The following is a 56,655-nucleotide window of genomic DNA, read 5'->3' on the forward strand; positions in this document are numbered from 1 at the left end:
ATGCACTATGATCTGGGATATATTGACCTGGAGCAGAGGACCTTGCAAACCATCGACAACCCGTTCGGCACGAGGTTGTCACCCATGTGTTAGGTACGCTCTGTTACCTATGTCTCCGGTATGGACAGTCGTCGTCTGGTGCAGTTGAAAGGATACGAACCATCGACCCCTCACGTCGCGCGCAAGGCACTCAAAATTCGAGGCCTCAGGCGTAAGCGTATTTATGGAACTTCCATGTATGTCGCCAGCACGCTTCGCAACGCGCCCCCGTCTCAACGTAATAGAATGGAATTCGGCGGCCAGGACGCCGTCTTCATAGCGGTGGCAGATCTATCTCCTTCGGGGGATCGCTGCCACCTTTCGCTGGCCTCGCAACGTCATTGCCGTTCGTTTTGAATTCAGGCGAGGCGAACAATGCTTAAATACTTTTTAAGGCACTCGTAATAAAAGCAAAGTGAAAAGCTCGGCAGGAGTTTCGTAGATATTGTCGCCTTCTCGCTTGATTGCAGATTCTTCGAGGAAATCTCCAACAACGTTGGGGAAATGGCTGCTCTCCGTCCGTCGCACTATCCACCGTGCACAGGCCCAAGAACTTCACCGTGTTGCCCGTAACGTTGCGGCAACAACCGCAAACAATTGGGAAGAGTTTTGATATCCATCGCCGGATGATGATCAATCCGGTCGGCTAATCCATGAGGGACCTGACACACTGCTCGGCCGAGCAGCCAACGCGACATAGGCCCATGCCACTCGACGAAATCTGCAGAATTCAGGCGCTTCACGAAGCGAGGATTCTGGACACGCCACCATCCTCAGAGTTCGATTCCATAGTAGAATTAGCGCGCTGCATGTCCGATTGTCCGATCGCACTCATTTCCCTCGTTGATACGGACCGCCAATGGTTCAAGGCCAAGGTGGGCGTCGCGTTCGGACAGGCGCCCCGCGAACATTCGTTCTGCGGCCCGGTCGTGGAAACGGCCTCGGCGTTGATCGTTGAAGACGCAGCACGCGATGCGAGATTTGCCTCAAATATCTTTGTAGCAGGCCCCTCGAAGGTAACGTTTTATGCCGGCGTGCCCCTGATGGAGGGGGAAGTGTGTTTCGGCAGTCTGTGTGTGATGGACACAAAATCGCGCGCGTTCGGCGAGCCGGATCAAACGAAACTGGAGCGGCTTGCAACTGTTGCGGTCGGATTGATCCGCGAGCAGAGGCAGACGTTGCTGTTGAGTGAGCAGCGCCGCGAGCTGGAACTCAAGCAGGCCCGTTTCGAACAGACGGAACGTTCCGCCAAGGTTGGCGGATTCGAAATGGATCTGCAGACTGGCGCCCTCGTCTGGTCCGATCAAATCTATCGCACCGTCGGCCTGCCGGTCGGTCTGCCGTTGACACCCGATATCGTGATTGGATGCTATGCTCCGGAAGAGCGCGAAGGCGTAAGGACAAGGATCAAAAATGCGCTTACTGGCGCCGGCACCGGTGTGGACAAAGAATACAGGATCATCACGCCGGAAGGCGAAGACAGATGGGTGCACATCGTCAGCGACATAGAAATGATCGACGGTCAACCTCGGCGGCTCTTTGGCATTCTTCAGGATGTCTCCGAGAGAGTGCGGTATGAACGTCGGCTTCTCAAGACTGCGAACACCGATAGCCTGACAGGGCTTGGAAACCGTACTGCTTTTGTCGCTCAACTCAATGCGGCCACCGAAAAGCACGCTTCTTCAATGGGATTGTTGCTTATCGATGTCGACCACCTCAAACAAATCAACGACACGCTCGGTCACGCTCTAGGCGATATCGTCCTCAAGGAAGTTGCAGCGCGGCTTTCAGAGAAGATCGTCCGCCGCGGCCAGGCCTTTCGTCTGGGGGGCGATGAATTTGCGGTGTTGATCGAAGACAATATGAGTGCACGGAGGATGGCGGGGCTGGCGCGCAGCATCATTGAACATGTCGCGCGACCACTTCACGTCGATGGCTCCACGATCATTCCCAAAGTCACCGTAGGGGGAGCCATATTCGAGGCGGGTATGGATGGGGCGTCGCTTTCGCAGAACGCCGACTTCGCCCTCTATCACGCCAAAGAAACGAGGCGGGGCAGCTATGTCCAATTCGAACCCTGTCTGCGCACTCGGATTTCCTCTCGGATCGAAAAGACCAGGGAGGTCGAGCACGCATTGGTGGAAGGCCGGTTGTTGCCCTATTACCAGCCTATCATCCTGAGCGCCAATGGCGACGTGATCGGTTTCGAAGCATTGGTGCGAATGAAGCGAGATGATGGCTCCATCGTATCTGCGGGCGACTTCCATGAAGCGTTGGACGACCCACATCTCAGCCACCGCGTGACCTCGACCATGGTGGCCCAAATCGCCGCGGACTTGCAAAGATGGTCAGATCAGGGGCTATCGATCGCGCGCATTGGTCTCAATGTCAGCGCAGCGGACTTCAGCCGTGGCGATTTAGAAACCCGCATCAGTGCCGCCTTTGGCCCTCGAGGCATTCCGTTCGACAGGCTTACGATCGAGGTGACGGAAAGCGTGTTCATGCAAGGTGTCGAAGAGACAGTTGCCGGCACTCTACAGCGATTGCGCAAACGAGGAGTTCTGGTGGCGTTGGATGATTTCGGCACTGGATTCGCTTCGCTGACCCACCTTCGGAGCTTACCAGTCGATATCATCAAGATTGACAAAAGTTTCATCGATATGATGGCTCATGACGCATCGAGCCTCGCTATTGTCGAGTTGGTCCTCGACCTCGCTCGAAAGCTTAAGCTGAAGGTAACCGCCGAAGGGGTGGAGCAGTTTGGCCAAGCTCATAGTTTGCTCGAACTCGGCTGTACCTCTTTACAGGGCTATCTCTTCGGAAAGCCGATGCCCCAGGACAAAGTTAAAGATTTCCTTGAAGAGCGTGCACTGACGCTACATGCAGTCAGTGAAAACCCGGTGGCTGCATAGGCAAATAACACTGCCAGACGGCTCACCATTATCCCTGGAGCCGGGCTCATCGTCGCGACAGTAGCCTGCTTTAATATAATGAAACGATATATTAAATTTGAGAAAAATCATCAAATCGAGTGTCCGCCGCTGCTAGCTTCCCTGTAATCGGGAGGAGAAGAATGGCGACATTGCAAGAGATGTTCGACGTTCGTGGCAAGTCAGTCATCGTCACCGGCGGCGCGAGCGGTATCGGTCGCGCTTATGCCGAGGTCATGGCGGACAACGGCGCGCGGGTCTGCATTTTCGATCTCAATCCAACGCTGCTCGACAGCGTCGTGGCAGAACTCAGGACCAATGGCGGCGATGTGTGGGGACAGGTGGTCGACGTGGCCGACCGTCCGCGCATGAAGGAGGCATTCGATGCCGTGGCTGAGCGGCATGGCCGGATCGACGTGGTCTTTGCCAACGCCGGTATCGACGCCGGGCCGGGTTTCCTGTCGACGACCGGCGGTCGCATCCCGGAGGGGGCGATCGACGTGCTCGACGATCACCACTGGGACCGGGTCATCGAGGTCAACCTTTCGTCCGTCTACACGACCGTAAAGCATTCCGCGCGTCACATGAAGGAGACCGGCGGCGGCAGGATCATCGTCACCTCGTCCATTGCTGCCCAGATCAACGAGGCGATCGTCGGCACGCCCTATATGCCGGCCAAGGCGGGCGTCGATCATTTCGTCCGGCAGATGGCGATGGAACTGGGGATGTTCGGCATCCTCGTCAACTGCATCTCGCCCGGTCCGTTCATGACCAATATTGCCGGCGGCCGGCTGAAGATCCCCGCCGACCGGAAGGCCTTCGAGGAGCAGTCGCTGATCGGCAGGATCGGCGACACGGAGGATATCAAGGGCCTGGCGCTTTATCTGGCCTCACCCTGCTCGTCCTACGTCACCGGCAGCCAGATCGTGATCGACGGAGGTTCGATGAACCGCATCAAGTGAGGCGATCGCCGCGTCTGGGAGGACCGGCCATCGACGAATGTGCGTGCATACGACAAGAACACCAGAGGGAGGAGACCAAGGTGGACCTGAAGACAAAATTTGCGCGGCCATCCCGCCGGACCGTGCTCAAGAGCATGGGTGCCGGCCTTGCCACCGCGGCGCTCGGCGCGCCGATGATTGCCAGGGCGCAATCGGCCGGGACGATCAAGCTCGGCTTCGTGACGCCGACGACCGGCCCGCTCGCCTTGTTCGGCGAGACCGATGGTTGGGCGGCGGAAAAGATCAAGGCCACGCTGAAGGACGGCCTTCAGACAGCGGCCGGCAAGTTCGATGTCGAAATTTTGATCCGCGACAGCCAGTCCGACCCGAACCGTGCCGCCGAGGTCGCCGGTGACCTGATCCTGAACGATGGCGTGCATCTGCTGCTGCCGGCCTCGACGACCGACACCGTCAGTCCTTCGGCCGACCAGGCGGAGCTCAACGAATGCCCGTGCCTGTCGACCGGCGCACCCTGGCAGGCGGTGATCTTTCCGCGCGGCGGCAAGGACAAGCCGTTCAACTGGACGTACCATTTCTTCTGGGGCCTCGACGAGGCCCTCAACACCTTTGTCGGCCTGTGGAACACGCTCGACACAAATCGCAAGGTGGGCATGCTGTTCCCGCAGAACGCCGATGGCGAGACCTGGGGCAACAACGACTACGGCCTGCCCGCGCCGACACAGAAGGCCGGCTTTGAAATCACTGTTCCCGGCTTCTTCCAGCCGCGCACCAATGATTATTCGGCGCAGATCGCCGCGTTCAAGAATTCCGGCTGCGAAATTGTCGGCGGCATCACCTATCCCGACGATCTCAAGACCTTCATCAATCAGTGCGCTCAGCAGGGCTATAAACCGAAGGCCGTCACCGTCGCCGCAGCGCTGCTCTTCCCCGGTGGCGTGCAGGCGCTCGGACCGCTCGGCGACGGCATGTCGTCCGAGGTCTGGTGGACGCCCGCCTTCCCGTTCAAGTCGACACTGTCGGGCCAGGTGAGCCGGGAGATCGCAGACCAGTGGGAGAAGGAGACCAAGAAGCAGTGGACGCAGCCGCTCGGCTACAGCCACGCGATCTGGGAAGTGGCCCTCGACATCCTCAAGCGCGCCTCCAACCCGCTCGACCGCACCTCGATCCGCGACGCCATGGTCAAGACCAAGATCGATACCCTGATCGGCAAGGTCGATTTCTCCAGTGGTCCGCACAAGAATGTCTCGACGACGCCGATTTTCGGCGGCCAGTGGGTCAAGGGCGGGACGTGGCCCTACGACCTGAAGATCGTCGACAATACCGTCAACAAGCTGTTCGAACCCGAGCAGAAGATGAAGGTGATCCACTGGGCAGGTTGAGCCCGGGCGCCTTGGGCGTTGCGGCCGGGCGCAAGCCCGCCCGCAACCCGCAGACCTATCCCGAATGCCTGAAAACCCGGCGGGCGGCGCGTGAACGCGCCTGCCGCCGCCCGGAGCGGAGGATCGATTGAACGGCGTATTGCTAAAAGCGAGGGGATTGAGCAAATCCTTTGGCGCGCTCCGCGTCCTGCATGACATCAGCTTCGATGTCCAGCGCGGCGAGGTGCTGGGAATCCTTGGTCCGAACGGGGCGGGCAAGACCACACTGTTCAACCTGATCAGTGGCGACTTGCGAAACGATGCCGGCGAACTCGTGTTTGCCGGCGAGCGACTTGTCGGTCAGCCGCCCTATTCGCGCTGCAAGATCGGTATCGGCCGCACCTACCAGATCCCCCGGCCGTATGTCGGCATGTCGACCTTCGAAAACCTGCTCGTGGCCGCCACCTTCGGCGGCGGGCGCACGGAGGCCCGGAGCTATGCGCTCTGCGCGCAGATTCTGCGCGATTGCGAACTGACCGACAAGGCCAACCGCTCGGCCGGATCGCTGACGCTGCTCGACCGCAAGCGGCTGGAACTGGCCCGCGCCATGGCCTCGAGCCCGAGCCTGTTGCTGCTCGACGAAATTGCCGGCGGATTGACCGACGAAGAAGGCAAGGCGCTCGTGCAACTGATCCACCGCATCCGCGAGCGCGGCGTCACCATCGTCTGGATCGAGCATGTCCTGCATGCCCTGCTGGCCGTGGCCGACCGGATCATGGTGCTGAACTTCGGCGAAAAGATCGCCGAGGGGCTGCCTGATGACGTCATCAAGAACCCGGAAGTCCGGCGCGTCTATATGGGGGTCGAGGCATGACGGGAAAGACGCTTCTCTCCACCCACGATCTCAAGGCCCGCTATGGCGACTTTCAGGCGCTTTACGGCGTCGATCTCGAAATCGCAGAGGGCGAGGTCGTCGCGCTGATCGGCGCTAACGGTGCCGGCAAATCGACGCTGTTGAAGTCGATCATGGGGCTGATCAAGGTCGCACCTGACATGGTGCGCCTCGACGGTCGGGCGGTCGGCGGCAGCAGGCCGCACCATATGGTGGCCGACGGGGTGGCGATCGTACCCGAAGGCCGCCGGCTGTTTGCCGGCATGTCCGTGCTCGACAACCTGCGCGTGGCCGTCGACCATGCCGCGCCCGGCCGCGGCGATGTCTGGACGATCGAGCGCATCTATGCGCTGTTTCCGATCCTTAGGGAAAAGCAGGCGGCACCGGTCCAGTCCCTCTCCGGCGGCCAGCAGCAGATGGTGGCGATCGGCCGCGCGCTGCTAAACCAGCCGCGCCTGCTGCTCTGTGATGAGATCAGCCTCGGCTTAGCACCGAAGGTGATCAAGGAAATCTACCAATCCATCCCGTCGATTTCGGGGAACGGCACGGCCATCGTGCTGGTCGAACAGGATGTCGGCCTCGCCAAGTCCGCCTCGGACCGGCTCTATTGCATGCTGGAAGGCCGCGTCACGCTGACCGGCCGCTCGGCGGACATGTCGCGCGAGGCGATCGGCGAAGCCTATTTCGGAGCATCCCATGCAGTGGCTTGACGGACTGGTCCAGGGCATTCTTCTCGGCGGCCTCTACGCACAATATGCGCTCGGCATGGCACTGATGTTCGGGGTCATGCGTATCGTCAACATCAGCCACGGCGACCTGATGATCCTGCTGGCGCTCGTCGGCATCAGCCTCGCCTCGACCTTCGGCCTCGGCCCTTGGTCGGTGCTGATGGTCCTCGTCGCGCTCGGCGGCATCATCGGCGTCATCCTCCAGCGACTGATCCTAAACCGCGTCGTCGGTGCCGACCCGTTGCCGTCTCTGATCGCCACATTCGGCCTATCGATCGCGCTGCAGAACGCAATGCTGCAGGTCTGGTCCGCGGATACGCGCTCGCTGCAGAGCGACGGCCTTGCCCAGGCCTCCTTCCAGCTCGGGCCGCTTTTCGTCGGGGTACTGCCCGTGATCGTGCTCGTTACGGCCACCGCGCTGACGGCGGCTCTTGCGACCACGATGCAGTATACGCGCTTCGGGCGATCGCTGCGCGCGGCCTCCGCCGATGTCGAGGCGGCAGCGATGATCGGTATCGATCCGAAAGCCGTCTATACCGGCGCGACGGCACTTGCTGTCGGCATCCTGGGCTTCGCCGCTGTCTTTCAGTCGATGCGTTCGACGGTGTCGCCGGCCGATGGTGCCTTTCAGCTGATCTATGCCTTCGAGGCCGTCATCATCGGCGGCATGGGTTCGATCTGGGGCGCCTTCATGGGTGCCATGGTGCTCGGCATCAGCCAGTCGATCGGGTTCCGTATCGATCCCGGCTTCGGCATCCTGGCGGGCCACCTCGTCTTCCTGCTCATTCTCGCACTGCGGCCGCAGGGCATTCTCGGAAAGGACTGAGATCGTGACCCACGCGCTCGCAACCGCACAAGGCCCGGCCGACACTACCGAACTTCCGCCGGTCCGCGTCCAGCGCCAGACCGTTTCCGGCGTCATTGCCATGGGGCTGGGCATAGTCGCGCTCTTCACCGTCGCCTCGATGCCGCTCTGGGCAAGCCAGGGCCTGATCCGCGATGTGGTCGAACTCTGCTGCTACATCGCCGTTGCCCAGATGTGGAACCTGCTTGCCGGCTATGCGGGACTGGTGTCGGTCGGCCAACAGGTCTTCGTCGGCGTGGCTGCCTACATGATGTTCGTGATGGCACAGCTCTGGGGCATCAATCCATTTGTCGCCGTCATGCTGGCGATGATCGCGCCGGCCCTGCTCGCCATTCCCACCTATGGTCTGCTGCACAGGCTCGATGGCCCCTATTTCGCGATCGGTACCTGGGTCGTCGCCGAAGTGCTGCGGCTTGCGACCTCGGTCTTCGGCTATGTCAACGGCGGGGCAGGAATGAGCCTGCGCGTCATGACCAGTTATTCGCCGATGGAACGCGCTGTCGGCGTTTCGCTCCTCTGTGCGCTGATGCTGCTCGTAACCGTCGGCGGTCCCTATTGGCTCCTGCGCTCGCGCTACGGCCTGGCGTTGATCGCCATGCGTGATAATCCGGTCGCGGCAGCAAGCCAGGGTGTGAATGTCGGCCGGCTGCGCTTCCTGATCTGGGTCGCCGCAGCTGTCGGAACCGGTCTTGCGGGCGCCATCTACTTCATGGCTCAGCTGCGCATCACGCCACCTTCTGCCTATGATCCGAACTGGGCCAGCATCGCGATCTTCATCGTCATGGTCGGCGGTCTTGGATCGCTGGAAGGCGTGCTGATCGGGGCGCTGGTCTACTTCTTCGCCGAACGCTGGTTCGGCCAGTATGGCGCGACCTATATGGTTGTGCTCGGCCTGCTCACTCTTTTCATGGCGCTTTTCGCGCGCGGCGGCATCTGGGGCCTGATCTGCAAGGTCGTCGACGCCCCCTGGTTTCCGACACGACGAAGGCTGGTGGAGGATCGGACATGAAGGCCGTGCTTTTCGACGGCGTCGGAATGCCGCTGAAAGTGGGCGAGCGCCCCGTTTCGGAGCCGGCTTCCGATGAAGTCATGCTCAGGATCGCTGCTTGTGGCATCTGCGGTTCCGACCTGCACATGACCGAGGACCCGAAGACTTTCGGCCTCAATCGTCACGACGTGCTCGGCCACGAATTTGCCGGCGAAGTGGTCCGATGCGGCACCGCCGTCTCCGAGTTCAAGCCGGGTGACCGGGTGGCAGTGGCGCCGATGCGCGGGTGCGGCACATGCGACAATTGCGAGAAAGGCGAACCCGCATGGTGCGCCGAAATGCGGCTGATCGGCGGCGGATACGCCGAATACACCACGGTCACTGCCCGCCAATGCCGTATCCTGCCCGATGACCTTCCCATCGAGGAAGGCGCGCTGGCCGAACCGGTTGCCGTGGCGCTGCATTGCGTGATGCGGTCGGGGTTGAAGCCAGGCGCCCGCGTGCTGATCCTCGGCGCCGGGCCGATCGGCCTGCTGGTCGCCTTCTGGGCGAGACGTCAGGGCGCCCGCGACGTCATTGTCGCCGACATTAACCGGCATCAGGAAGAACGTGCGACCTCGGTTGGCGCGACCGGCTTTGCTATGTCCGGCCCCGGATTGGCGCAAGAATTCCGCGCCAAGACCGGCGGAGCGCCCGACATCGTCTTCGAGTGTGTCGGCAAGCGTGGGCTGATCGATTTCGCCTGCCAGCTCGTCCGCACCCACGGCACGGTGGTCGGCGTCGGTCTCTGCGTCGGCGGCGACGACTGGGATCCTTTCGCGGCCTTGTCCAAGGAAATCCAGCTCGTCTTCGCCGTGTTCTTCAACATGGCCGAGTTTGAGACAGCGCTCTCTGCGCTCGGCCCCGGCCGCTACCGTCCCCAGGCGCTGATCACAGGCCGGATCGGCCTCAATGACGTGCCCGAGGCCTTCGAGGGGCTCAGGCGGCGAACGACGCAATGCAAGATATTGATCGCCGCTGATGCGGCCTGACCGATTGTCGAGGAGGGCAGTCTATGGAATTCGAGACCCTGACGCAGGATATCGACGGTGTGCGTACGGTCGTGAAGGCGATCGGCCACGGCCCCGCCGTCCTTGCGCTGCATGGCGCGGCGACTATCGAGGGGTACGAGTGGGCGCGCGGTCTTGCCGAGCGCTTCCGTGTCTACCTGCCCTTCCATCCCGGTTTCGGCGAGAGTGCCGAGGCGCCGCACATTTCCGGCATGCAGGACTTGGTGGTCCACAGTCTCCGGCTCATCAAGGCGCTCGGCCTCGAGCGTCCGCATCTGGTCGGCCACTCCATGGGTGGCTGGATGGCTGCCGAGATCGCCGCCGTCGCCGGCGAGCGGTTCGGCAAGCTGGTGCTGAATGCGCCGGCCGGCCTCAATCATCCGGATCATCCCGGCGCCGATCTCAGCCAGATTCCGCCGGATCAGTTTCCCGCCTATCTCGCCCACAATGTCGAGGTCGCGGCCCGCTATTTCCCGGGCGGCTCGGAATGTCCCTCGGTCGAGGATTTCGTGGCCGCCCGCGAGAAGGAAAGCCCGGCGCTGGGCAACATTCTCAATGCACACGGCATGGGCCATCCGAATCTCGGCCGCTGGCTAAGCCGGATTCCCAACGAGACCGTGATCGTCTGGGGCAACAGGGACCGCATGCTGCCCGCCTCGCAGGCGCCGCTCTGGCAGGCGGCCATCCCCAATGCCCGGACGCTGATCATCGAGGATGTCGGCCATTTCGCCATGCAGGAAGATCCGCGCACCGTTACAGCCATTGGCGACTTCCTCGCCAAGTGAAATCCGAGCACGGCGCCCCGGGCGATCCGCGACGGCCAGGACTATCAAGGAGGAATTATCATGAACGCACCTATCAAGCACGCATCCCGCTACTGGGGCACGAAGACGGACTTCGCGTCCCTCATGGCGCATGTCGAAAAGGTCGGCCCGATCCTCGATAAAAATTCCGAGGCGAACGAGAAGCTCGGCCGCCTCAACGAAGAGACCTTCGAGGCGCTCAAACCTATCCGCATGAGCCATATCTTCGCTGGCGAGGACATCGGCGGCGCACAGCTCCCGCCGACGCGGGGCCTGCAGCTCATCGAGGCAATCACCTATCACAGCGGCGCGGCCGGCTGGATATCGATGGTACACGCCTGCATAGGCGCGATGTCGGCGGCCTTCCTGCCCGACACCGCGATCGGCCGCCTGTTCGACGGCAAGACCGACAACCGTTTCTCGGGCCAGGGTACGCCAACCGGCATGCTGAAGAAAGTCGATGGCGGCTATCGCCTGAACGGCAAGTGGTCCTATGCCAGCGGTATCTACCACGCAACCTTTACCCACACCGCCGCCCTGCTCGACGATGGCAACGGCCAGCCCGCCAAGGACGAGAAGGGCGACGTGATCGTGCTCTGCGCGCATGCGCCGGTCGACGACCACGAACTGCTCGGCAACTGGAATGTCCTTGGTCTGCAGGCCACCGGCAGCATCGACTATGCCGCCAATGACGTCTTCATTCCCGATGACATGGTGTTCCCGATCCTCACTGCCGAGCCGCAGCGCATGCAGGAATTCTTTAGTCTCGGCGTGGTGGGCCTTGCCGCCATTGGCCATTCCGGCTGGGCGATCGGCGCATCGCGCCGCATGCTCGAGGAAGCCGCGAAATACGCAAAGACCAAGACCGGCCGCGCCGGCCTGCTCGGCGAGAGCGACAAGTTCTGGTACGATTTCGGCCGGGCAGAGGCCCGTGTCCGGGCTGCCCGCGCCTTCCTGTTTGAGGTCTGGCGCGAAGTCGAAGCCTCGATCGAGGCCGGCAACCGCATGACAACGCGCCAGATCAGCCTGGTGCATCTCGCCAAATCCGAAGTGCATGAGGCGGGCGTCGATGCGTGCCATTTCGTCTATCGCTCGCTCGGTGGGGCTTCGTTGCGCTACGGCGTCATGCAGCGGATCTATCGCGAGATGCTGACGGCCTCGAACCATTTCACGATCAACCCGAACATCGTCGCCGCGGCCGGCCGCGACATTGCCGGCCTGTGGAGCGACCGCACCTGGCAGTTCTACGACCTGATCGAGAAGAAATGAGCGCGCCGGCGAAAGGCAAGCCGGATAGGGTGGCGGCGCCTGAAACGGGCACCGCCACCGTCAGCTCCGGCCTCACCGAGGCGTTCATCGCGGCTTTCCGGCACCACCCGTCCGGCGTCGCCATCATCACGGCGGAGGGTGACGAGGGCCCGGCGGCGATGACCGTGAGTTCGCTGATTTCGATCAGTGCCGCACCACCCATGGTCGCCTTCTCGCTCTCGGCATCGTCTTCGAGCGCCAAGGTGGTCGAGCGCGCCGCATCTGTCGTCGTGCATTTCGTGCGCCGTGCCGACATGCAACTCGCCCGGCTCTGCGCGACACCTGGCAAGAATCGCTTCGGACCAGACGTGCGCTGGTCACGGCTCGACAGCGGCGAACCATATTATCCGCAGGTCGAGCTCTGGTTTCGCGCCGAGCTGCGCGGCCGGCTGGAAACGTCGGGGGCTTGCCTGGTGACCGCGGAGCTGACCGCCGTATCATCCGGGGCGCTTGTGACACGGCAGGCCGAGTCACTGGTCTATTCCAACCGGGCCTGGCACGCGCTGGGTCCGGTGGTCGACACCGCCTCGGCGCCGATGCTGCTCTGGCCGGACGATTCCGCCACCTTCTGAAACCGTGCCGGCGGCATGGTCGCCGGTTACCCCCGTTACATTCCCCAGACCACGGACTGTTCGTGGCGCTTGATGAGATGCCTCAGATTCTCGAAACTCTTGCGAAGATGTGCCGAAAACGCCTCGATGGCCGGTGCCCCGAGATCGCCCGAGCGCCTGAGCAGGCCCAGCGCCCGCTCCGGGTGGGGGATATTGACCGGCAGCGCGGTGATCGCCTTGTCATTGCGATAGGCGAAGACGACGCTGTGCGGCAGAATCGTCAATGCGTCGCTTTCCTTCATGTAGTTGATCGCGCTGGTCAGCGATCCACCGGCATAACGGATCTTGGTCTCGGTGGCACCGAGCGACAGGACCAGGCTGCGCAGATCGGCGAGCAACGGACTGCCGGGCGGCGGCGCGATCCAGGGAAAGTCGAGCAGTTCAGGACCCATCAGCTTGCGCTTGAGCAGCAGCGGGTGCGTGACGCGGCAGGCCACGACATTGCGGCCAGGCAGCAACTCCTGGAAATGCAGGCCCGAACCTTCTTCGAGCATGTCGATCGGGCAGATGGCGAGATCGATGCGGTCAGCGACGATGGCCGCGCGCAACTCGGAAAGATAGCCGTAGCTTTGCTCGACGCGAACGTCTGGGGAGGAATTCTGGAAGCCGGCGACCATACCGGCAATCAGAGCATCCATGAAAAAGGGCGTACCGCCGACACGCACCAGCCCGGTGCGGCCATGGCGGAATCCCTCGACAAGGGTCGATGCCTTGCGGGCGGAGGTCAATATCGCCTGGCCGTGATCGGCCAGTGCCCGGCCGAGCGGCGTCGGTTGCAGCGGCCGTCGTCCCTTGAGGAAAAGCGGCTCGCCCAAACGCTTTTCCAACATCGCAAGCGTGCGCGAAACGGCCGGCTGGCTGAGCCCGAGCAGAGCCGCACCCTCGGTCACACCCCCTGCCTGAACGACCGCAGCGAGCTGCGCGAGATGCCTTTCATCGATCTTCATAACAATAACGAATATAAATCGCCGGAAAAATTATCAAGCACTCTATTCCGGCCTGTTAGGTTCTCGTCATGGGAGGATTCATGCCAGACATATCGTTCAGTGAGCGCAACTCTGCGCAGCGTGTGGCCGAGCGGCTCGACAGGCATGCCGAAGGCCCCCTGCAAGCCTTCATGGTTCCTTTCATAGAGCATCTGCACAAGCTCATCCGGGAGACGCGTCCGTCGCAAGCGGATTGGCGGCGAGCGATGGAATTCCTGACCGACGTCGGCCATGCCAGCGACGGCCGCCGGCAGGAATGGGTGCTGCTCTCCGATCTGCTCGGCGTCACCGCACTCGTTGAGGAAATCAACACGAATCGGCCGAAGGGCGCGACCCCCAATACCGTGCGCGGCCCCTTCTACCGGGCCGATGCGCCCCGGCTCGCGCTCAATGCCAATATCTCCCTCGACGGCGTCGGCCCGACGCTTGCCGTCAACGGCCGTGTGCAGGACCTCGACGGCAAGCCGATCGCCGGCGCTTCGGTCGAGACCTGGCAGGCCAACAGCGAAGGCTTCTACGAGAACCAGCAGCCGGACCAGCAACCGGAATTCAACCTCCGTGGCATCTTCACGACCGACGACCAGGGTTGCTTCCGCTACAAGACCGTTCGCCCGGGCGGCTACGCCGTGCCGAGCGATGGCCCGGTCGGCCAGTTGCTGGGCAAGCTGGGCTTTCCCATGCGCCGTCCCGCACACCTCCATTTCCTGATCAAGACCGATGGCTTCGAGACGATCAGCACGCATGTCTATGACGGCAGTGATCCGCATCTTGGCCGGGACGCCCTGTTCGGCGTGAAGGACGAGCTCATCGGAGAGTTCAAGCCGAACGGCAAGGGGGATGGCTCGACGCTCGACTTCACCTTCACCATGGCCAGGGCGAAGAAGGGACGAGGCACGACATGACTCTATCCTTCACCTATCAGGGCAGTGCGGCGCGCATCGTCTTCGGCAACGGAACGAGTGGTGATGTTGGCAAATGGGTTGAGGCCCTGGACTGCCGCCGCGCGCTCGTGCTGTCGACGCCGCACCAGGCATCCGATGCGGAAGCCATGTCGAAACGGCTCGGAACGCTGTCAGTCGGCACCTTCACCGAAGCGACCATGCATACCCCGGTCGACGTGACGGAGCGCGCCGTCGCACGCGCGGCCGAGTTCGGCGCAGATTGCGTCGTCTCCCTCGGCGGCGGCTCGACGACCGGGCTCGGAAAGGCCATGGCCTATCGCACCGATATCCAGCAGATCGTCGTGCCGACGACCTATGCCGGCTCGGAAGTCACGCCGATCCTCGGCCAGACGGAAAACGGTGCCAAAACCACGCTGCGCAGCCCGAAGGTTACGCCGGAAGTCGTGATCTATGATCCGCAACTCACGCTCGGCCTGCCGGTCGCCATGAGCGTCACCAGCGGCCTGAATGCGATTGCGCATGCTGCCGAAGGGCTCTATGCGCCCGATCGCAATCCCATCACGACGATGATGAGCATTGACGGCATACGCGCGCTCAGAGACGCGTTGCCCATCCTTATCGGCAATCCGCGCGACGGTGCCGCTCGCGAAAAGGCGCTCTACGGTGCATGGCTCTGCGGCACCGTGCTCGGCCAGATCTCGATGTCGCTGCATCACAAGATCTGCCATACTCTGGGCGGCAGCTTCGACACGCCGCATGCCGAGACCCACGCTGTCATGCTGCCGCATACAATCGGTTTCAACGCGTCGGCCGTGCCGGACCTGATGTCGCCGATCTCCGACATTTTCGGTGGCACGACACCCGGACAGGCCCTTTACGACTTCGCGAAATCGATCGGCGCGCCGATGGTGCTCAGGGATTTCGGCCTCACTGAGGCCGATCTCGACAGGGCGGCCGACATCGCGACCAAGAATCCTTATTCCAATCCGCGACCGATCGACCGCACATCGATCCGCGCCTTGTTGCAGGACGCCTGGAAGGGAACACGACCGCCATATTGAATTCTTTTGGGAGGAAGAAGGCAAATGATTACGAGACGTGAATTGCTGAAGTCCGCAGCCGCCACGGGAGCCTTGGTGGCAACATCCGGCCTCGCCATGCCGGCGATCGCCAAGGGCGCTCCGATCAAATTCGGCTATGTCAGCCCCCAGACCGGTCCGCTGGCTGCTTTCGCCGAGGCCGACAAGTTCATCATCGACGGTTTCATGGCTGCCACGAAGGCGGCCGGCCTGAATTACGAAGTCGTGGTGAAGGACAGTCAGTCCAATCCGAACCGCGCCGCCGAAGTCGCCAAGGAACTGATCGTCAGCGACGAGGTCAATCTCGTCCTCGTGGCATCGACGCCAGAGACCACCAATCCTGTGGCCACGGTCTGCGAGGCGGAGGACGTGCCCTGCATTTCGACAGCGGCCCCTTGGCAGCCCTGGTTCATCGGCCAGCAGGCAAATCCCGCCGATCCCCAATCCTGGAAACCGTTCAACAGCGCCTTCCACTTCTTCTGGGGACTGGAAGACGTCATCGCGGTCTATACCAACATGTGGGGTCAGCTCGAGACCAACAAGAAGGTTGGCGGCCTGTTTCCCAATGATGGCGACGGCAATGCCTGGGGCGACAAGACTGTAGGCTTTCCGCCGGTTCTGGAGAAGCTCGGTTATACGCTCAAGGATCCGGGCCGATACCAGAACCTGACCGACGATTTTTCCGCACAAATCAACGCCTTCAAGTCCGACGGCAGCGACCTCATCACCGGCGTGATGATTCCACCGGATTTCACCACTTTCTGGAACCAGGCGCAGCAACAGGGCTTCAAGCCCAAGGTCGCTTCCATCGGCAAGGCGATCCTGTTCCCACAGGCGGTCGAGGCGCTGGGGAAGACCGGACACAACCTTTCCTGCGAAGTCTGGTGGTCGGCGAGCCATCCGTTCAAGTCGTCGCTGACCGGCCAGAGCGCCGGTGAACTTGCTCAAGGCTTCACCAAGGTCACCGGCCGACCCTGGACCCAGCCCATAGGCTTCGTTCATGCGCTGTTCGAGGTCGCCGTCGACGTCATGAAGCGTGCCGACCCGACCGACAGCAAAGCAGTCATCGCCGCCATCGCCGCCTCGAACATCGAGACGATCGTCGGCAAGGTGGCCTGGGACGGTGCCAATCTACCGCCCTTTGCTGCCAGGAACATTGCCAAGACGCCGCTGGTCGGCGGTCAGTGGCGTCTCAAGGACGGCGGCGGCTACGATCTCGTCATCGTCGACAACCAGACCGCGCCGAACATTCCGACCGGCGGCAGGATGGAAGCGATCGGCTGAGCCATGCCCATACTCGCCCTCGACCGTGTATCCAAAAGCTTCGGCGCCCTGAAGGTCGCTGAGGAGATTTCGTTTGCACTGGAAACGGGCGAGGCGCTCGGCGTGATCGGGCCGAACGGCGCCGGCAAGTCGACGCTGTTCAACCTCATCACCGGCAATATCCGCGTCGATGCCGGGATCATTCAGTTCGACGGCAGGGACGTGACGCGACAGCCGCCGATGGCGCGCTGCCTCGCCGGCATCGGCCGGACATTCCAGATCCCGCAGCCATTCGAAAAGCTGACGGTGTTCGAGAACCTGCTGGTCGCCGGCGCCTTCGGGTCGCGCAAGAGCGAGCGAGAGGTCGGCGACCGCTGCGCCGATATTCTCGTCGAAACAGGGCTTTATCTCAAAGCGAACCAACTCGCCGGAAGCCTGGGGCTCCTGCAGCGCAAGCGCCTGGAACTCGCCCGCGCGCTCGCGACCGACCCGAAGATCCTTCTGCTTGACGAAATTGCCGGTGGATTGACGGAGGCAGAGTGCGGGGAATTGGTGGAAACGATCCGCGCCATCCATCGGCGCGGCGTTTCCATCATCTGGGTCGAACACGTGCTGCATGCCCTCAATTCGGTCGTCAGACGGCTCGTCGTTCTGCATTTCGGCCGGGTAATCGGTGACGGTGATCCCGACACGATCATGGCCTCCAAGGACGTGCGTGAAATCTATCTCGGGATCGACGTCTGATGGCGCTGCTCGAGACACATGGGCTGACGGCCTTCTACGGCGATTTCCAGGCGTTGTTCGGCGTCGATATCGCCTTGAATGAAGGCGAGACGATCGCCGTGATCGGCGCCAACGGCGCCGGCAAGTCGACCCTGCTGCGATCGATCTCCGGCCTGATCCGCAATGTCCCCGCGCATATCCGGTTCGATGCCCGGGACATCGGCGCCCTTACCGCTCCGGATGTCCTGCAACTCGGCATCGCCATGGTCCCGGAAGGCCGTCGGCTCTTTCCTTCCCTTTCCGTCGAGGAGAACCTGCTGATCGGCAAATATGGCCGGGTCGGCAACGGTGCATGGTCGCTCGACACCATCTACGATCTCTTTCCCGTGCTGAAGGACCGGCGCCACCATCCCGGCACCGCACTCTCGGGCGGACAGCAGCAGATGGTCGCGATCGGCCGCGGACTGATGTCCAATCCGCGCGTGCTGCTCTGCGACGAGCTGAGCCTCGGGCTTGCACCCGTGGTGGTCAGGGACATCTACGCGGCCTTTCCGAAAATCCGCGCGACGGGCGCTTCGATCGTCATCATCGAACAGGACATCGGCCAGGCGCTGAAAGTGTCCGACCGGGTCTACTGCATGATGGAGGGGCGGGTGACGCTGACGGGCACGCCGGAAACGCTGAGCCGCGAGGATATCCACGCCGCCTATTTCGGAGCGCATGGGCGATGAACTGGCTCGATACGATCATTCAGGGCATTTTGCTCGGCGGCCTTTACGCACTCTTCGCGGCGGGGCTCAGCCTGGTCTTCGGCATTATGCGGCTGGTCAATCTCGCCCACGGCGATCTGATCGTGCTCGCCGCCTTCCTGATCCTGCTGCTCGTTTCGGCCCTCGGCCTCAATCCCTTCATCGCTGCCGCAGTCGCGCTGCCGGTGATGTTTGCTCTCGGCTGGGCACTGCAATTCCTCGTGCTCAACCGGACACTCGGCAATGATATACTCCCTCCCCTGCTCGTGACCTTCGGCCTTTCGGTCGTGATCCAGAACGGTCTGCTCGAGGGTTTCTCGGCCGACAGCCGCAGGATTTCGGCGGGCGCCCTGGAAACGGCCTCGCTCAAGATCGGTCCCGTCAGCATCGGCACCATGCCGCTCCTCACCTTCCTGTCCGCGGTGGGCGTCATCATCGCGCTCAACCTCGTCTTCTACCGCACCTCTCTCGGCCGGGCCTTCCGCGCCACATCGGACGACAGTGCGACGGCGGGCCTGATGGGCATCCGCACCGAGCGCATATTCGCCACCGCCACCGGGCTTGCCATGATGGTGGTGACGATCGCGGCACTCTATCTTGGTACACGCGCGAACTTCGATCCGACCATGGGACCTGCACGGCTGATCTATGCATTCGAGGCCGTGATCCTTGGTGGGCTCGGCTCCTTCTGGGGGACGCTGGCCGGCGGGATCATCATCGGCGTGGCGCAGACCGTGGGCGCCGCGATCAATCCGGAATGGCAGATCCTCGCGGGCCATATCGCTTTCCTCCTGGTGCTGATCGTCAGGCCGCGTGGCCTTTTCCCACGGGCGGTGGATTGATATGAGCGATCACCTTTCCTCCTCCTGGACCGTTTCGGCTCACACACGCGGCTTCTCCGCACCCATGCTGGTGATCCTCGCTTTTGTGGGGCTCGCCGTCGCTGCGCCGCTATTCGTCTCGCGCTCAGTGGTCCAGGATCTGTTCTTCATCCTGACCATGCTGGTGCTGGCGCAGTGCTGGAACCTGCTCGCCGGCTATGCCGGCCTGGTCTCCGTCGGCCAGCAGGCCTTTGTCGGCTTCGGCGCCTACGCGATGTTTGCAGGCGTCAGCCTGCTCGGAATGGATCCGATGGCAGCCATCATGCTTGGCGGGCTCGCGGCGCTGGCGCTGTCTGTGCCCACGGCCTTCTTCGTCTTCCGCCTGCAGGGCGCCTATTTCGCTATCGGCACCTGGGTCATCGCCGAGGTCGTGCGACTGTCGCTCGCGCAGTGGAAAGCGCTGGGTGGCGGAACCGGCACCTCGCTGCCGTCAGGCGCGACCCGTGACATGTTCGGCGTGCGCTTCGTCGCGGACCTGCTCGGCGTGCGCGGGCCGCAGGCTACCGATATGGTCTGCTACTGGCTGGCGCTGCTATTGGCGGTCGTGACAATCGGTTCGATCTACAAGCTGCTGCGCTCGAAGCAGGGCCTGGGGCTCGCCGCAGTGCGCGACAACCGCGAGGCCGCACGCTCGGTCGGCGTCGATCCGCTCTGGGCAAAATCCTTCGTCTATCTCGTCGCGGCGCTGGCGACAGGCCTCACCGGCGCGCTAATCTATGTGCAAAAGGCGCGCATCTCGCCGGATGCGGCCTTCTCCGTTCCGGACTGGACGGCCTACGTGATCTTCATCGTTGTGATCGGCGGTATCGGCACGATCGAGGGGCCGATCATCGGGGTGATCGTGTTCTACATCCTGCAGAACCTGCTGGCCGACTACGGTTCCTGGTACCTGCTGATTCTCGGTCTGACCGGCATCCTGATCATGCTGTTTGCGCCGCGCGGCCTCTGGGGTCTGTTCGCCGACCGCACCGGAATCCAGCTCTTTCCCGTCCGCCGTATCCTGGCGGGCCAGCCCAAAACCAAAGACATCAAAGGGAGTGATTGATGGCCGACATCGAAACCGACGTCCTAATCGTTGGAACCGGCCCGGCGGGGTCGGCGACTGCAGCCCTGCTTGCCACCTACGGCATCGAGAACATGGCGATCAACCGTTATCGCTGGCTGGCCAACACGCCGCGCGCCCACATCACCAACCAGCGCACGATGGAAGTACTGCGCGATCTGGGCCAGGAGGTCGAAGCGGAAGCCTATCTCCATTGCAGCCCGCAGGACATCATGGGCGAGAATGTGTTCTGCACCTCGCTCGCCGGCGAGGAACTCGGCCGTCTCAAGACATGGGGCACCCACCCGAAGTCCAGGGCCGAGCATCTGCTCTCCTCGCCCACCGAAATGAATGACCTGCCGCAAACCTTCATGGAGCCGCTGCTGTTCAAGACCGCCTGCGGACGCGGGACGCAGGCGCGGATGTCCACGGAATATGTCAGCCATGTGCAGGATGCCGAGGGCGTAACGACGACCTGCCGAGACCGCCTGACCGGCAGGGATTTCACCATCCGCTCGAAATACCTGGTCGGCGCCGATGGCGGCAATTCGCTGGTGGCGCAGCATCTCGACCTGCCATTCGAGGGCAAGATGGGCGTGGCCGGTTCGATGAACATCCTGTTCAAGGCCGACCTCAGCCGTTACGTCGCCCACCGTCCCTCTGTCCTCTACTGGGTGCTGCAGCCGGGCTCGAATGTCGGCGGCATCGGCATGGGCCTGGTGCGCATGATCCGGCCATGGAACGAGTGGCTGATCAATTGGGGCTATGACATCAGCCAGGGCGTGCCTGAGGTCGATAAAGCTTTTGCCGAAGGCGTGGCCCGCGACCTGATCGGCGATCCCGATATCGACATCGAGGTCACCTCCGTCTCGACCTGGACGGTCAACAACTGCTACGCCACCCGCACCCAAAAGGGCCGGGTCTTCTGCATGGGTGACGCGATCCACCGCCATCCGCCGTCGAACGGGCTCGGCTCAAACACCTCGATCCAGGACGGCTTCAACCTCGCCTGGAAGCTCGCCATGGTCATCAAGGGCCAGGCCGGCGCCGGCCTGCTCGAAACCTATAGCGAGGAGCGCGCGCCGATCGCCAAGCAGATCGTCACCCGCGCCAACCAGTCGATCGAAGAATTCGGCCCGATCTTCGGAGCGCTTGGCCTGCTCGATTCCATCGACCCGGTAAAGATGCAGGAAAACATGGATCGTCGCTGCGACGACAGTACGGCCGCCGAGAGCCAGCGTGCGGCGCTGCGCGAGGCGATCGCCTCCAAGGTCTATGAATTCGACGCACATGGCGTGGAGATGAACCACCGCTATAAATCCTCGGCGGTCGCGACCGATGCTCGGCCCGAGCCCGCATTCACCCAGAACCCGGAACTGCATTTCGAGCAGACGACTTGGCCCGGCGCACGCCTGCCGCATGCCTGGCTGTTTGGCAAGGGCAACCGGAAGACCTCCACGCTCGACCTCTGCGGTCACGGCAAGTTCACCCTCCTGACCGGTATCGGCGGCCGTGCCTGGGTTGATGCGGTCGAGACCTTGTCGACGGAACTCGGCCTTCCCATCGCAACCCATGTCATCGGGCCGCGGCAGACATGGCAGGATCATTACGGCGACTGGGCGCGTGCCTGCGAAGTGGGCGATGCAGGGGCCATCCTGGTGCGGCCAGACCACCACGTTGCATGGCGCTCCGAGGGGCTGGCGGCTGACCCCGTAGTCGAATTGCGCCGCGTGTTGACAACAATTCTGGATCGGTGAGGCAATGATGGAAGCACATGAGAAGGGCTATTTCACCGAGGAAAACTCCGTCGAGGTCGTGACCGGCCGCAATGCCGGCGCCAAGGACGAGCGGTTGAAGCAGGTGATGGAGGTCATCACCCGGAAGCTGCATGAGGCGGTGAAGGAACTGGAGCCGACGCAGGACGAATGGATGCAGGCCATCCTCTTCCTCACCCGCACCGGCCAGATGTGCAACGAATGGCGTCAGGAGTTCATCCTGCTGTCCGACGTGCTCGGCGTGTCGATGCTGGTCGACGCGATCAACAACCGCAAGCCGTCGGGCGCCTCCGAAAGCACGGTGCTCGGCCCCTTCCATGTCGCCTACGCCCCGGAGCTGCCGATGGGCGCCAATATCTGCCTCGACAGCAAGGGCGAGGACATGGTCATAGAGGGCCGCATCCTCGACACCGAGGGCAAGCCGATTGCCAATGCCGTCATCGACGTCTGGCAGGCCAATGACGAAGGCTTCTACGACGTACAGCAGAAGGGCATTCAGCCCGACTTCAATCTGCGCGGCATCTTCCGGACCAGCGCGGATGGACATTATTGGTTCCGCGCGGTGAAACCGAAATATTACCCTATCCCGGATGATGGTCCCGTCGGGCAGTTGCTCGGCCATCTCGGCCGCCACCCCTACCGCCCGGCGCATCTGCACTACATTATCAGCGCCGACGGTTTCGAGACGCTGACGACGCATATTTTCGATCCCGACGATCCCTATATTCGCTCTGACGCGGTTTTCGGTGTCAAGGAAAGCCTGCTGGCGAAGTTCAAGCGGGTGAATGATCCGGCGCGCGCGAAAGCTTACGAATTCGGCGGCGATTTCTGGGATGTAAGGCACGACTTCGTGCTGGCGCGAAGCCGCGCCTGACATAGGCTCTATCATGAGAGGCGGATGCGGGAGGGTATCCTCTCCCGAGCTATTTCATCGCAGTATCAGTCGGCCGATGAGATCCGCTCGCGTTCGCCCATGAACGGTCCCGGCACCCACTGGATCGTCTTTTCATGTTTCTCGACCGCGCGCCGGAGTTCCGCAAACTCCCGGCGCAGGTGGCCGAGAAACTTGCGGCCCGCCGGGTTCGAATACGGCTTCTTGCGTGTCATGACGCCGAGCACGCGCTCAGGCTGAGGAATATCGAGCGGGATGATGCTGATCTTGTTCTCGCCGCGGAAAGCATGAACGACGGAATGCGGCAGAATGGCCAGCGCATCGGTGCCTGCGAGGTAATTGACGACGCTCAACAGCGACCCGCCCGCGAAGCGCAGCGACACTTCCGCCAGCCCCAGCGTCAGCAGAATGTTATGCAGGTCGAGCACCAGCGGAGAACCCGGAAGCGGCGCGATCCAGGGGTAATTGACGATGTCCTCGGTCACGAGATTGCGCTTGCGGACCAGCGGATGGCCGGCGCCACACGTCAGGACGTTCCGCGCCGTCAGAATCGGCTCGAAATGCAGATCGGCACGCAGATCCACCGACCCGGTCGGGGTCACCGCGAGGTCGATCTGGCCGGAATCCAGTTCAGCGACGAGGTCGGGATAGTTGCCATAAGACTGGTGCACCATGATGCCCGGCTCACCGCGCTGGAACGAGGCGATCATCGGCGACACCACCGCATCCATGAAGAAAGGCACCCCACCGATCCGCACGCGTCCCGACGAACCAGACTTGAAGCTGCGGACGATCTCCATCGCCTTACGCGACGATGCCAAGATGGCCTTGCCCTGCTGGCCGAGCTGTTCGCCGAGCGGCGTGGGCTGCATCGGCCGACGGCCGGAAACGAAGAGTGGCTCGCCGATGCGCTTTTCCAGGATCGAGATGGTGCGCGACACCGCCGACTGGGTCATGCCCAGCATGGCGGCCGCTTCGGTAACACCGCCGGTCTCGATCACGGCGGCGAGTTGGACAAGATGAGCTTCCACGATCTTCATAGCAAATTGCTATAGCTTGCATGAACAATGTCAATCTACAGGAGAGTAGATTGACTATAGTCAGGACCATCACGGGATGTCTGCGACATGCAGAGCGCGCCGTGGTTTCGGATGACAACGGCTGAGGAACCGTATCCGGAATTGGTAATGTCTTTGGAGGAGGACGACATGGCTCTTGTCAGCGGCTATCATCATCTGACGCTCTGCACCGATGGTGTGCAGGAGGATTACGACTTCTACACCAAGGTGCTCGGGCTCTATTCGGTCAAGCGCACGGTCCTGTTCGACGGCACGATCCCCGTCTATCATCTCTATTATGGCTCGCGGAACGGCGATGCCTCGACCATCATAACCACCTTCCCTTTCCGCAAGCCGGCTGTCTTCGGCAAGCGCGGCACCAATCAGTCGAAGATCATCCAGCAGGCCATTCCTGTCGGTTCGGCCGACTATTGGATCGATCGGCTGAACGGCAAGGGCGTCGAAGCCGCCAAGATTTCGCGCTTCGGCATCACCCGTGTCGCTCTCAAACACCCCTGCGGCATCCCGCATGAACTGGTCGAAAGCCCGGCCGACAATCGTCCGTCGATCGTCAACGACGCGCAGGGTGTAACTGCCGCGCACGGCATCAAGGGCATCTATGGCGCGGCCATCGCCGTCTTCGACCGCACCGCGATGGACGACTTCCTCGGCGTCGGCATGTCGATGAAAAAGGAAGCCGATAGCGAAGAAGGCCTGATGTTCTCCGTGCCGAATGCCGGCGGGCCGAGCAGCATGGTCGAGATACTGCACGAATCGACCGGCCCGCAGGGCACCTGGACACTGGCGGGCGGCACGATCCATCACCTCGCCCTCAACACCGGCAACGAGGAAAACCAGCTCAAGCTTAAGGCACATCTCGAGGGCCTCGGCTTCACCGACGTCTCGGATCAGAAGGACCGCAACTACTTCAAGTCCTGCTATGTCCGCTCGCCCGGCGGCGCCTTGTTCGAGATTGCCTGGTCGGTCGAAGGCGGCTGGGCACTCGACGAACCGGCGGACCAGATCGGCACGACGCTGGTCTTCCCGCCGTGGTTCGAAGATCGCCGGCAGGAGCTGATCGCAGGCCTCGAACCAGCAACATTCTGAGCCCGGCGCCATGTCGACCCACGAAACGCCGCTCCTCCTCGGGGCGAACCCCGAAGAGGCCCTGGTGCACTGCATCTTCATCCACGGGCGTACCCAGTCGCCCGAGGATATGCAGGAGCAGGTAATCTCAAAGCTCAAAGTGCCCGGCGTCGCCTTCCTGTTGCCGCGAGCGCGCGGCAACAGCTGGTATGACGCGCGCGCGACCGACGTGCTGACGGATCGCACCCGGCAACAGCTTGAGCACGCCATCGCTCATGTCTGGCAATTGATCGGCGATCTTTCCGGCGCAAACAATCACCCGAAGCCGCTCCTCATCGGCGGCTTCAGCCAGGGCGCTTGCCTCGCAGTCGAATATGCGATGCGGCATGGCCCATGGAACGGCGCTCTGGCAAGCCTGACCGGTTGCCGCGTCGGAACGCCCAATTGCGACCGCCCCTTCGCCGACCTCGACCGGCTGCCGGTCTATCTGACCGGGTCAGACAAGGATCCTTGGATCCCTGTCGATGCCTTCGCCCAGACTGCAGCGGCGCTGGCCCGAGCGCGAGCGCGGCTCCATTGCGACATTCTGCCGGACAGGTCGCACACAGTCTCCTCAACCGAAATTGCGCAGCTTGAGAAGGTCCTGTGCGGGCTTTCGAACCGAAGCTGGTGGTAGCGCAAGCAAAGCGGGCGCTGACTTGCGTGGCGGGCGGATCGAGCAGGTCAATTCCTGTGTCCTGCTCACGCTCACCAATGACGGCCCGCCATCCCACAAAATCAAATTCCTGCGCTCACTTGCTGAGGAGCAGGACCGACGACTGATCGAGGCGTTTCCTCGCAATCAGCACAGGGAATGCGCCTGGTTCAATACGATCGTAAATCCGACCGCAAGGTGACACTGCTCTCAAGTGCCATCGGCCCAGCCCGGTCGTCGTCAAGCTCGCTCGAACGGCTCGCCGAGCGCGGCGACGCCGTTGAGCTTGAGCAGGCGGCGATCCGCCGAAATGATGCCGAGCACGATGATCGTCACCAGATAGGGCAGGCAGGCGAGCAGCTGTGAGGGAACGTTGAGCCCTGTTGCCTGGGCGGCAAGCCCCATCAGCGATACTGCGCCGAACAGACACGCCCCCAGAAAGATGCGGCCGGTCAGCCAGGTTCCGAAGACGACGAGCGCAATCGCAATCCAGCCGCGGCCGGCAATCATCCCATCCGCCCAGAGCGGTGTATAGATTGTCGCCGCATAGGCGCCGGCAAAACCAGCCATCATGCCGCCGATTGCCACCGCGGCGAAACGGATGGCAATGACCGGATAGCCGATCGCACGCGCCGCTGCCGGCTTTTCGCCGACGGCGCGGATGATCAGTCCGACCTTGCTGTAGGTAAACATCGCCCAGATCGCGACGGTCACGACCAGCGAAAGCCACACGACAATATCCTGGCTAAAAAGGCCGCCGATGACGGGAATATCGGAAAGACCAGGAATCGTAATCTTCGGCAGCGCCCTGACCGTCAGGCTCTCGTAGGTCTTGCCGAACAGTGCCGACAGGCCTTGTCCGAGAATGCCGATCGCAAGTCCGGTTGCGACCTGGTTTGCGTTGAAGCCGAGGATGATTGCCGCAAAGATCAGCGACAAGAGCGCGCCGCCGAGGCCGGCAGCGAGAAAAGCCAGGAAATGGCCGCCGCCGTGATAGACGATGATGAAGGCGATGACGGCGCCGAATGCCATCAACCCCTCGACGCCAAGATTGAGCACGCCGGCGCGCTCGACGATAAGCTCTCCGAGCGCTGCCAGGAGAAACGGCGTCGCAGCCGCCAGCATGCCGGTCAGAACGAACTCGACCGCGTTCATGTCGGGCTCCTCGTCGCTGCAGGCCGCCAGGCAAGGCGGTAGCGCGCGAAGGCAATGGCCACCAGATAGACAAGGAGCAGGCTGCCCTGGAAAACCCGGACGGCCGCGACCGGGAGATTGGCCGAGACCATGGCGTTGTCTCCGCCGATGTAGAGCGCCGCCATGACGATTGCGGAGACGACGATGCCGATCGGGTGCAGGCCGCCGAGATAGGCGACGATGATTGCCGCATACCCGTATCCGGTTGAGATCGAGCGTTGCAGCTGACCGAGCGGGCCGGCTACTTCGGCGGCACCGGCAAGACCGGCTGCAGCCCCACCGATCAGCAGCGAAAGCCAGATTGCCCAGCTTTCCCTGAACCCGGCATAGCTCGCCGCGCGCGGCGCCAGTCCGCCTACCTGCAATTTGTAGCCGATGAAACTCTTCTGCATAAAAACCCATGCCCCGATCGACAGGAGAACGGCGAGGATCAGCGAGACATTGACGCGCGTCCCGTCGATCAGGATCGGCACCATCGCATCATATTGAAACATGACGGACTGCGGAAAATTGAAGCCGTTCGGATCCTTCCAGGGGCCGAGCAGCAGATAATTGAGGAGTTGCACGGCAACGAAACTCAGCATCAGGGAAACCAGAATTTCGTTGGCATTGAACCGGACGCGCCAGAAGGCGGTGAGCGATGCCCAGAACGCGCCGCCCATCACGCCGAGCAGCAGCATTGCCGGCCAGATCCACTGGCCGCTTGCGTCTGGCCACCAGATCGGAATAGCGGAGGCGAAAATCGCACCGAGCACGAATTGTCCCTCGGCACCGATATTGAACACCTTGGCGCGAAAGCCGATCGCAAGCCCTTGCGCGATGAGGAGAAGCGGACCGGTCTTTAACAGCACTTCGGAGAACGACGCCCAGGAAAAGAAGGGCTCGATCAGCATCGCATAGATCACCGCAGCCGGATCGCGCCCCAGGGCGACGTAAAGTCCGAGGTTGAGGATGACCGTGACGGCGAGCGCGATCGGCGGCGCCAGAAGGGTGGCGGCAATCGATGCTCGCTCCCGGCGCACCAGAATGGGGAAGGCGGCGAGGAACGGTCGGCTCATGCGGTGGCTTTCTCGCGCTGCGGCTTGGATCCAATCATGTATCGGCCGATCTCTTCCGGGTTGGTGTCACGCGTGACCAGCGGCGGGCTCAGCGTGCCGTGGTGCAGGACCTGTATGAAGTCGCTGAGTTCGAACAGTTCCTCGAGCTCCTCGGAAATGACCAGGATCGCCATGCCGTCATTGCGAAGGCTCATGAGCCGCCTACGGATCGCCGCGGCGGCACCGATGTCGACGCCCCAGGTTGGTTGGGCGAGGAAAAGAAGCTTCGGCGCCAGCATAATCTCGCGTCCAACGATGAACTTCTGCAGGTTACCGCCGGAAAGCGATCCGGCCTCTGCCCCTGGACCCCGCGTGCGGACGTCATAGTCCCGGATGCAATCATTGGTGAAGGCAGTCGCCCGGACCATGTCGAGCAGACCATGCTTGACGAGGTTCTGCGGATGGGCGGTCAGCAGGCTATTATAGGCGAGCGACATTTCGGGAACTGCACCGCGCCCCAGCCGGTCCTCCGGGACGAAGGCGAAACCTAATCGCCGGCGGGCGGCGGAGTCGAGTATGCCGACGTCCCGGCCCATCATGAAGATGCGGTCGCGCTGATCCCGCGGCAACAGGGTTTCGCCGGAAATCAGCGCTTCGAGTTCGCTTTGGCCATTTCCCGAGATCCCGGCAATGCCGAGGATTTCGCCGGCGCGCACGGCCAGGCTTACCTTTGAAAGCGGCACGGCCAAAGGATCCGCCTGGTAATCGAGCCCGACGAGTTCCAGCCGTTTTTCGCCTTTGGCCAAAGGCAGCGCAGGCATGGGTTCCGTCATCGCGCGGCCGATCATCATACGCGCAAGCTCGTGGGCATCATGCTCGCGGGGATCGACGTGACCGGTGACGCGTCCGCCGCGCAGGATCGTCGCGCGATCACAGAGCGACTGGATTTCTTCCAGCTTGTGAGAGATGAACAGGATGGACACGCCGCCGTCCCGCAGTCGGCGCAATGTGTCGAACAGCTTCTCCACCGCCTGCGGCGGCAGCACGGCAGTCGGCTCGTCGAGGATCAGCAGTTTCGGATCGGTCATCAGGCAGCGAATGATTTCCACCCGCTGCCTTTCGCCGACGGAAAGCGAATGGACGTGGGCGAACGGATCGACCTCGAGGCCGAATTCATGCCCGAGCTTGCGAATGCGCTGCGCAAGCTCGCTCTTCTTGCCGGGCACGATCAGGCGGATGTTCTCGACGACCGTCAGGCTCTCAAACAGCGAGAAATGCTGGAAGACCATGCCGATACCGGCGCGCCTTGCCTCTGCGGGAGAGGCAAGGCTGAGGGTTTGGCCATTCCACGCGACTGTGCCGCTGTCCGGCTGCTCGACGCCGTAGATCAGCTTCATCAGGGTCGATTTGCCAGCCCCGTTTTCTCCGAGGATAGCATGGATGGAGCGGGCAGCGACGTCGAGGTCGATCTGCTGATTGGCATAGACCGGGCCATAGCTCTTGGAAATGCCGCGCAGCGACAGGAGCGGGCTCACCATGACTTATTTCGGCAACGGCGTTGTGACACCCTTGACGTGCCAGTCCATCGCAACGATCTGGGCGTCGGTCAGCGTCGCACCCGAGGCAGCACCTTCGCTGCCGTCAGCCTTGGTGATCGGACCGGTAAACGGCGAGAAGCTGCCATCGGCAATCTTGGCCTCGATTTCCTTGATCTTGCTCATCGTATCGGCTGGGATCGCCGGGTTCCAATCGGTGACTTCGACCACCTTGTCGGCAACACCGAGAAAGGTATTGGCGCCTTTGAAGGTGCCGGCAAGATGGGCATCGACCGACGCCTTGAAGAAGGGTGACCAGTCGGTAGCGATGCAGCCCAGATAGGTCTTCTCTGCATATTTCTTCATCGACGAGTTGAGGTTGAAGGCATAGACGCCGGCTTCCTCGCAGGCCGAAATCACCGAAGGCGTATCCTGCGCATTCGAAAAGATCACGTCGCAGCCCTGCGAGATCAGCGCCTTGGCGGCTTCCTGCTCCTTGGCTGGGTCGAACCAGGAATTGACCCAGACGACAGACACTTCGATATCCGGCCTGACGGCCTGCGCACCCAGCGTGAAGGCGTTGATCGAGGTGATCAGCTCGGGAATTGCAAAGGCCGACACCGAGCCGAGTTTGCCTGTCTTGGAGACGGCGGCCGCCGCCATGCCGAGCAGGTACGTTCCTTGAAAATATTTTGCGGCGAAAGGCGAGAAGTTCGGTGCGACCTGGAAGCCTGAAGCATGCAGGACGGTCACCTTCGGATTGCGGCGCGCGATCTGCAGCGCACCATTTTGATAGCCGAAGGAGCCGGCGATCAGGAAATGGTTTCCGTCGGCGACGGTCTTGTTCATGATGCGGTCGGCGTCCGGGCCTTCGGCGATGTTTTCGATGACCGTGACCTTCACCTTGTCGCCATAGGCAGCCTTGATCGGGTCGATGCCGGCGGCAAGCGCATGGCCCCAGCCCACGTCGCCGATGGGCGACGGAACGACGAGGGCAATGCCGAGCGGTTCGTCGGCAGCGAACGCGGAGCGGCCGGCAAAAGCGGTCGCGAGGCTGGCAGCCGCTGCGCTTTTCATGAGTGTTCTGCGGGTGAAATTGTTAGACATGTAGTTCCCTCTTTTTTGGTTTTAGAATTTGACTGTCTCGAGCGCCGCTTCCGCGGCGGCGAAAAGCTGAGCTTCGTCGAGGCCGATAAACTCGCCGGCCTGCCAGACGATGCGGCCGTTGATCATTGTGAGGTCGGTCGGCATGCCGATCCCGACCTTGGCAATCAGGCTCAACGGGTCGTGGCGGGTTCCGACATAGTCCATCCGCCTCGTGTCGATCGCGAAGAGGTCGGCGGCCATGCGGGGAGCAAGCCGTCCGATGTCGCTGCGGCCAAGCAGACTTGCACCGCCCGTGGTCGCGTAGCTCAGGAAATCGACCGGCGCTGGAACCGGATGGGCGCGCGTCGAGGCCGTCAAGCACTGCAGCATATAGGCAGAGTGGATGCAGTGCATGAGGTTGGAATTGTCATTCGAAGCAGCGCCATCGCAACCGAGGCCGATACGCAGGCCGAGGGCCGCCATCGCGGGAATGTCCGTCACTTCGGCGCCGACCAGGTAGACAGGTTCGGGGCAATGGGAGACACCCGTGCCGCTTGCCGCCATCTTCCGCAGTTCGTCATGTGTCAGCTCCCAGCAATGAGCATAAAAGCTGTCGGGACCGGCAAAGCCGAGTTCGGCGCAGTAGTCGACCGTACGCATCCCATGCCGCGCCTCGATGACCGGACTTTCGCCTTCCCCGACATGCGTGTGCAGCCGGACACCGCGATCACGGGCGAGCGCCACCGACTCGACGAAGGTTTCGCGGTAGCAGTTCACAGGCTGACAGGGAGCGACGACCACCTGCCGCATGCTGAAAGCGCCGGCATCGTGGTAGCTGTCGATCAGCCGGGCGCAATCGGCGATGAACTCGTCCGTGGTTTCCAGCATGGCGTCCGGAATTGTCGAGCCCTCGGACTTTGGCAGCGTATTGCCGCCGCGGCCGGCGTGGAACCGCATGCCGAGAAGCTCGGCTGCCTCGAATTGGCGGTCGATCAGGCGCTTTCCGGCGTGGCGGGGAAAACAATATTGGTGGTCGAAAGCTGTCGTGCAGCCATGCTTGATCATCTCCGCCATGGCCGTGACCGACGAATGATAGAAGCAATCCTCGTTCAGCCGTGAGAAGATCGGATAGATCCGGTCGAGCCATTCGATGACGGAGAGCTTCGTCCAGTCGAGATCGGCCCGATTGCGTACGAAGCATTGGAAGAAGTGGTGATGGGTGTTGACGAGACCCGGATAGACAAACCAGCCGGATGCATCCTGAATGATCGTGTCGGGAGGCAGGGCCTCTTGTGAAAGATTGGGGCCGATCGCCTGGATCGACGGACCGCTGGTCAGCAGATCGGCGTTCCGGCGCACCGCCGGCCCGTTGCCTTCGTCGACGATAATGGCGGCGCAGTTCTTCAGCAGGTAGCCCGCCATCTCACTTGTCCTCTTTGACGGGATGGGGGTCGGGCTTCAACTCGTGCAGCCGGTGGATGCCGGGCATTTCCATAAAACCTTCAAGGCTGCGGATGGCGCGTAGCCAGAGCCGGATGTTCGGATAGGCATCGAGCGAGATTCCGCCATCGGGCGCCAGTGCCACATAGGGGAAACAGGCTATGTCGGCGATCGTCGGACGGTCTAACGTCAGGAACCGCATGTCGCGGAGCCGCTGTTCAAAGAGTCCGGCTTCCAGTTCGCGCAGTGCCGCGATCCCTTGCGCCCGCAGGGCCTCGATATTGCCCGGGCGCAGAAGCATCTGATGCAGTCGCGCTCCACCGAGATTTGTCGTCAGCCGATGCGAAAACGAGAGCCATTGTTGTGCGCGCGCCGCCTCTTGCGGCGCGTCGCAGCCCAGCCACTCGGGGCCGCTTCGGGCGGCGAGATAGGCGAGCATGGCCGAGGATTCGGTCAGCACGAGATCGCCATCCATGAGGATCGGGATGGACCCTGCCGGATTGAGGGCCAGAAGCTCAGGACCGCGGTGCTCCATGCCGGGATGGAAATCGACCGGGCGGATATCCAGCTTGACGCCGAGGAGCGCGGCCATCAGGCGGATCTTGTAACAGCTCGGCGATAGGATGTAGTCGTAGAGCTTCATTGGGCGACCAGCTGTGCGCCATAGAGATAATTGCGGCGCTTCAGCCAGCGCCGGTAAGCGATCGATGTCAGGTCGGCCCTGGTCGGAATCTCCATCCCCGGGTCGAGCGGTAGAAGGGCCGGGATCTGGTTTTCGAGGATCGACCGATCCTGCAGGAAAATCATCTGCTGAAAATGGATGAGGTCTGTCATTGGCGTCACATCGTCGAAGAGGGCCATCCACGGCCATACGTCGCAAAGGTCTTCCGCAAGCGGCTGGACGAACAGGGTAATGACATCCCATTGCTCCGGACGAGGCGGGCAGGTCTTGTAAAGCACCGAGCAGGTCGGGGCCGGCACGCGGTACATATATTCGGTGGTGATTCCGCCGGTCGCGGACTTTGCGGCCTGCGGCTGGTAGAACTTTACCTGCGTCGCCCAGACTTCATCCTCTTCCTCACGGATCTCGACTTTATAGTTTTCGACTTCCGTATGCGGTTCGGCCCCGAGTATGTCCGTATGGACGAAGGGAAAATGCGCGACGTCAAGGAAGTTCTCGACTGCCCGCAGAGGTGAGCAGCGCACCCGCACGACGCCGACGTCGACGAAGCGGCGGCCGGGCTGATCCGCTTCGGGGATAGCAAACAGTTCCTTGGCGGGAGTGCCGAGGGAAGACCAGACATGACCATAGCGGATGCGAACGGGCATGGAATTTCCATCGCCCGATGTGACCCGCGCCGCACCGTCAGGCGTGCGCACCACCTCTATCGGCTCGCCCATCAAAGCGGTCTTGCTTCCTGCCTCAGTGAGTCGGCTAAGCAGACCGACCGGGTACCATTCATCGAGCATCGCCCCGGCTTCTTTCATGCGGCATCCCTCTGGCGTGTCTCCGCCCGGCGGCGCACGGCTTCGGCGATGCGGGACGCCGTAACCCGATCTGCGACATTGCGATCCCGTTCGACCAAGACGTGAATGAGCGTGCACCCAATCTGCGCCATCGGCAGCAGCCGAACCCACGGACAATCAACGAGCTGGATCAGCCCGTCGGCACCGGCTTTTCCGCCGGCTGCCGCCTCGATTGCTTCGATCTCGGCATTGATCGTCAGCGAGCGTATTGGAGAGAGATGGCCAAGGCGCGGCGGCGGCATGGCCGGTTCGCCGATTGCCACCCAGACGATGCCGTCCGATTCTTCGATCCGCTGGACTGCTACTCGAATCGTTTCCGGCGGTACGAGATCGGGATGTGCCGGGATGCGGACGCATTCTCCCGCCGGAGAATAGCTCCAGCCGTGATAAATACAGGAGAGCGCCTCGCCACGCACAAAGCCCTGAGACAACCGCATGCCACGATGTGGGCAGCGGTCCGACGCGGCCGAGACGCACCCGGATTGACTGCGCCAGAGAGCGATCGACCATGCCGGGGTCGAGGCCGGTATGACGGTTGCCGGTGGCAGGTCGTCAGAAAGCGCGACAGGCATCCAGGAGCCGGCCGTATCGGAGGGCATGGCCTTTATTTCCTCAATCTTACCAGTGGACTGACACTGCTGGCTTTGTGCAGGCCCCGTTCCAGCTTCAGAGGCTTGCATAAAAAATTCGCAATGGCAACGACGGATTAAATAAAGGGCATCATGTCAGATGCCGTTCGGCAGCGTATGTCGGCGGCTCTACAATCCTGCGCTGAATCTCGTCTACCCAGACATCGATCGGCCCGAGTGAACATCCCATTTCCAGCATGTCGATCAGTTCCACAGGCCCTACGACCTCGAGCTCGATTCGGTTGGCGTCGGCATGAAAGAAATCCTGCGAAAGGCCGAGTTTGTCCGCATGGCGGCGGATCCACGGGACGAACGAGGCGGAATTGACGTCGCCAAGGATGGTGATCCGTTCGCGTAACTCGCTCTGCCGTAACGGCGTCATCAAAATTCTCTCGTTCTTCCTATGATGACAGCATAGCGCTTCGAGGCCGCTGTGAAAGGGGCTTGAAGGGCGAGCGGTCGGGAATCTTCTGACATGCCTGAAGCGATCGCCCGGTCCGATCCGCGCCGTCTTGCGAGGCTTTGAATCTGGTAACTTTCGCGCATCAACCGCACGATCTTAAGGGAAGGTGACAATGCGGGGCACCTATCTGCTGGCCGCCGTCTTCCTCACTCGACGACTGCGGCGACCATAGCGGAGCGGTTTGCCAGCGTTCCGCATCAGATCGCATGGCTCAGCCGATGGCCATGAGGCTGGCGTTGCCGCCGGCGGCTGCCGTGTTGATCGAGGTCGACACCTCCTCCAGCAGCCAGTTGAGGCAATAGGTCTCGGGATCGTTCGCCAGTTCCTCAGCGGTCGCGGCCTGGACCAGCAGAAGCGGGCCGGGCAGCGCGGCGATCTTCTTGTTGACGGCAAGAACCCTGTCGCGATCGCCTTCGACGAGCGCGCCGGAGAACGGCCCATCTTTTTCCCAATCCGATGTCCAGGAAATCCGGCCGGCGACAGCCGCCGGAAGATCCGCCAGCGCCGACTTCGATATGGAAGCTGCGTCGATGACGACGTGGTTGCCGGTGGAAAGGGCGGCGGCGATCTGGCGGTAGAGCCCGCTTTCCGTCTGCGGCACCAGAAGAATGCGGCCGCGGGGATGGAGCGCGTAGAGATTGCGCTCGCCAACGGGGCCGGTGAGTTCGCGTTCGAGCCCGAGCGCCGAGCGGCTCGCATAGCCTCGCGCGGCTTCCCCCTCGCCCGGTTGACCCTTCCTGTCGAGCCAGATGATGTAGTCGCGAAGGGCGAGATCCGTATGAACGGAATCCTGCTGCGGCGGCACCGGCGCGCGCTGCACCAGACGGCCGATATAGAGCGGACCGCCGGCCTTCGGCCCTGTGCCCGACAGGCCGCGGCCGCCGAAGGGCTGCACGCCGACAACCGCGCCAATGATGTTGCGGTTGACGTAGAGGTTGCCGGCCTTGATGCGGCTCGTCACATGGGCGATCGTTTCGTCGAGCCGGGTATGAAGCCCGAATGTGAGGCCATAACCCGATGCGTTGATATCGTCGATCAGGTGGTCGAGCCCGTTTCTCTTGAAGCGGACGACATGCAGGACCGGTCCGAAGACCTCCCTCGTCAGGTCCGACAGCGACTTGATCTCGATGATCGTCGGCGGAACGAAGGTGCCCTCTGCCGCACTCTCCGGTAGCGTCAATTGATCGACCTTTCGGCCGGCGCCGCGCATCGCTTCGATATGCTGGTCGATCTCCGCCTTCGCGCCGTCGTTGATGACGGGGCCGACATCGATGCTTAAGCGATCGGTGCGGCCGATCGTCAATTCACGGAAGGCGCCCTTCAGCATGGCAAGCGTCCTGTCGGCGACATCGTCCTGCAGGCAGAGAACGCGGAGCGCCGAGCAGCGCTGGCCGGCACTATCGAAGGCAGAGGCAATGACATCAGCCACCACCTGCTCGGCCAAAGCCGAGGAGTCGACGATCATGCCGTTCTGGCCGCCGGTTTCGGCGATCAGCGGGATCGGCTTGCCGGTCGCCGACAGCCGTTCGGCGAGCTGCGCCTGGATCATGCGGGCAACTTCGGTCGAGCCGGTAAACATGACGCCGGCGGTCTCTGGAGCGCCGACCATGCCGGCGCCGAGGCGGCCGCTGCCGGGCACGAATTGCAGGGCGCCAACAGGCACGCCGGCCTCGTGAAGGATCTTCACGCTCTCCGAAGCGATGATCGGTGTGACGCCGGCGGGTTTCGCCAAGACGGGATTGCCGGCCACCAGCGCGGCGGCAACCTGCCCGGTGAAGATCGCCAGCGGGAAATTCCACGGGCTGATGCAGACGATCGGGCCGAGCGGCAGATGCGAGGGCCCCAGCGTCTTGCGGGCCTGATCGGCGTAGTAGCGCAGGAAGTCGACCGCCTCGCGCACCTCGCCGACCGCATTGGCGGCGGATTTGCCGGCCTCGCGCATGACGATGCCCATCAGCACCTTGATGCGGTCCTGCATGATGTCGGCCGCCCGATCGAGACAGGCGGCGCGCTCAGCCGGCGGCACGGCCGCCCATTGCGGCGCATATTCGGCTGCCATCGCAACGACCCGGGCCGCGTCTTCGACCTTCAGTTCGGTCACGGTACCGACGACATCGCGGTGATCGGCGGGATTGAGAACATCGCGCGTGACCCCGTCCGTCGAGCCGTCGGCGAGCAGCGGAAGCGCATGCCACGGCGCTGTGGCCGTAGAAGCGAGCGCCTGCGCCAGATCTTCAAGCGTCGTCTCGCTCGAAAGATCAAGGCCGCTCGAATTGGTGCGGGCGCTGCCGTAAAGCGCCTTCGGCGCGGCGATCTGTACATGCGGCGCGCCGACGACGGGCATGGCCGCGACCGTTTCGGCCGGATCGGCGATCAGCGCCTCGACCGAAACATTCGGATCTGAGATGCGATGCACGAAGGAGGAGTTGGCGCCGTTTTCGAGAAGGCGGCGCACGAGATAGGCAAGCAGCGTCTCATGCGTTCCGACAGGCGCATAGATGCGGCAGGGCCGGTCGAGCTTCTCCTTGCCGACCACCTCGTCATAGAGCGGTTCGCCCATGCCATGCAGGCACTGGAACTCGTATTTGCCGACCGCGAAATCGGGACCCGCCAGATGATAGATCGTGGCGAGCGTCTGCGCATTGTGGGTGGCGAACTGCGGGAAGACGGCGTCCGGAGCGTTGAGCAGTTTGCGGGCGCAGGCGATATAGGCGACGTCGGTATAGATCTTGCGGGTATAGACCGGATAGTCGTCGAGACCGTCGAGCTGGGCGCGCTTGATCTCCGCGTCCCAATAGGCGCCCTTGACCAGACGGACCATCATCCGGCGCCCGGAGCGGCGGGCGAGATCGATGATGTAGTCGAGCACAAAGGGGCAGCGCTTGCCATAGGCCTGCACGACGAAGCCGAGGCCGTTCCAGCCGGCAAGCTCCGGGGCAAAGCAGAGCTCTTCGAGAAGATCGAGCGAAAGCTCCAGCCGGTCGGCTTCCTCGGCGTCGATGTTGAGCCCGATATCGTAAGTCTTGGCGAGAACGGCGAGCGCCTTCACCTTCGGCAGAAGCTCACCCATCACCCGGCCGGCCTGCGACCTGACGTAACGGGGGTGCAGGGCCGAAAGCTTGATCGAGATGCCGGGGCCATCATAGATGCCGCGCCCATCCGACGCCTTGCCGATGGCGTGGATCGCCTTTTCGTAGTCCTTGAAGTAACGCTCGGCATCGGCCGCGGTCGTCGCCGCCTCGCCCAGCATGTCATAGGAATAGCGGAAGCCGCGGGCTTCGAGCGGCCGGGCGCGCTTCAGCGCCTCCTCGATCGTCTCGCCGGTGACGAACTGCTCGCCCATCATGCGCATTGCCATATCGACGCCGCGACGGATGACCGGTTCGCCGGCGCGCGCGATCAGCCGCGTCAGCGCTGCCGACAGGCTGCGATCATTGACCGTCGAGGTGAGCTTGCCGGTGACGACGAGGCCCCAGGTGGCGGCATTGACGAACATGGATTTGCCGCCGCCGATATGCGAGGTCCAGTTGCCCTCGGCGATCTTGTCGCGGATCAGCGCGTCGCGGGTATCCGTATCGGGAATGCGCAGCAGCGCTTCGGCAAGGCACATCAGCGCCACGCCTTCCTGACTGGAAAGCGAATATTCCTGCACCAGACCTTCGACGCCGGTGCCCTTGTGCTTGGCGCGCAGCGCCTCGATCAGGGTCCGGGCCGTGCTGCGGATATCGTAGCGCTTCGCCTCGGAAACGCGCGCGGCAGCAACGAGCGGCGGCAGGCATTCGGTTTCCGGACGGCGATAGGCCGCCGTGATTGCCTGGCGAAGGTCCGATTGCGGCCGGATCGGCGGCGCAAAGGCCGAGAACGGCGCGCCGTTGGAATTGGATGGCGTGGTGTCGATCGCTGCGTTCAGCATGGAGGTCCCTATCAATCGGTATCTGGTTTAACGGATGAATGAGACGCCGGGCTCATCATCCCAGTCAGCGTCGTCCGTAGCAACAGGGCCGGAATATTCCGTCTCGCGAAGCGGGCGCGCCGGCTTGTCGCGTTTGAGGGTGAGCGCTGCTGCCACGGCCCTTATCGCCACCGGCCGGTAGTGGGCGATGAGGTCCGGCTTCTCATCGTCATCCTGTTCTTCCCTACCCATGCATGACCCCATTTTGCGCGTGGCGCCGATGCCATCCTGACGATGCGTCAAGCGCCTGCGCCTTCCATCCCATTGTCGACGCATAAGGTATCACAGATCGTCGATCACGATCCCACTTGATTTTCGCCATTTTCAGACTGTATGAACTTATTAAATCACATTCGAGAGTTCAAATGGCTAGCGAAGCTGACATCTTTAGTGAATTGGACCAGTTCGACAGAAAGATCCTCGCGGCTCTCGCCGAGGATGGCAGATTGTCGATCACCGATCTGGCGGCGCGCGTCGGGCTTTCCAAGACGCCCTGCCAGCTTCGCTTCAAGCGGCTGATCAGTGACGGCTATATCGAAGGCTTCAGGGCCGTCCTCAATCCGGCGAAAATGCAGCTCGATCATATCGCTTTCGTCGAAGTCAAACTCTCCGATACCCGCGAGGATGCGCTGAGAAGCTTCAACGAGGCCATCAAGAAGATCAGGGAAGTCGAAGAGTGCCACATGATCGCCGGCAGGTTCGACTATCTCTTGAAAATCCGCACCCGCGACATCGGCCGCTACCGCCGCGTCCTCGGCGAGCGCATCTCGACGCTGCCCCACGTTGCCAACACCTCGACCAATGTCGCGATGGAGACGATCAAGGAAGGCTGGGACAAGTTCGGTTCGAGCCTTTCGTGATCATTCGCCCTACCTTGCTACATTGCCGCATTGAGCTTTCGGCTCGTTAGCCTTATCAAGGCTCCCATGCCGAATGGCCGGGGAACCATGCAAACTCGTTTGGACATGATCGAGAAATGGCTGGTGCGCATTGTATGCGCGCTCGCACTCGTGTTTGTCGGCTTTGCCCATCAGGTCCCCGCGATAGCGGCCGAGCCCGTCAACCCCGCCGAATATGTGCTTCCCGACGGGACGCTGCCCACACTTTGCGTCACGGTAGCGGACGACGAAGGCAAGACGAGCACCGATCACAAGCTCCACAACCACGGCTGCGAAGCATGCCGGATCAGTGCTTCCGTCCTCCTGCCGTCCCCGGCGGATATCGCCGGAATAACAGTCGCATTTTCCGTTCGGGTCGAACTTCCCTTTCGCGTCGAGGCGCTGCATCGGCAAATTTATCCGCCCAATACCGGCCCCAGAGCCCCTCCCTCCAATCCGATCCTGACCTGAACCCGCGCATCGGCCCTGGCTGAGGTGCTCTTTGTTCTCGGCTGCGTGGTAGCGGCCATGGAATCGGAACTTCATCATGTCGACCACCACTTCCGCCGCTCCGGTGGAAAGCGCTGTACCCGGCGCCTCCCTTTATCGCGCCATCTGGCGCTGGCACTTCTTCGCCGGTCTCCTCGTCGTCCCCTTCATGCTGAACCTTGCGATCACCGGTTCGCTCTATCTTTTCAAGGACGAGATCAATGACAGCGTCTTCGCCTATCGCAATGGCGTCGTCACATCACGCCAAGCGTTGGCACCGGAAAAGCTGGCTGAGATCGCAACAGCCGCCGCCCCCGGCTCTGCCGTCACATCTTACAAGGACCCGGCAACGCCTGAGCGCTCCGCCATCGTCACGGTTTCCGGCGACGCCGGCTCCACGCTCGTCTTCATCAATCCCTATAGTGGCAAGGTGCTCGATACGGTCGGCTCGACCGAAGAGTTCAACTACGTCGTCAAGCGCATCCATAGTCTTGCATTGTTTGGGGGCTTCCCAAACAAGCTGACCGAGATTGCCGGCGGGTTCGCCATGGTGCTTGTCGTCACCGGCATCTATCTCTGGTGGCCACGCCGCCAGACAGGCGGCGTCGTCACGGTCCGTGGCACGCCGGCCCGACGCGTCTTCTGGCGCGACCTGCACGCCGTAACCGGCGCCTTCGCGGGCGTCTTGATCTTCTTCCTGGCGATCACGGGCATGCCGTGGTCCGGCTATTGGGGATCGAACGTGCAGGCCTGGCTCGGGAGCCACGACCTCGGCTATCCCACGCAGCTCTGGGACGATGTGCCGAAATCGCAGAAGGTCACTGAGGACATCCTGCCTGTTGTGGGCTGGACGGTCGAACAGGCTCCGGTCCCGCTCTCTGACATTGTCGTCGCCCAATCGAACAGACCGACCGGCCTGAACAAGGCCGTCGAAGTCGCAAAGTCTGCTGGTCTGACACCGGGTTTCGACATTGCCTTGCCGTCCGATGAAGCTGGCGTCTATTCGGCGGCGATCTATCCCGATGATCTTTCCAAGGAGCGGATGATCCACATCGACCAATATTCCGGCAAGCCGCTCGTCGACATCTCCTACGGCCAATATCCTATTTTCGGAAAAGCCATCGAGTGGGGCATCAACGTCCACCAGGGCCAGGAATTCGGTCGCGTCAATCAATTCCTGATGTTTGCGACCTGCCTCGCAATCGTTCTTTCCTGCGTGACCGGTATCGTCATGTGGTGGAAGCGACGCCCGTCCGGACGTGTGGGGGTTCCACCGCCGCCTCCGCAGCGATCCGTTTATATCGGGCTTTGGACGATCGCAGTCGTCTTCGCCCTGGCCTTTCCGCTGACCGGTCTCGCCATCCTGGTGATGATCGCGGTCGACCGCGCCATCATTCGCACGATCCCGCCGCTTCGGCGCGCGTTCGCTTGAGGGAGGCGGTGATGAAAACGATCTCCACCCGCCCTTCGATGGAACGCCAAAGAAGCAGGCGAGGCTCTGACAAATTCGGTCCTGAAACGCCGCGCCGCGGCTTTCCATGTCTCGCAGCCGATGGCCGAACCGGTATCGGCGAGACTTTGACAAACGACCGCTTCAACTGGCAACCTCAAAGGAAACGCGTGAGATGACTATGTCAAAACTCAACCGCATCGCTTTCATCGCACTGATCTTGACGGCCGCGGCCGCCAGCCAGGCCTTGGCGCACGCTCATCTGAAAACTTCGAGCCCGGCAGAGAAGGCGTCCGTCGTATCTCCCGGCGAACTCGACCTGACTTTCACGGAAGAACTCAATCTCAAGTTCAGCGGCGTGAAGGTCACGGACCCGGACAAGAAGGAAATCACGCTTGGTGACGCCGCATTGAAGGACGATGACAAGGTTCTGGCGGTTCCCATTTCCGGGACGCTGGCACCAGGCAACTACACCGTCGACTGGCATGTGCTTTCGACAGACGGCCATAAGACCAGTGGCATCTATACGTTCACCGTCAAGCCGTGATCACCCCCGAGGCAGCCTACATCATTTGCCGCTTTTTCTTCGACATCGCTGCCCTGTATCTATGGGGCAGCTCGGCATATCTATGGTTGCTCGTTCCGACCTCCCTTTCCCACGATATCTGGGCAAGGCAATATCGGCTTCGAGCCTTTGCAACCGGCTGCATAGTCGCCACCACAGTCCTTGCCCTCCCACTCAGGTCCGCGATCTTAGGCGGAAACTGGGCGCACGCATTTGATTTCGGTGCAATGCTGGAGGTTCTTACCGGCACCACCATTGGCACGGCGTGGATGTTGCAGGCGGCAGGAACCGCCGCGCTTTTTCTTGCTTGCGTTGCGGCACCCATGCGATTGCGGGCCGGCGCTGTGACGATTGCTGCGGGGTTCTTGCTGGCGGGCCTTGCGGCAAGCGGCCATGCGGCCATGAACACCGGCTGGCTTCGCATGCTGCACCGGGGAAACGATATCATCCATGTCCTGGCGGGAGGGGCCTGGTTTGGGGCGCTGGTTCCGGTCGCGCTCATCTTGCCGCGGCTGTCCGATCGACGGGCCGGCCGTGACGCGAGGAGAGCGCTCGTTCGTTTCTCCACGGCCGGTCATGTCGCAGTCGGCGTAGTCTTGATCTCCGGCGCCGCGAACATGTTCCTGATCGTCGGCGGTTTCCCCATAGATTGGTCGGTTACCTACCAGCTTCTGCTTTCCCTGAAGATCCTGCTCGTCCTGTCGATGGTAGGACTGGCGATCTGCAACAGGTATGTGCTTGTGCCAAAGCTCTCCCGGTCTCGTGAAGCCGTGGCGGCACTCAGGATTGGAACCGTTCTCGAAATCGCCTTGGCGCTTGCGGTCGTCGGTCTGGTGGCATGGTTCGGCATGCTGGAGCCGGTTGCCATGTAGGTTCACGTTCGTCCTTCAACGGGCTGTTTGAGAGACGGTCGTGTCTTTGCGTGAGGCTTGGCCCGAAGCAACGCACACTTCGGCATCATGCCCGCGCTTTCCGCCCGCGTGCGCTCGGCTTCACCGGCACGCTTTTGCCGTACTCGTTCCACCATGTCGTCAAGGCTTCCATGGTGGGGCCGAGACCCCGTGCTTTGTGCGTTATCTCGTATTCGACGCGCGGAGGAACCTCCGCAAAGATGGTGCGGGATACCAAACCGTCCGCCTCGAGTTCGCGAAGTTGCGCCGTCAGCATGTGCTGGGTGATGCCGGGAATAGCCTTTCTCAGTTCGCCGAACCGATAGACCCGCTGATTGAGCAGCCACATGATCTCAAGCTTCCATTTGCCGGAAAGCAGAGCGAAGGCTCGCCGCATCTCCTCATGCATATTGATTTCTTCTTCGCCCATGGTCTGCTTTTCCATACTAACAGCAAGTAATTCATCCTACTTGCAAATATAAATCTTAGACGACATTTCTCTGCATGCACAGGGGAGCGCAGGAAAAGCGCCTCTCAAGACAAACCGACAGACTCGACGAGAGGAATGTTGCTGCGTGGGCGGCGACAGGGATGAACTCATGCCTGAATACTACGTGTACTGGATCAGCACGGCACTTCTATCCGCGCTCTACCTCGCCTCAGCCGCCATCTATGTCACCAAGCGAGACTGGGTTCGCCAGGTTCTGACGGAACTTGGATACAAGGCCTCCTATCTCATTCCGTTCATGATCGTCGTCAAGGTTCTCGGCCCGGTCGCGATCCTCTCACGTGTCAGCGTGCCGCTCAGCGATCTCGCCTATGCCGGCATCTTCTTTCACCTGCTGCTCTCGGGCCTCGCCCATATCGGCGTTCGAAAACCTGCCGGCGCCCTGCCCGCGGCGATCGGCCTGGCGCTGCTCGTCACCTCGTTCATGACGCAGAACGACGCCCGCATCGTCCCTTCCCCCTACGTTCAGGCCGCCATGCGCTGACGTCAGATAACCCCAACCCCCATCAAGGAGATAGAAATGGGTCGACTCAATGGAAAAGTTGCCATCGTCACAGGCGCAAGCCGCGGCATTGGCCGCGCCACCGCAAAGCTCTTTGCCGCCGAAGGCGCGAAAGTCGCAATCCTTTCACGCACAGCAGAAGGCGTCGAGCGTGCCGTCACGGACATCGTCGAAGCGGGCGGCACGGCACTCGGCGTCGTCTGCGACGTCGGTGAGACCAACCGGATCACGGCCGCGGTGGACAAGGTCGTCGCTGCCTACGGCCGGATCGACATTCTCGTGAACAATGCTTTCGATGGCTCGGCGGTCTCGTCTTCAGTCATCGACCTCTCGGTCGAACAGCTGCAACGAAACTTCGATACCGGGCCGATCGCCTGTCTCCGCTTCATGCAGGCTTGCTATCCCTATCTCAGGGAAAGCGGAGAAGGTAGGATCATCAATTTCGGCTCGATGGCCGCCACCAGCGGGCTGGCCGGTTATGGCCCTTACAACATGGCGAAGGAAGCGGTGCGCGCGCTGACCCGCACGGCGGCACGCGAATGGGGCGCCGACAAGATCACCGTGAACAACGTCCTGCCGATCGCCGACACCTGGGGTGCTGCCGAAAAGCATGCCCCTCCGCCGATGAGCGCGCTGGCTCGTTTCGGCTCGCCGGAAGAGGACATTGCGCCGGTGGTGCTCTTCCTTGCCAGCAAGGACTCGCAGTTCATCACCGGCTACAGCCTCACTCCCGACGGTGGCGCTATCATCGACAGCGCTCGATAACCACCAGCAAGCAAGGGGCGCAGCGGACTGCGCCCCTTCAGGTTACCTCTGCCGGTAGCGGAAGGCTTCGACGAAGGCGGAGAAAGCCGGGGATGGATGGCGCCGGCTGGGGTAATAGAGATGATAGCCCTGGAACGTTATCCGACGACAGAAGCCTCGCCGATGATTGAATAGGCGAGGCCCTATCTGACATCACATCTTCAGCCCGCGACAGGCAGCGGCGCATCCGGATTGACCAGGCTGGCCTGACGAATCTCGTGCCAGAAATCCGCCGGAATCACCTCCGCGAGTGCTGCGCGATCCTCCGCGATGCGCTCGGGCTTGCTCGCACCGGGAATGACCGCTGCGACCGCCCGATGGCCGAGGGAGAATTGCAGCCCAGCGGCCTTCATGCTCACGCCATAACGATCGGCGATTGCCTTGATCCGCGCCACCTTGTCCAAGATTGCAGGTGTCGCGGGGGCATACTCAAAGTTTGGGCCGCCCACCAGCGCTCCGGAACTGTAGGGGCCGCCGACGACGATACCGAGTTCACGTTCGGCCACCTGGGGCATGACGCGCTGAAGGGCACGGTCATGGTCGAGCAACGTGTAACGGCCGGCGAGCAGAAAGCCATCGGGGCGTGGACCTTCCAGCGCGAGCAGCAGTTCGATCGGCTCGACACGATTGACGCCGAGACCCCAGGCCTTGATCACGCCTTCGTCGCGCAACCGGTCGAGGGCTTTGAAGGCGCCCTTGCGTGCGCTTTCGAAAACGCTGAGCCATTCGTCGCCGTAAAAATCCTGGGCAACGTCATGGACAAAGGCGATCTCGATATGATCGGTGTTCAACCGCTTCAGGCTGTCCTCGATCGAACGGAGGGTGGCGTCTCCCGAGTAGTCGTTGACGACCTTGTTGGAACGGCCATATTTGAAGACATCGCCCTTCTCACCGAGGTCGCGACTGCTGACATCCTCGATCTCGTCGAGGATGATCCGGCCAACCTTGGTGCTGATCACATATTGGTCGCGCGGCTTATTCGCAAGCGTCTGGCCCATGCGGATCTCGGCGAGGCCGGCGCCATAGAACGGCGCATTGTCGTAGTAGCGAATTCCATCATTCCAGGCGGCCTCGACGGTTGCCAGCGCCTCTTCCTCCGGAATATCGCGAAACATATTGCCAAGCGGGGCTGCGCCAAAGCCGAGTTTGCTCGGCAGAATATCCTTGAGAGTCATTATCTTATCCTTTCGTTCTGGGTTCCGTGAACCAGGTCAAGTCCGTGTCGGATGAAGAGATGGAGAAGGTGGATCACCATCGGTGACCGGCGAGGCTTCGCAGGATATGCTTATAAAATTCATAGATCAGGCAAGGAAATGCAGAATCGTCGCCCTGAAAGCGGAACTATTTCCGGATTGGCAGAGCTGGTAACCATGTAGAGATCGGAAAAATGGGATCGCCCCGGCAACCTCATGCGGCATCGCCCCCAAAGCGACAATGCCACCTTACAAGAACTTTCAGCAAAATCAACGCCCTAGGAAAGCGATGCGAGCGCCCGCAAGGACGGCAAGAACGGCCAGAAGCTGATCGTCATTGCCGTGGGGACCCGCCCGGTTCGGCTGTCCTCGCTGCTCTCGCAGGCCGCCGTGCCTAACTCTCAAAACAGGGCGCGCGCACCCCGCAGGTCGGTCGTCAGCGGACGTGCGGCCTACTGCGGCCTTTGAATTTCACAGTAGACAATGCTGCGGTTTGAGCCGGACCAAACAGACACCTTCAAATCCGCCTCACTCGCGCTTTCACTGGCGATCAAGCCCATCTCTCGTTCTGACCGCAACAACAGCGCCCAGTTCATAAATGTCTCCATATAGCCATCGACGTCCGTCTCCGGAGAGAAATTGGCGAATAGGAATGTGCCGCCGGGCTTCAGCATGCTGACGCACTTCTTGGTCAACTTTACGGCTACCGCGTCCGGCAAATAGTCATAGAGACCCGCGGCATAGATGAAATCGAACATTCCCAGCGCATGTCTTCCACCGATCAGAGACTTGACCGAACCGTTCATCGCCTGGACGGATGTGCCGGCGAAATCGCGGGCGACGGTCCCAACGCTCATCGGGTCTTGATCCAAAGCTACCCAGCGGCTGATCGCCCCGGCGCCGAGAGCGCGTGACAAAGGCCCCTCACGAAGATGCCCGGCCGCGATGGCGAGAACTTCGGTGAAACCAGGCCGGGCCGAAGCGATTTCGTCAACGCGGCGAGCCAGAATGTCTCGACGCTCCCTTACCGCTAGGGATGACGAAGCATTTCGAGTGTAGGCGTAGATCGAGCGTCCCAAATTGCTCGCTGATGAGACGGCGTCTTCAATCTCAGGTCTGCCGTAGATGAAGTCGAGAAGGCGTGCGTCGCCAGAATAGCCGCGCGGCTTTTCGAACGACCAGCGGGTCAATGGATCTTGATGAAGATAGTGTGCAACTGGATGAGACTGCGCGATTGGAACGATGGCGTCCCACACCTCCGGATGAAAGCGCCGCCGCATCTGATGCAAGGCGTCGGTAAGACGCTCGATTATCGCATTGGGCTCGACGCCGGACTTGAACTGACGGATCGACACCTCAAGGCTGAGGGCAAGCTCGGCTCTGGCAACGACAAGGTGGCCGGGATCTGGGGCAGCAACCCTCCTTGCCGCCCGACGAATCTCGCCAGGTGCAACAAGACTTTCACCGTCCAAGACCAGGTTTTGTGCCATTTCGAGATCCCTTGACCTAGCGTTAAGCATAATCAACCTCGAAACAGGATGCGACTAGAATCTACACGGGATAAGGGTATTTCTACTCTTGCGGGTCCGATGCTACCCCTCTAACAAAGCTAAGCAATAAGACGAACCGGTTGCAGGTTGCCGAATGTGATTTTGGAGGGCGCCGAAGTATGGCTTACTTTTCAGCTTACTTTAGATCATTGTCAGACCGGTGTTGTTGCATGATCGCGGCCTACGCTAATTTCCAGCGCAACGAACCAACCGCCAGCTTTTCATTCGCCGAGGCCCTGAAGTCTCTGAAAACTGAAAATGATGCTGTCCGAAGGCGGAGCTCACGGCGTGGTCTTTGGATCGCGGTTGCCGTCTATGTGGCCTTCGCACTTCCCGACCGTTGGCTGATCCCCGATGTTGCGCCTGTGACGATTGCCGCGCGATTCGTCGTTGCAACGATCGCTCTGCTGGTATTCGAGACCCTGCGCCTGGCAAAAGCGAAAACCGTCTGGCTTGACATCACATGTGCCGCTGCACTGCTAGTGGGCTATATGGGCTGGCTTTACCCGGCGATTGCCACCCGCGACGTCATCGCCATGTCGTACTACATGATATTCGGCGCCATCTTCATGATGGGCGCCAACCTCTTTTTCAGTTTCCCGTTTCGGCTTTCGGTGATCACCTCGAGCCTCGTTCTCTGCGCATTTTTCGTTACGATCGAGGAATTTTTTCCTTCAAGCCAAACCTACAAGCTGGCCTTCGGGATGTTCTACATTTCGTGCTTTGTCTTCACGTCTTTCGTCAATTGGCGATTGAACGTGGAGCGTCGAAACGTGTTGCTGAACGCGGCGGAGGCTCGCCACCAGCACTGGGAAGCGTCCGAGCGCGGAAGGTCACTGCTCGAGCTTTCACATACAGACTACCTGACAGGCATAAGCAACAGACGCGCGCTGGATCGGCGACTCGACGAATGCTGGGCTGCTTGGAAAGACGAACGCCGCGACTTCTCCGTGTTCCTCATCGACGTCGACTTCTTCAAACGCTTCAATGATCGCTACGGACATCAGGAAGGAGACCGGTGTCTGACTGTCATCGCCAATGCACTGAAGGCAGTTGTAGAGTCGTTCGATGGCATGATCGGCAGGTATGGTGGCGAGGAGTTTATTGTGGTCATGCCGGCTGCCCTCCCCAAGGTCGCGATGAACCTTGCCGAGAAGATCAGAATGGAAGTCGAGTCTCTTGCGATTGCTCACGACGAGCGACCAGATGATATGTCGATCGTAACCGTCAGCATCGGCCTCGCCTTCACCCGCGAGAAAGTTGGAGAAAAGGTTGAACGGATAGTGCGTGAGGCCGATCTCGCTCTCTACAATGCCAAAGCAAGTGGCCGAAACTGCATTCGTAGTTTTGATCCGTTGTTGCCTCGCCCCGACGACTATGCTGGCAAACTCGTCCCGCTGCTGGCGGCCGCCATCGATCGCAAATTGGTCTCGCTCGTGTACCAGCCGATCTTCGACCTGACGAACGAGAAAGCAAGAGCTGTCGAGGCTTTGATGCGCCTCAGGATGCCGGACGGCACTGCGGTTTCGCCGAAGACATTCATTCCGGTTGCCGAACGAAGTGGCGCCATCCTCGAATTGGGCAGGTGGGCGATCGAGACGGCATGCCGGGACATATTGATGACCGATCGCATGGCGACCGTCAGCGTCAACGTCTCACCAATACAACTACGTTCCCCCGGCTTTGCTGCCAGTGTCGCTGATATCCTTGCTCGTTGCGGGGTCGGCGGGTCGCGGCTAGCCTTGGAAGTCACCGAGGGCCTGGACATGGATATGCAGTCGGAGGTGCTCAAATGCATTGCCGATCTGCGGGCACTCGGCGTCGAGATCTGGCTTGACGACTTCGGCTGCGGCTTCGCGGGCCTCTCTTGGCTGAGGGCAATCGAGTTTCAGACGGTCAAGGTCGATAGAACCTTCCTGCACGACTGCTCGAACCCACGCGGTTTGACGATGCTTCAGGACATGATTGCTCTCATCCGCAATCGTGGGAATACGATCCTGGTGGAAGGCGTCGAAACGGCTGCACAATTTTCCCTTCTCAAGGATCTGCGCATCGACCGCGTCCAGGGCTTTCATATGGGAATGCCGGTTAGCGCTGAACTCCTGAACGCGGCATAATTCGACCTCAAGGTTTTCAGATGGCTCAGCACGCTGCCGATGATCGGTGTGTGCGGGGGCATGACGTCTGTGGCTTTCGGTCAACCGTGCAGTGACGCCGTCAGCCAGGCGGCGGCGAGATTTCGCGCATTGCTTCGCTTGGCCTTGATCGGCACGATCACGTTGTAGCGATCTTCGGCGGCAAGCTCGCCGCCGTCGGCCTGCACCAGGGTTCCGTCCTCTAGAAAAGTGCCGATCAGCATGCGCCATCCGAGCGCGATCCCTTGGCCCGCGCGCGCGGCGGCGATGGTTTCGGTATAGTGGTTGAAGCGAAGCGACGGCTTGACCTCGATATTGGCGCCGGCCAGCGAAAACCATTGCGACCAGCTGTACCAGGAACGGTCGAGCACATCGGTTTCGATGAATTCGTCGGCTGGGCCGAGCGGTCCGTCTCCTCGACGCCTGAGATAGTCGGGGGAGCAGACGGGGCTGATGACGTCGCCGCGCGAGGCGATGACGGTTCCGTCGCTGAAGGGAGGCAGGCCGTAGCGGATGGCGACGTCGATCTCTCCGTCGTCGAGAGCAATCGGGCTGTCCTGCGAGATCACCCGCACCAGAATGCCGGGATTGGCGCGGCGGAATTCGGCAAGACGCGGCAGCAGCCAGAAGGAGGAGAAGGCGACGGTCGCCCCGATCGTCACCACATCCTGGCCGCGTGACTGGATCGCTTCCACGCTCTCGGCAATATCGGCAAAGCTCTTGGCGAGTGTGGCTCCGAGACTGACGCAGGCGGCCGTCGGCTCGATCGCCCGATGCTTGCGCAGGAACAGCGGCTGACCGAGTTCCTCCTCGAGAGCAGCGATCTGCCGGCTGACCGCAGCCTGGGTGACGCCGAGTTCGCCTGCTGCCAGCGTGAAGCTTTTTCTTCTGAGCACCGCCTCCAGCGTCACCAGCGCCGTCAATGACGGGAGCCGTCTTCGAAACTGCATCTCAACCCCTCTTCGCATGATAAAATATTATGCGAGCGTAATTTTTTATGCCGTTGAAAGCCCGCAACTGCAAGAGCAATCTGGGGAAACTCTCACATAAGAGGTTCTCATGCTAAACAGGCTTCCATCCTCCATTTCAGCGCTGCTGGACTCCCGCTCGGAAGGCCATTCGCTGCCGGCCGGCCTTTACACCAGGGAAGATGTGTTCGAAGCTGACATCGACGTCTTCTTCCACAAGCACTGGATCTGCGTCGGCCTCGACTGTGACGTTCCCGAACCCGGCGACGCCACGGTGATCGACATCGGCAAGACGAGCTTGATCCTCCTGCGTGACGACGACGGCGAAATCCGCGTCCTGCACAATGTCTGCCGCCATCGCGGCTCCCGCCTGCTCGACCCGGGCAAGACGATCGTTTCGAAGCTCGTCTGTCCCTATCACACCTGGACATACGAGCTGACGGGGGAGCTCAGCTACGCTCCCCACATGGGTAGGGAATTCGACAAGGACTGTCGGGGCCTCAAACCGGTCACCTTCAAGTCGATCGGCGGGCTGATCTATGTCTGCCTCTCCGACAATCCGCCGGAAGACATCGACGTCCTCGATCAGACCATGGTGGAGCGCCTCGCGCCCTACGATATCAGGAACGCCAAGATCGCTCACCAGGTCGACGTCATCGAGGACGGCAACTGGAAGCTGACGATGGAGAACAATCGCGAGTGCTACCATTGCTCCGCGAACCATCCGGAACTCTGCGTCTCCTTCGTCGATCTCGATTTCGGCTTCGATCCCGAGACGCTAAGCCCCGAGGATCGCGAACAGGCCGAAGAGCATTTCAGACTGTATGAAGAGCGAACCAAGACCTGGGAAGCCGAGGGCTTTCCCTCGGCCGCCGTCGAGCAAATGGTCGACTGCGCCACGAACTTCCGCACCCAGCGATTGATCATCGCAGGCGCCGGCGAATCCCAGACCCATGATGCCACGGCCGCATCCTCCAAGCTGCTGGGGCATATGACCCGCAAGGATCTCGGCGACACGCATCTCTGGGGCCACAATAGCTGGAACCACTTCATGGGCGACCATGCGGTCGTGGCAATCGTCATTCCGCTTTCGGCGGGCAAGACGCTTGTCCGCACCAAATGGCTGGTGCACAAGGACGCCGTCGAAGGGGTCGATTACGATCTCGACAAGCTGACGGATGTCTGGATCCAGACGACGGACCAGGACGCCGATCTCGTCGCCCGCTCGCATGCCGGCACGCTCGATCCCGCTTATCAGCCAGGACCTTATTCCCGCTTCTCCGAGACGAACCTCGACAAGTTCGCCGCCTGGTACATCGACCGGATGCGCGCCCATGGATACTAGGAGCCCGCAGGCATTGCCCGGAAAGGCCGCCCTTGCCGAGTTCTGGAATCCCGAGGAAGACGACGCGCTCGTCTGTCTCGACGTCCAGCAGGAGACGCATGACGTCAAGACCTTCACCTTCGCGTCGCGCGAGGGCAAACGCTTCGCCTTCCGGGCCGGACAGTATTTTCTGTTCGACCTCGAACACAACGGAGAGGCCGAAAGCCGGTGCTACAGCATCTCCTCCTCGCCGCATCGCACGAACGCCTTCTCGGTGACGGTGAAGCGTGTTCCCGGCGGCAAGATCTCCAACTGGCTTCACGACACGCTGGTGGCGGGGGCATCAGTCAAGGCGAACGGCCCGCTCGGCCATTTCGTGCGATCCGGTACGGGTCAGAAGCTCCTGCTGCTCTCGGGCGGCTCCGGCATCACGCCCGTGATGTCCATTCTGCGGGAGATCGCCGATAGCTGTGAGCCAGCCAATGTCGTCTTCATGCACGCCGCCCGCACGCCGCAGGATCTGATTTTCCGCGACGAGCTCGCCTGCATCGCCCGCAAGCTGAAAGGCCTTCGGCTGCATTTTCTTCCTGAGACGGTCCTCGGCGAAGCATCGTGGCCGGGGCTCACGGGCCGTATTTCGCCGGACTACCTCAGGCTTGCAGTTCCCGATATCGCCGATCGAACGGTGATGTGCTGCGGCCCCGCTCCGTTCATGGCTGCCGCGCGCCGCATCGCTGGGGAACTCGGCGTGCCCAATTCGCACTATGTGGAGGAAAGCTTCGACGCCACTGTCATCGACGAGCCTGATATCCCCGCAGTTCAGGAAGCGGCGGCCAAGGTTTTCCAGGTCACTTTCTCCAAGCAATCCCGCAGCATCGAGGTATCGGGCGATCAGAGCGTGCTCTCCTGCGCCAAGAAGGCAGGCGTCAGGATACCGTCATCCTGCGCCAACGGTGTCTGCGGCACCTGCAAGTCGAAGCTGACGTCGGGCACGGTCGACATGAACCACAATGGCGGCATCCGCCAAAGGGAAATCGACGCAGGCCTGTTCCTGCCCTGCTGCTCCAAGCCGCTCAGCGATCTCGTGATCGAGCGATGAGTAACGGCAACTTCGCCTTGATCCTCCCGCTCAGTGCGCTCTCGAAGCCGCGCGGTGCTGCGAGGGCGTCTGACCGAATGTGCGTTTGAACGTCCTCGTGAACTGCGAGGCGTTTTCGAAACCGACATCGAGCGCGATCTCGATCAGGGGAGCCTTCGACTGGGCAAGGATCGATTTTGCCCGCTCCATGCGGACGCGATTATAGGCCTTGGCCGGAGACATGCCCGTCTTCTCGATGAAGATTCTTTCCAGCTGCCGCCTGGATAGCCCGACCATGGCGGCGAGTTTCTCGATCGGCATGCTGCCATCGACGAACTGCTCCATGGTGATCATCGCCGCCTTGACGCGGGCATCGTCATAATCGTCATACAGCGGACGCCGCGGCTGAATGTCGGCCGGTGCGCGAGCCTTTTCGATCTGTAGCACTTCAAGCGCGTTTCGTTCGGCATCGCGGCTGATGTATTTCCGGACCAGCAGCGCCGCCATATCGGCGGAGCTGCTGCCGCCGGCGCAGGATCCGCGCTGGCGATCGAGATTGAAGAGCCGGTCGGAGCGGACGCTGAGATCGGGGAAGCGCTCGCGAAACTCCTTGTAATGCAGCCAGCTGACGCAGGATTCATGCCGCTTCATCAGGCCCGCCGCGGCAAGAATAAACGTGCCGGTGCACACGCCGATCAGCGGCACCTTCTTGGCGTCGGCCTGCTTGAGGAAGGCGATGGTCTGCTGGTCGACGGGGTTTTCCACCGTCAGAAGGCCGCCGACGACGGCGATATAGTCGAACCGCGTGGGATCGACGAAGTCAGAGGTCGGAGCGACCTGGACGCCGCAGCTCGAGGTGATCAGATGCCGTGTGCTGCCGATCACCTGCCAGTCGGCAAGCACCCTTCCGGAACGATCCTGCTCATCGCTGGCAAGCCGCAGCGTATCGACGAAGAGCGCGAAGGCCGACAGCGTGAACGACCGCGACAGAACGAACCCTACCTTGAGCCGCGCGACGGGCTTGCCGGCGCCGTCTCCCTGCCGATGCTGCTCCGGTCGCATATCTGTCTCCCCGCCACTTCCTGCGGCGCCGCGCGTCTTTCGGACGCGCAAGGGACGCTGCAACATTTTTCAATCCTCGCATCTTGCTTTCCGAAAGCGATTTCGATTTTCGGGCCGATGCGCTGAGCCTGCTAGCACGCTTATCGAATCTGGAAACCGTGCGCTAGCGGATCGCGGTCGTCAACAAAAATGGAGTGGTGACTGATGACGCGCGCCCAGCCTCCGATGCTCGGGCGAATGCTGCGAAAGATCACCCTCGCAGCTTGCACGCAATTCCTGCCGCGTCGGCCATTGCGATGTTTTTCCAGCGGATTATCTTTGACGGTCTGTTAGAAAGCCGGCGTCCGCGCTCCCGGCGGGTCGACGCCGGTCATCAGGCGTTGGAAGTCTGGCGGCACTCAAGCCGGCGCGCCGCCACCACGCAAGAGCTGATGGCGGTTGATTTTTCGGGGCGCCGCGTGGGCCGCCCGGGATCAGGCGGCCAGGACGCCGCTCTTCTTGGCCGTCCAGGTTGCCATATAGTCCATCAAACCGGGCGATAGGCAATCATAGGGTTCGAGGCCCGATGATTTCAGTTGCGCCCTGACGGCATCCATCTTGGTGGGATCGAAGCCGCTTTCGATGATCGACGATACGAAGGCCGCAAAAGTCGGCTTTGCCCAGCCGCTTTCCTGGAAACGCTCGGGATGAACGAAGGACAACCCCTGGAACGGATGTTCGCGCTCGACCGGGCCATACATATGCACGCCGCACTGCTTGCAGGCATGGCGCTGGATCAGCGCAGCGGGATCGACGACGGCGAGCTTGTCGCCGTTCTCGAGCACCTCGACGCTTTCGGTCGGCGCCACCGCCACGACCGAAAAGACGGCGCCCTCGGGCTTCCAGCACTTGGTGCAGCCGCAGGCGTGGTTGTGGGCGATGTCACCCTTAATCCTGACCTTGACCGGATTGCTCGCGCATTTGCACACGAGCGTCCCGCCCGCGAAAGCAGCGTCAGTCGCTCGAAAGCCTGAATCCACTGCCGGATGAATGGCTATGCTGGTCATTGCTTCACTCCCTTCCTCCCTGGCCGTTTGCGTTATGCCCGGCCGAGCTCTGCGTTATTTCCGATCTCCCAGCCTCTGCGCGTGCCAGCGCAGATGGTCCTCCATGAATGTCGAAATGAAGAAGTAGGAATGGCCGTAGCCTTCCTGCATACGAAGCTTGAGGTTGATGTCAGCCGCCTCGCAAGCCTGCTTGAGCTCGCCGGGACGCAATCCATCCTCCAGGAAAGAATCCGCCGTCCCCTGGTCGACGAGCAGTTCCGGGAAACGATGTCCGTCTTCGATCAGCGAGCAGGCGTCATAGGCCCGCCAGGTCTTCTCGTCGGGGCCGAGATATTTCCGGAATGCCGGCTTTGACCAGCCGGAGACGGAGGGATGACTGATCGGCGCGAAGGCTGAGCAGCTCCTGAAGCGGTCCGGGTTCTTGAGCGCGATCGTGATCGCGCCGTGCCCGCCCATCGAGTGGCCGAAGATCCCCTGGCGGTCCATATCGACCGGGAATTCGGCTGCAATGAGCTTCGGCAGCTCGTCGACGATATAGCTGTACATGCGATAATTGGCTGCATAGGGCGGCTGGGTGGCGTCGACGTAAAAGCCGGCGCCCTTGCCGAACTGCCAGTTGTCCGCTTCATCGGGAACATGGTCCCCGCGAGGGCTGGTATCCGGGCAAATGATGACGAGACCGAGTTCGGCGGCAAGCCGCCGATACTCGCCCTTGTCCATGACATTGGCATGCGTGCATGTCAGACCCGACAGATACCACAGCACCGGGCAATTACCCTGGGCGGCCTGCGGCGGCACGAACACCCCGAAGGTCATGTCGCAATCGCAGGCCTCGGAGCGGCTGACGTAGACGCCCTGAGTGCCACCGTGGGACTTATCGGTCGAGATCGTCTTCATCGCTTAATACACGACCACGCCGCGGATGCTTTCTCCCTTGTGCATCAGGTCGAAGCCCTTGTTGATGTCTTCGAGCGGCATGGTGTGGGTGATCATCGGATCGATCTGGATCTTGCCCTGCATGTACCAGTCGACGATCTTCGGAACATCGGTGCGGCCGCGCGCGCCGCCGAAGGCCGTGCCCATCCAGTTGCGCCCGGTGACGAGCTGGAACGGACGGGTCGAGATTTCCTGGCCCGCGCCGGCAACGCCGATGATAACAGATTTGCCCCAGCCGCGATGGCTGGCTTCGAGCGCCTGGCGCATCACCTTGGTATTGCCGGTGCAGTCGAAGGTGTAGTCGGCGCCGCCGATCAGGTCGCCATTGCGCTTGGTCATGTTGACCAGATAGGGAACGATGTCGTCGCCGACGTCTTTCGGATTGACGAAATGCGTCATGCCGAACTTCTCGCCCCAAGCCTTGCGATCCGGGTTGATGTCGACGCCGATGATCATGTCGGCGCCGGCAAGGCGCAGGCCCTGAATGACGTTCAGACCGATGCCGCCGAGGCCGAAGACGATCGCCGTGGCGCCGATTTCCACCTTGGCCGTGTTGATGACGGCGCCGATGCCTGTCGTCACGCCGCAGCCGATGTAGCAGACCTTGTCGAAGGGCGCGTCGGGGTTGATCTTGGCCAGCGCGATTTCGGGCAGCACCGTGTAATTGGCGAAGGTTGAGCAGCCCATATAGTGATGGATCTTGTCCTTGCCGATCGAAAAGCGCGAGGTGCCATCCGGCATTACGCCCTGA

53 protein-coding genes and 3 pseudogenes (1 of these 56 only partly in view) are annotated in these 56,655 nt (G+C 61.7%); 33 read left to right on the top strand and 23 right to left on the bottom strand.

Annotated features, from left to right (window positions below):
* Positions 1-743 precede the first annotated feature (743 nt).
* From EFQ99_RS24505 to EFQ99_RS24555, 11 genes are all read left to right on the top strand, one after another.
* Entirely contained in the window at positions 744-2,951 is a 2,208-nt protein-coding gene (locus tag EFQ99_RS24505) for a sensor domain-containing phosphodiesterase (RefSeq protein WP_126923815.1), read from the top strand.
* Between the two features lie 161 nt (positions 2,952-3,112).
* The gene (locus EFQ99_RS24510) at positions 3,113-3,931 is read left to right on the top strand and encodes an SDR family NAD(P)-dependent oxidoreductase (protein ID WP_126923816.1); all 819 of its coding nucleotides are present in this window, start codon (positions 3,113-3,115) and stop codon (positions 3,929-3,931) included.
* A gap of 80 nt (positions 3,932-4,011) precedes the next feature.
* Positions 4,012-5,310 (top strand): ABC transporter substrate-binding protein, encoded by a 1,299-nt coding sequence (locus EFQ99_RS24515; RefSeq protein WP_164736434.1) that lies wholly within the window; start codon positions 4,012-4,014, stop codon positions 5,308-5,310.
* A 157-nt stretch (positions 5,311-5,467) separates the two neighbouring features.
* Positions 5,468-6,163, top strand: a complete 696-nt coding sequence (locus tag EFQ99_RS24520; RefSeq protein WP_208722814.1) for an ABC transporter ATP-binding protein — start codon at positions 5,468-5,470, stop codon at positions 6,161-6,163.
* Positions 6,160-6,891, top strand: coding sequence for an ABC transporter ATP-binding protein (locus tag EFQ99_RS24525; RefSeq protein WP_126923818.1), 732 nt, complete (start codon positions 6,160-6,162; stop codon positions 6,889-6,891). Before EFQ99_RS24520 ends, EFQ99_RS24525 begins: the two co-directional genes overlap by 4 nt.
* Positions 6,878-7,735, top strand: a complete 858-nt coding sequence (locus EFQ99_RS24530; RefSeq protein ID WP_126923819.1) for a branched-chain amino acid ABC transporter permease — start codon at positions 6,878-6,880, stop codon at positions 7,733-7,735. The genes EFQ99_RS24525 and EFQ99_RS24530 overlap by 14 nt, the downstream gene beginning before the upstream one ends.
* Positions 7,736-7,739: 4 nt before the next feature.
* Positions 7,740-8,783 (top strand): branched-chain amino acid ABC transporter permease, encoded by a 1,044-nt coding sequence (locus EFQ99_RS24535; protein ID WP_245441576.1) that lies wholly within the window; start codon positions 7,740-7,742, stop codon positions 8,781-8,783.
* The gene (locus tag EFQ99_RS24540) at positions 8,780-9,793 is read left to right on the top strand and encodes a zinc-dependent alcohol dehydrogenase (RefSeq protein ID WP_126923820.1); all 1,014 of its coding nucleotides are present in this window, start codon (positions 8,780-8,782) and stop codon (positions 9,791-9,793) included. The genes EFQ99_RS24535 and EFQ99_RS24540 overlap by 4 nt, the downstream gene beginning before the upstream one ends.
* A gap of 23 nt (positions 9,794-9,816) precedes the next feature.
* Complete coding sequence (locus EFQ99_RS24545; protein ID WP_126923821.1) at positions 9,817-10,596, top strand: alpha/beta fold hydrolase; 780 nt, start codon at positions 9,817-9,819, stop codon at positions 10,594-10,596.
* Positions 10,597-10,656: 60 nt separating this feature from the next.
* Positions 10,657-11,883, top strand: coding sequence for an acyl-CoA dehydrogenase family protein (locus EFQ99_RS24550; RefSeq protein WP_126923822.1), 1,227 nt, complete (start codon positions 10,657-10,659; stop codon positions 11,881-11,883).
* Positions 11,880-12,494, top strand: a complete 615-nt coding sequence (locus EFQ99_RS24555) for a flavin reductase family protein (protein ID WP_126923823.1) — start codon at positions 11,880-11,882, stop codon at positions 12,492-12,494. The genes EFQ99_RS24550 and EFQ99_RS24555 overlap by 4 nt, the downstream gene beginning before the upstream one ends.
* Positions 12,495-12,529: 35 nt before the next feature.
* On the opposite strand, the gene EFQ99_RS24560 is transcribed toward EFQ99_RS24555, so the two are convergent.
* The gene (locus EFQ99_RS24560) at positions 12,530-13,480 is read right to left on the bottom strand and encodes a LysR family transcriptional regulator (protein ID WP_126923824.1); all 951 of its coding nucleotides are present in this window, start codon (positions 13,478-13,480) and stop codon (positions 12,530-12,532) included.
* Positions 13,481-13,560: 80 nt separating this feature from the next.
* Between EFQ99_RS24560 and EFQ99_RS24565 the strand changes: the two genes are divergently transcribed.
* From EFQ99_RS24565 to EFQ99_RS24605, 9 genes are read left to right on the top strand one after another with little or no spacing between them, the layout of a single operon-like run.
* Positions 13,561-14,421, top strand: coding sequence for a dioxygenase family protein (locus EFQ99_RS24565; protein ID WP_126923825.1), 861 nt, complete (start codon positions 13,561-13,563; stop codon positions 14,419-14,421).
* Positions 14,418-15,482, top strand: coding sequence for a maleylacetate reductase (locus tag EFQ99_RS24570; protein ID WP_126923826.1), 1,065 nt, complete (start codon positions 14,418-14,420; stop codon positions 15,480-15,482). The genes EFQ99_RS24565 and EFQ99_RS24570 overlap by 4 nt, the downstream gene beginning before the upstream one ends.
* Before the next feature lie 24 nt (positions 15,483-15,506).
* Positions 15,507-16,784, top strand: coding sequence for an ABC transporter substrate-binding protein (locus EFQ99_RS24575; protein WP_126923827.1), 1,278 nt, complete (start codon positions 15,507-15,509; stop codon positions 16,782-16,784).
* 3 nt (positions 16,785-16,787) lie between these two features.
* The gene (locus EFQ99_RS24580) at positions 16,788-17,507 is read left to right on the top strand and encodes an ABC transporter ATP-binding protein (protein WP_126923828.1); all 720 of its coding nucleotides are present in this window, start codon (positions 16,788-16,790) and stop codon (positions 17,505-17,507) included.
* Positions 17,507-18,217, top strand: coding sequence for an ABC transporter ATP-binding protein (locus tag EFQ99_RS24585; protein WP_126923829.1), 711 nt, complete (start codon positions 17,507-17,509; stop codon positions 18,215-18,217). The genes EFQ99_RS24580 and EFQ99_RS24585 overlap by 1 nt, the downstream gene beginning before the upstream one ends.
* On the top strand, positions 18,214-19,077 hold the full coding sequence (locus tag EFQ99_RS24590) for a branched-chain amino acid ABC transporter permease (RefSeq protein ID WP_126923830.1): 864 nt from the start codon (positions 18,214-18,216) through the stop codon (positions 19,075-19,077). Before EFQ99_RS24585 ends, EFQ99_RS24590 begins: the two co-directional genes overlap by 4 nt.
* A gap of 1 nt (position 19,078) precedes the next feature.
* Positions 19,079-20,161: a branched-chain amino acid ABC transporter permease gene (locus EFQ99_RS24595; protein WP_425376287.1), complete on the top strand. Its 1,083-nt coding sequence runs from the start codon at positions 19,079-19,081 to the stop codon at positions 20,159-20,161.
* Entirely contained in the window at positions 20,161-21,915 is a 1,755-nt protein-coding gene (locus EFQ99_RS24600) for an FAD-dependent oxidoreductase (protein WP_126923831.1), read from the top strand. The genes EFQ99_RS24595 and EFQ99_RS24600 overlap by 1 nt, the downstream gene beginning before the upstream one ends.
* Positions 21,916-21,922: 7 nt before the next feature.
* On the top strand, positions 21,923-22,807 hold the full coding sequence (locus EFQ99_RS24605) for an intradiol ring-cleavage dioxygenase (RefSeq protein WP_126924054.1): 885 nt from the start codon (positions 21,923-21,925) through the stop codon (positions 22,805-22,807).
* A 65-nt stretch (positions 22,808-22,872) separates the two neighbouring features.
* Here EFQ99_RS24605 and EFQ99_RS24610 read toward each other — a convergent pair whose 3' ends face one another.
* Positions 22,873-23,865, bottom strand: a complete 993-nt coding sequence (locus tag EFQ99_RS24610) for a LysR family transcriptional regulator (RefSeq protein WP_126923832.1) — start codon at positions 23,863-23,865, stop codon at positions 22,873-22,875.
* A 168-nt stretch (positions 23,866-24,033) separates the two neighbouring features.
* Between EFQ99_RS24610 and EFQ99_RS24615 the strand changes: the two genes are divergently transcribed.
* From EFQ99_RS24615 to EFQ99_RS35645, 3 genes and pseudogenes are all read left to right on the top strand, one after another.
* On the top strand, positions 24,034-24,990 hold the full coding sequence (locus EFQ99_RS24615) for a VOC family protein (RefSeq protein ID WP_126923833.1): 957 nt from the start codon (positions 24,034-24,036) through the stop codon (positions 24,988-24,990).
* Between the two features lie 10 nt (positions 24,991-25,000).
* Positions 25,001-25,645 (top strand): alpha/beta hydrolase, encoded by a 645-nt coding sequence (locus EFQ99_RS24620; RefSeq protein ID WP_126923834.1) that lies wholly within the window; start codon positions 25,001-25,003, stop codon positions 25,643-25,645.
* Positions 25,646-25,685: 40 nt separating this feature from the next.
* Positions 25,686-25,844: pseudogene (locus EFQ99_RS35645) on the top strand (HEPN domain-containing protein); the annotation flags it as partial.
* Between the two features lie 59 nt (positions 25,845-25,903).
* Here the strand turns inward: EFQ99_RS35645 and EFQ99_RS24630 are convergent.
* From EFQ99_RS24630 to EFQ99_RS24680, 11 genes are all read right to left on the bottom strand, one after another.
* Positions 25,904-26,818 carry an ABC transporter permease gene (locus EFQ99_RS24630; RefSeq protein ID WP_126923835.1) on the bottom strand — a complete coding sequence of 305 codons (915 nt, stop codon included), beginning with the start codon at positions 26,816-26,818 and terminating at the stop codon, positions 25,904-25,906.
* Positions 26,815-27,915, bottom strand: a complete 1,101-nt coding sequence (locus EFQ99_RS24635) for an ABC transporter permease (RefSeq protein ID WP_126923836.1) — start codon at positions 27,913-27,915, stop codon at positions 26,815-26,817. Before EFQ99_RS24635 ends, EFQ99_RS24630 begins: the two co-directional genes overlap by 4 nt.
* Positions 27,912-29,432 carry an ABC transporter ATP-binding protein gene (locus tag EFQ99_RS24640; RefSeq protein WP_126923837.1) on the bottom strand — a complete coding sequence of 507 codons (1,521 nt, stop codon included), beginning with the start codon at positions 29,430-29,432 and terminating at the stop codon, positions 27,912-27,914. The genes EFQ99_RS24635 and EFQ99_RS24640 overlap by 4 nt, the downstream gene beginning before the upstream one ends.
* Before the next feature lie 3 nt (positions 29,433-29,435).
* Complete coding sequence (locus EFQ99_RS24645) at positions 29,436-30,536, bottom strand: BMP family ABC transporter substrate-binding protein (protein WP_126923838.1); 1,101 nt, start codon at positions 30,534-30,536, stop codon at positions 29,436-29,438.
* A 21-nt stretch (positions 30,537-30,557) separates the two neighbouring features.
* Entirely contained in the window at positions 30,558-31,937 is a 1,380-nt protein-coding gene (locus tag EFQ99_RS24650) for an amidohydrolase (RefSeq protein ID WP_126923839.1), read from the bottom strand.
* Position 31,938: 1 nt separating this feature from the next.
* The gene (locus EFQ99_RS24655) at positions 31,939-32,598 is read right to left on the bottom strand and encodes a glutathione S-transferase family protein (protein WP_126923840.1); all 660 of its coding nucleotides are present in this window, start codon (positions 32,596-32,598) and stop codon (positions 31,939-31,941) included.
* A complete protein-coding gene (locus tag EFQ99_RS24660; protein WP_126923841.1) occupies positions 32,595-33,443 on the bottom strand; it encodes an aromatic ring-hydroxylating oxygenase subunit alpha in 849 nt (282 codons plus the stop codon). Before EFQ99_RS24660 ends, EFQ99_RS24655 begins: the two co-directional genes overlap by 4 nt.
* Positions 33,440-34,081: a Rieske 2Fe-2S domain-containing protein gene (locus EFQ99_RS24665; RefSeq protein WP_126923842.1), complete on the bottom strand. Its 642-nt coding sequence runs from the start codon at positions 34,079-34,081 to the stop codon at positions 33,440-33,442. The genes EFQ99_RS24660 and EFQ99_RS24665 overlap by 4 nt, the downstream gene beginning before the upstream one ends.
* A gap of 121 nt (positions 34,082-34,202) precedes the next feature.
* Complete coding sequence (locus EFQ99_RS24670; protein WP_126923843.1) at positions 34,203-34,493, bottom strand: acylphosphatase; 291 nt, start codon at positions 34,491-34,493, stop codon at positions 34,203-34,205.
* Between the two features lie 292 nt (positions 34,494-34,785).
* Entirely contained in the window at positions 34,786-38,487 is a 3,702-nt protein-coding gene (gene putA / locus EFQ99_RS24675; protein ID WP_126923844.1) for a trifunctional transcriptional regulator/proline dehydrogenase/L-glutamate gamma-semialdehyde dehydrogenase, read from the bottom strand.
* 27 nt (positions 38,488-38,514) lie between these two features.
* Complete coding sequence (locus EFQ99_RS24680) at positions 38,515-38,718, bottom strand: hypothetical protein (RefSeq protein ID WP_126923845.1); 204 nt, start codon at positions 38,716-38,718, stop codon at positions 38,515-38,517.
* A 173-nt stretch (positions 38,719-38,891) separates the two neighbouring features.
* Here EFQ99_RS24680 and EFQ99_RS24685 point away from each other — a divergent pair, with 173 nt between their 5' ends.
* The 5 genes from EFQ99_RS24685 to copD all read left to right on the top strand — a co-directional run bounded on the left by EFQ99_RS24685 (position 38,892) and on the right by copD (position 42,780).
* Complete coding sequence (locus tag EFQ99_RS24685) at positions 38,892-39,386, top strand: Lrp/AsnC family transcriptional regulator (protein ID WP_126923846.1); 495 nt, start codon at positions 38,892-38,894, stop codon at positions 39,384-39,386.
* Positions 39,387-39,473: 87 nt separating this feature from the next.
* On the top strand, positions 39,474-39,875 hold the full coding sequence (locus EFQ99_RS24690) for a DUF2946 family protein (RefSeq protein ID WP_126923847.1): 402 nt from the start codon (positions 39,474-39,476) through the stop codon (positions 39,873-39,875).
* Between the two features lie 76 nt (positions 39,876-39,951).
* Positions 39,952-41,325, top strand: a complete 1,374-nt coding sequence (locus EFQ99_RS24695) for a PepSY-associated TM helix domain-containing protein (RefSeq protein WP_126923848.1) — start codon at positions 39,952-39,954, stop codon at positions 41,323-41,325.
* Positions 41,326-41,524: 199 nt separating this feature from the next.
* Positions 41,525-41,890 (top strand): copper homeostasis periplasmic binding protein CopC, encoded by a 366-nt coding sequence (gene copC, locus EFQ99_RS24700; RefSeq protein WP_164736442.1) that lies wholly within the window; start codon positions 41,525-41,527, stop codon positions 41,888-41,890.
* A complete protein-coding gene (copD, locus tag EFQ99_RS24705; protein WP_126923850.1) occupies positions 41,887-42,780 on the top strand; it encodes a copper homeostasis membrane protein CopD in 894 nt (297 codons plus the stop codon). Before copC ends, copD begins: the two co-directional genes overlap by 4 nt.
* A gap of 85 nt (positions 42,781-42,865) precedes the next feature.
* On the opposite strand, the gene EFQ99_RS24710 is transcribed toward copD, so the two are convergent.
* The gene (locus tag EFQ99_RS24710) at positions 42,866-43,243 is read right to left on the bottom strand and encodes a winged helix-turn-helix transcriptional regulator (protein ID WP_126923851.1); all 378 of its coding nucleotides are present in this window, start codon (positions 43,241-43,243) and stop codon (positions 42,866-42,868) included.
* Between the two features lie 154 nt (positions 43,244-43,397).
* Here EFQ99_RS24710 and EFQ99_RS24715 point away from each other — a divergent pair, with 154 nt between their 5' ends.
* Together EFQ99_RS24715 and EFQ99_RS24720 are read left to right on the top strand one after the other, a co-directional pair.
* The gene (locus tag EFQ99_RS24715; protein ID WP_126923852.1) at positions 43,398-43,790 is read left to right on the top strand and encodes a DoxX family protein; all 393 of its coding nucleotides are present in this window, start codon (positions 43,398-43,400) and stop codon (positions 43,788-43,790) included.
* Positions 43,791-43,826: 36 nt separating this feature from the next.
* Positions 43,827-44,573, top strand: a complete 747-nt coding sequence (locus tag EFQ99_RS24720) for an SDR family NAD(P)-dependent oxidoreductase (RefSeq protein ID WP_126923853.1) — start codon at positions 43,827-43,829, stop codon at positions 44,571-44,573.
* 42 nt (positions 44,574-44,615) lie between these two features.
* On the opposite strand, the pseudogene EFQ99_RS24725 reads toward EFQ99_RS24720, so the two are convergent.
* From EFQ99_RS24725 to EFQ99_RS24735, 3 genes and pseudogenes are all read right to left on the bottom strand, one after another.
* Positions 44,616-44,711: pseudogene (locus EFQ99_RS24725) on the bottom strand (LysR substrate-binding domain-containing protein); the annotation flags it as partial.
* Between the two features lie 62 nt (positions 44,712-44,773).
* Entirely contained in the window at positions 44,774-45,787 is a 1,014-nt protein-coding gene (locus tag EFQ99_RS24730) for an aldo/keto reductase (RefSeq protein WP_126923854.1), read from the bottom strand.
* Between the two features lie 470 nt (positions 45,788-46,257).
* On the bottom strand, positions 46,258-47,295 hold the full coding sequence (locus EFQ99_RS24735) for a class I SAM-dependent methyltransferase (protein ID WP_126923855.1): 1,038 nt from the start codon (positions 47,293-47,295) through the stop codon (positions 46,258-46,260).
* A gap of 179 nt (positions 47,296-47,474) precedes the next feature.
* On the opposite strand from EFQ99_RS24735, the gene EFQ99_RS24740 reads away from it, so the two are divergent.
* Positions 47,475-49,472, top strand: a complete 1,998-nt coding sequence (locus EFQ99_RS24740; RefSeq protein WP_126923856.1) for a putative bifunctional diguanylate cyclase/phosphodiesterase — start codon at positions 47,475-47,477, stop codon at positions 49,470-49,472.
* A gap of 80 nt (positions 49,473-49,552) precedes the next feature.
* On the opposite strand, the gene EFQ99_RS24745 is transcribed toward EFQ99_RS24740, so the two are convergent.
* Complete coding sequence (locus EFQ99_RS24745) at positions 49,553-50,440, bottom strand: LysR substrate-binding domain-containing protein (protein ID WP_126923857.1); 888 nt, start codon at positions 50,438-50,440, stop codon at positions 49,553-49,555.
* Between the two features lie 109 nt (positions 50,441-50,549).
* On the opposite strand from EFQ99_RS24745, the gene EFQ99_RS24750 reads away from it, so the two are divergent.
* Both EFQ99_RS24750 and EFQ99_RS24755 read left to right on the top strand, forming a co-directional pair.
* A complete protein-coding gene (locus EFQ99_RS24750; RefSeq protein WP_126923858.1) occupies positions 50,550-51,803 on the top strand; it encodes an aromatic ring-hydroxylating oxygenase subunit alpha in 1,254 nt (417 codons plus the stop codon).
* The gene (locus EFQ99_RS24755; protein WP_126923859.1) at positions 51,793-52,881 is read left to right on the top strand and encodes an FAD-binding oxidoreductase; all 1,089 of its coding nucleotides are present in this window, start codon (positions 51,793-51,795) and stop codon (positions 52,879-52,881) included. The genes EFQ99_RS24750 and EFQ99_RS24755 overlap by 11 nt, the downstream gene beginning before the upstream one ends.
* A 30-nt stretch (positions 52,882-52,911) precedes the next feature.
* On the opposite strand, the gene EFQ99_RS24760 is transcribed toward EFQ99_RS24755, so the two are convergent.
* From EFQ99_RS24760 to EFQ99_RS24780, 5 genes and pseudogenes are all read right to left on the bottom strand, one after another.
* Positions 52,912-53,922, bottom strand: coding sequence for a GlxA family transcriptional regulator (locus EFQ99_RS24760; RefSeq protein WP_126923860.1), 1,011 nt, complete (start codon positions 53,920-53,922; stop codon positions 52,912-52,914).
* Between the two features lie 140 nt (positions 53,923-54,062).
* Positions 54,063-54,170, bottom strand: a pseudogene (locus EFQ99_RS24765) (proline racemase family protein); the annotation flags it as partial.
* Between the two features lie 225 nt (positions 54,171-54,395).
* Positions 54,396-54,968 (bottom strand): S-(hydroxymethyl)glutathione synthase, encoded by a 573-nt coding sequence (gfa, locus tag EFQ99_RS24770; protein WP_126923861.1) that lies wholly within the window; start codon positions 54,966-54,968, stop codon positions 54,396-54,398.
* A 54-nt stretch (positions 54,969-55,022) separates the two neighbouring features.
* A complete protein-coding gene (gene fghA, locus EFQ99_RS24775) occupies positions 55,023-55,865 on the bottom strand; it encodes an S-formylglutathione hydrolase (RefSeq protein ID WP_126923862.1) in 843 nt (280 codons plus the stop codon).
* Positions 55,866-55,868: 3 nt separating this feature from the next.
* A protein-coding gene (locus EFQ99_RS24780; protein ID WP_126923863.1) for an S-(hydroxymethyl)glutathione dehydrogenase/class III alcohol dehydrogenase crosses the window boundary here: on the bottom strand, positions 55,869-56,655 show its 3' portion. The gene runs 341 nt beyond the window's last position; the window shows 787 of its 1,128 coding nt (coding positions 342-1,128); its start codon lies beyond the right edge, outside the window; it ends in the stop codon at positions 55,869-55,871.

The organism is Rhizobium vallis (assembly GCF_003985155.1).
GTDB lineage: Bacteria > Pseudomonadota > Alphaproteobacteria > Rhizobiales > Rhizobiaceae > Rhizobium > Rhizobium vallis.

Bases quoted from the DNA above. Each gene is read 5' to 3' on its own strand.
- EFQ99_RS24570 (WP_126923826.1), top strand. From the start codon at position 14,418: ATGACTCTATCCTTCACCTATCAGGGCAGTGCGGCGCGCATCGTCTTC.
- EFQ99_RS24690 (WP_126923847.1), top strand. From the start codon at position 39,474: ATGCAAACTCGTTTGGACATGATCGAGAAATGGCTGGTGCGCATTGTA.
- EFQ99_RS24595 (WP_425376287.1), top strand. From the start codon at position 19,079: ATGAGCGATCACCTTTCCTCCTCCTGGACCGTTTCGGCTCACACACGC.
- EFQ99_RS24695 (WP_126923848.1), top strand. From the start codon at position 39,952: ATGTCGACCACCACTTCCGCCGCTCCGGTGGAAAGCGCTGTACCCGGC.
- EFQ99_RS24615 (WP_126923833.1), top strand. From the start codon at position 24,034: ATGGCTCTTGTCAGCGGCTATCATCATCTGACGCTCTGCACCGATGGT.
- EFQ99_RS24670 (WP_126923843.1), bottom strand. From the start codon at position 34,493: ATGACGCCGTTACGGCAGAGCGAGTTACGCGAACGGATCACCATCCTT.
- EFQ99_RS24745 (WP_126923857.1), bottom strand. From the start codon at position 50,440: ATGCAGTTTCGAAGACGGCTCCCGTCATTGACGGCGCTGGTGACGCTG.
- copC (WP_164736442.1), top strand. From the start codon at position 41,525: ATGTCAAAACTCAACCGCATCGCTTTCATCGCACTGATCTTGACGGCC.
- EFQ99_RS24540 (WP_126923820.1), top strand. From the start codon at position 8,780: ATGAAGGCCGTGCTTTTCGACGGCGTCGGAATGCCGCTGAAAGTGGGC.
- EFQ99_RS24685 (WP_126923846.1), top strand. From the start codon at position 38,892: ATGGCTAGCGAAGCTGACATCTTTAGTGAATTGGACCAGTTCGACAGA.
- EFQ99_RS24560 (WP_126923824.1), bottom strand. From the start codon at position 13,480: ATGAAGATCGATGAAAGGCATCTCGCGCAGCTCGCTGCGGTCGTTCAG.
- EFQ99_RS24605 (WP_126924054.1), top strand. From the start codon at position 21,923: ATGGAAGCACATGAGAAGGGCTATTTCACCGAGGAAAACTCCGTCGAG.
- EFQ99_RS24635 (WP_126923836.1), bottom strand. From the start codon at position 27,915: ATGAGCCGACCGTTCCTCGCCGCCTTCCCCATTCTGGTGCGCCGGGAG.
- putA (WP_126923844.1), bottom strand. From the start codon at position 38,487: ATGCTGAACGCAGCGATCGACACCACGCCATCCAATTCCAACGGCGCG.
- EFQ99_RS24575 (WP_126923827.1), top strand. From the start codon at position 15,507: ATGATTACGAGACGTGAATTGCTGAAGTCCGCAGCCGCCACGGGAGCC.
- EFQ99_RS24750 (WP_126923858.1), top strand. From the start codon at position 50,550: ATGCTAAACAGGCTTCCATCCTCCATTTCAGCGCTGCTGGACTCCCGC.
- EFQ99_RS24645 (WP_126923838.1), bottom strand. From the start codon at position 30,536: ATGTCTAACAATTTCACCCGCAGAACACTCATGAAAAGCGCAGCGGCT.
- gfa (WP_126923861.1), bottom strand. From the start codon at position 54,968: ATGACCAGCATAGCCATTCATCCGGCAGTGGATTCAGGCTTTCGAGCG.
- EFQ99_RS24565 (WP_126923825.1), top strand. From the start codon at position 13,561: ATGCCAGACATATCGTTCAGTGAGCGCAACTCTGCGCAGCGTGTGGCC.
- EFQ99_RS24735 (WP_126923855.1), bottom strand. From the start codon at position 47,295: ATGGCACAAAACCTGGTCTTGGACGGTGAAAGTCTTGTTGCACCTGGC.
- EFQ99_RS24525 (WP_126923818.1), top strand. From the start codon at position 6,160: ATGACGGGAAAGACGCTTCTCTCCACCCACGATCTCAAGGCCCGCTAT.
- EFQ99_RS24550 (WP_126923822.1), top strand. From the start codon at position 10,657: ATGAACGCACCTATCAAGCACGCATCCCGCTACTGGGGCACGAAGACG.
- EFQ99_RS24610 (WP_126923832.1), bottom strand. From the start codon at position 23,865: ATGAAGATCGTGGAAGCTCATCTTGTCCAACTCGCCGCCGTGATCGAG.
- EFQ99_RS24715 (WP_126923852.1), top strand. From the start codon at position 43,398: ATGCCTGAATACTACGTGTACTGGATCAGCACGGCACTTCTATCCGCG.
- EFQ99_RS24755 (WP_126923859.1), top strand. From the start codon at position 51,793: ATGGATACTAGGAGCCCGCAGGCATTGCCCGGAAAGGCCGCCCTTGCC.
- EFQ99_RS24590 (WP_126923830.1), top strand. From the start codon at position 18,214: ATGAACTGGCTCGATACGATCATTCAGGGCATTTTGCTCGGCGGCCTT.
- fghA (WP_126923862.1), bottom strand. From the start codon at position 55,865: ATGAAGACGATCTCGACCGATAAGTCCCACGGTGGCACTCAGGGCGTC.
- EFQ99_RS24510 (WP_126923816.1), top strand. From the start codon at position 3,113: ATGGCGACATTGCAAGAGATGTTCGACGTTCGTGGCAAGTCAGTCATC.
- EFQ99_RS24680 (WP_126923845.1), bottom strand. From the start codon at position 38,718: ATGGGTAGGGAAGAACAGGATGACGATGAGAAGCCGGACCTCATCGCC.
- EFQ99_RS24720 (WP_126923853.1), top strand. From the start codon at position 43,827: ATGGGTCGACTCAATGGAAAAGTTGCCATCGTCACAGGCGCAAGCCGC.
- EFQ99_RS24760 (WP_126923860.1), bottom strand. From the start codon at position 53,922: ATGCGACCGGAGCAGCATCGGCAGGGAGACGGCGCCGGCAAGCCCGTC.
- EFQ99_RS24665 (WP_126923842.1), bottom strand. From the start codon at position 34,081: ATGCCCTCCGATACGGCCGGCTCCTGGATGCCTGTCGCGCTTTCTGAC.
- EFQ99_RS24650 (WP_126923839.1), bottom strand. From the start codon at position 31,937: ATGGCGGGCTACCTGCTGAAGAACTGCGCCGCCATTATCGTCGACGAA.
- EFQ99_RS24730 (WP_126923854.1), bottom strand. From the start codon at position 45,787: ATGACTCTCAAGGATATTCTGCCGAGCAAACTCGGCTTTGGCGCAGCC.
- EFQ99_RS24530 (WP_126923819.1), top strand. From the start codon at position 6,878: ATGCAGTGGCTTGACGGACTGGTCCAGGGCATTCTTCTCGGCGGCCTC.
- EFQ99_RS24630 (WP_126923835.1), bottom strand. From the start codon at position 26,818: ATGAACGCGGTCGAGTTCGTTCTGACCGGCATGCTGGCGGCTGCGACG.
- EFQ99_RS24545 (WP_126923821.1), top strand. From the start codon at position 9,817: ATGGAATTCGAGACCCTGACGCAGGATATCGACGGTGTGCGTACGGTC.
- EFQ99_RS24505 (WP_126923815.1), top strand. From the start codon at position 744: ATGCCACTCGACGAAATCTGCAGAATTCAGGCGCTTCACGAAGCGAGG.
- EFQ99_RS24740 (WP_126923856.1), top strand. From the start codon at position 47,475: ATGGCTTACTTTTCAGCTTACTTTAGATCATTGTCAGACCGGTGTTGT.
- EFQ99_RS24640 (WP_126923837.1), bottom strand. From the start codon at position 29,432: ATGGTGAGCCCGCTCCTGTCGCTGCGCGGCATTTCCAAGAGCTATGGC.
- EFQ99_RS24580 (WP_126923828.1), top strand. From the start codon at position 16,788: ATGCCCATACTCGCCCTCGACCGTGTATCCAAAAGCTTCGGCGCCCTG.
- EFQ99_RS24555 (WP_126923823.1), top strand. From the start codon at position 11,880: ATGAGCGCGCCGGCGAAAGGCAAGCCGGATAGGGTGGCGGCGCCTGAA.
- EFQ99_RS24660 (WP_126923841.1), bottom strand. From the start codon at position 33,443: ATGAAAGAAGCCGGGGCGATGCTCGATGAATGGTACCCGGTCGGTCTG.
- EFQ99_RS24710 (WP_126923851.1), bottom strand. From the start codon at position 43,243: ATGGAAAAGCAGACCATGGGCGAAGAAGAAATCAATATGCATGAGGAG.
- EFQ99_RS24600 (WP_126923831.1), top strand. From the start codon at position 20,161: ATGGCCGACATCGAAACCGACGTCCTAATCGTTGGAACCGGCCCGGCG.
- EFQ99_RS24655 (WP_126923840.1), bottom strand. From the start codon at position 32,598: ATGAAGCTCTACGACTACATCCTATCGCCGAGCTGTTACAAGATCCGC.
- EFQ99_RS24585 (WP_126923829.1), top strand. From the start codon at position 17,507: ATGGCGCTGCTCGAGACACATGGGCTGACGGCCTTCTACGGCGATTTC.
- EFQ99_RS24620 (WP_126923834.1), top strand. From the start codon at position 25,001: ATGTCGACCCACGAAACGCCGCTCCTCCTCGGGGCGAACCCCGAAGAG.